General features: G+C 62.2%; 60 protein-coding genes (2 of these 60 only partly in view). 13 read left to right on the top strand and 47 right to left on the bottom strand.

Going from position 1 to position 55,083, the window contains the following annotated elements:
* The 25 genes from nuoL to Q0908_RS00455 all read right to left on the bottom strand — a co-directional run.
* Positions 1–1,409 carry the 5' portion of an NADH-quinone oxidoreductase subunit L gene (nuoL, locus tag Q0908_RS00575; protein ID WP_299280419.1) on the bottom strand. It extends 700 nt beyond the left edge of the window, so only the first 1,409 of its 2,109 coding nucleotides appear in the window; its start codon is at positions 1,407–1,409; its stop codon lies beyond the left edge, outside the window.
* Between the two features lie 7 nt (positions 1,410–1,416).
* Entirely contained in the window at positions 1,417–1,548 is a 132-nt protein-coding gene (locus Q0908_RS00570; RefSeq protein WP_299280417.1) for a hypothetical protein, read from the bottom strand.
* A gap of 4 nt (positions 1,549–1,552) precedes the next feature.
* Complete coding sequence (gene nuoK / locus Q0908_RS00565; protein ID WP_008553673.1) at positions 1,553–1,858, bottom strand: NADH-quinone oxidoreductase subunit NuoK; 306 nt, start codon at positions 1,856–1,858, stop codon at positions 1,553–1,555.
* Positions 1,859–1,886: 28 nt separating this feature from the next.
* Positions 1,887–2,363 carry a hypothetical protein gene (locus tag Q0908_RS00560; RefSeq protein WP_299280415.1) on the bottom strand — a complete coding sequence of 159 codons (477 nt, stop codon included), beginning with the start codon at positions 2,361–2,363 and terminating at the stop codon, positions 1,887–1,889.
* 3 nt (positions 2,364–2,366) lie between these two features.
* Positions 2,367–2,969 carry an NADH-quinone oxidoreductase subunit J gene (locus tag Q0908_RS00555; RefSeq protein ID WP_299148633.1) on the bottom strand — a complete coding sequence of 201 codons (603 nt, stop codon included), beginning with the start codon at positions 2,967–2,969 and terminating at the stop codon, positions 2,367–2,369.
* Positions 2,966–3,367 carry a carboxymuconolactone decarboxylase family protein gene (locus Q0908_RS00550; protein ID WP_299280413.1) on the bottom strand — a complete coding sequence of 134 codons (402 nt, stop codon included), beginning with the start codon at positions 3,365–3,367 and terminating at the stop codon, positions 2,966–2,968. Before Q0908_RS00550 ends, Q0908_RS00555 begins: the two co-directional genes overlap by 4 nt.
* Positions 3,364–3,858 (bottom strand): NADH-quinone oxidoreductase subunit NuoI, encoded by a 495-nt coding sequence (gene nuoI, locus Q0908_RS00545; RefSeq protein ID WP_299042536.1) that lies wholly within the window; start codon positions 3,856–3,858, stop codon positions 3,364–3,366. The genes Q0908_RS00550 and nuoI overlap by 4 nt, the downstream gene beginning before the upstream one ends.
* A 1-nt stretch (position 3,859) precedes the next feature.
* Positions 3,860–4,048: a hypothetical protein gene (locus Q0908_RS00540; RefSeq protein ID WP_299280410.1), complete on the bottom strand. Its 189-nt coding sequence runs from the start codon at positions 4,046–4,048 to the stop codon at positions 3,860–3,862.
* Between the two features lie 2 nt (positions 4,049–4,050).
* The gene (gene nuoH, locus Q0908_RS00535; protein ID WP_299280408.1) at positions 4,051–5,088 is read right to left on the bottom strand and encodes an NADH-quinone oxidoreductase subunit NuoH; all 1,038 of its coding nucleotides are present in this window, start codon (positions 5,086–5,088) and stop codon (positions 4,051–4,053) included.
* A 6-nt stretch (positions 5,089–5,094) separates the two neighbouring features.
* Positions 5,095–5,451, bottom strand: coding sequence for a hypothetical protein (locus tag Q0908_RS00530; RefSeq protein ID WP_299148643.1), 357 nt, complete (start codon positions 5,449–5,451; stop codon positions 5,095–5,097).
* A gap of 20 nt (positions 5,452–5,471) precedes the next feature.
* Positions 5,472–7,490 (bottom strand): NADH-quinone oxidoreductase subunit NuoG, encoded by a 2,019-nt coding sequence (gene nuoG, locus Q0908_RS00525; protein WP_299280406.1) that lies wholly within the window; start codon positions 7,488–7,490, stop codon positions 5,472–5,474.
* Positions 7,491–7,493: 3 nt separating this feature from the next.
* A complete protein-coding gene (locus Q0908_RS00520; protein WP_299280404.1) occupies positions 7,494–7,883 on the bottom strand; it encodes a DUF5333 domain-containing protein in 390 nt (129 codons plus the stop codon).
* Between the two features lie 131 nt (positions 7,884–8,014).
* On the bottom strand, positions 8,015–8,380 hold the full coding sequence (locus Q0908_RS00515) for a hypothetical protein (protein WP_299280402.1): 366 nt from the start codon (positions 8,378–8,380) through the stop codon (positions 8,015–8,017).
* Positions 8,381–8,651: 271 nt separating this feature from the next.
* Positions 8,652–8,852, bottom strand: a complete 201-nt coding sequence (locus Q0908_RS00510; RefSeq protein WP_299280400.1) for a hypothetical protein — start codon at positions 8,850–8,852, stop codon at positions 8,652–8,654.
* A 9-nt stretch (positions 8,853–8,861) separates the two neighbouring features.
* On the bottom strand, positions 8,862–10,139 hold the full coding sequence (nuoF, locus tag Q0908_RS00505) for an NADH-quinone oxidoreductase subunit NuoF (RefSeq protein WP_299280398.1): 1,278 nt from the start codon (positions 10,137–10,139) through the stop codon (positions 8,862–8,864).
* Positions 10,140–10,176: 37 nt separating this feature from the next.
* On the bottom strand, positions 10,177–10,395 hold the full coding sequence (locus Q0908_RS00500; RefSeq protein WP_299148657.1) for a DUF5337 family protein: 219 nt from the start codon (positions 10,393–10,395) through the stop codon (positions 10,177–10,179).
* 3 nt (positions 10,396–10,398) lie between these two features.
* Complete coding sequence (locus tag Q0908_RS00495) at positions 10,399–11,163, bottom strand: endonuclease (RefSeq protein WP_299280396.1); 765 nt, start codon at positions 11,161–11,163, stop codon at positions 10,399–10,401.
* Positions 11,164–11,190: 27 nt separating this feature from the next.
* The gene (locus Q0908_RS00490) at positions 11,191–12,423 is read right to left on the bottom strand and encodes an NADH-quinone oxidoreductase subunit E (RefSeq protein WP_299280394.1); all 1,233 of its coding nucleotides are present in this window, start codon (positions 12,421–12,423) and stop codon (positions 11,191–11,193) included.
* Between the two features lie 76 nt (positions 12,424–12,499).
* Positions 12,500–13,717, bottom strand: a complete 1,218-nt coding sequence (locus Q0908_RS00485) for an NADH-quinone oxidoreductase subunit D (RefSeq protein WP_299280872.1) — start codon at positions 13,715–13,717, stop codon at positions 12,500–12,502.
* A 40-nt stretch (positions 13,718–13,757) separates the two neighbouring features.
* Positions 13,758–13,925 (bottom strand): hypothetical protein, encoded by a 168-nt coding sequence (locus Q0908_RS00480; protein WP_299280887.1) that lies wholly within the window; start codon positions 13,923–13,925, stop codon positions 13,758–13,760.
* 7 nt (positions 13,926–13,932) lie between these two features.
* Positions 13,933–14,553, bottom strand: coding sequence for an NADH-quinone oxidoreductase subunit C (locus Q0908_RS00475; RefSeq protein ID WP_299280392.1), 621 nt, complete (start codon positions 14,551–14,553; stop codon positions 13,933–13,935).
* A 10-nt stretch (positions 14,554–14,563) separates the two neighbouring features.
* On the bottom strand, positions 14,564–15,109 hold the full coding sequence (locus Q0908_RS00470) for an NADH-quinone oxidoreductase subunit B family protein (protein ID WP_299280390.1): 546 nt from the start codon (positions 15,107–15,109) through the stop codon (positions 14,564–14,566).
* The gene (locus Q0908_RS00465; protein ID WP_299280388.1) at positions 15,100–15,465 is read right to left on the bottom strand and encodes an NADH-quinone oxidoreductase subunit A; all 366 of its coding nucleotides are present in this window, start codon (positions 15,463–15,465) and stop codon (positions 15,100–15,102) included. The genes Q0908_RS00470 and Q0908_RS00465 overlap by 10 nt, the downstream gene beginning before the upstream one ends.
* Positions 15,466–15,631: 166 nt before the next feature.
* Positions 15,632–16,405: a GAF domain-containing protein gene (locus tag Q0908_RS00460; protein ID WP_299280386.1), complete on the bottom strand. Its 774-nt coding sequence runs from the start codon at positions 16,403–16,405 to the stop codon at positions 15,632–15,634.
* A 195-nt stretch (positions 16,406–16,600) separates the two neighbouring features.
* On the bottom strand, positions 16,601–16,882 hold the full coding sequence (locus Q0908_RS00455) for a DUF1330 domain-containing protein (RefSeq protein ID WP_299280382.1): 282 nt from the start codon (positions 16,880–16,882) through the stop codon (positions 16,601–16,603).
* Between the two features lie 113 nt (positions 16,883–16,995).
* Between Q0908_RS00455 and Q0908_RS00450 the strand changes: the two genes are divergently transcribed.
* Positions 16,996–17,154: a hypothetical protein gene (locus Q0908_RS00450; RefSeq protein ID WP_299280380.1), complete on the top strand. Its 159-nt coding sequence runs from the start codon at positions 16,996–16,998 to the stop codon at positions 17,152–17,154.
* A 94-nt stretch (positions 17,155–17,248) separates the two neighbouring features.
* Here Q0908_RS00450 and Q0908_RS00445 read toward each other — a convergent pair whose 3' ends face one another.
* The 9 genes from Q0908_RS00445 to Q0908_RS00405 all read right to left on the bottom strand — a co-directional run bounded on the left by Q0908_RS00445 (position 17,249) and on the right by Q0908_RS00405 (position 26,708).
* Positions 17,249–18,034, bottom strand: a complete 786-nt coding sequence (locus tag Q0908_RS00445) for a crotonase/enoyl-CoA hydratase family protein (protein WP_299280379.1) — start codon at positions 18,032–18,034, stop codon at positions 17,249–17,251.
* 14 nt (positions 18,035–18,048) lie between these two features.
* On the bottom strand, positions 18,049–18,900 hold the full coding sequence (locus tag Q0908_RS00440; RefSeq protein WP_299280377.1) for a hydroxymethylglutaryl-CoA lyase: 852 nt from the start codon (positions 18,898–18,900) through the stop codon (positions 18,049–18,051).
* A gap of 1 nt (position 18,901) precedes the next feature.
* The gene (locus Q0908_RS00435; RefSeq protein WP_299280375.1) at positions 18,902–19,567 is read right to left on the bottom strand and encodes a glutathione S-transferase family protein; all 666 of its coding nucleotides are present in this window, start codon (positions 19,565–19,567) and stop codon (positions 18,902–18,904) included.
* Positions 19,564–20,202, bottom strand: coding sequence for a glutathione S-transferase family protein (locus Q0908_RS00430; protein WP_299280373.1), 639 nt, complete (start codon positions 20,200–20,202; stop codon positions 19,564–19,566). Before Q0908_RS00430 ends, Q0908_RS00435 begins: the two co-directional genes overlap by 4 nt.
* Positions 20,199–22,139: a biotin carboxylase N-terminal domain-containing protein gene (locus tag Q0908_RS00425; protein ID WP_299280371.1), complete on the bottom strand. Its 1,941-nt coding sequence runs from the start codon at positions 22,137–22,139 to the stop codon at positions 20,199–20,201. The genes Q0908_RS00430 and Q0908_RS00425 overlap by 4 nt, the downstream gene beginning before the upstream one ends.
* A gap of 63 nt (positions 22,140–22,202) precedes the next feature.
* Positions 22,203–23,807 carry a carboxyl transferase domain-containing protein gene (locus Q0908_RS00420; RefSeq protein WP_299280369.1) on the bottom strand — a complete coding sequence of 535 codons (1,605 nt, stop codon included), beginning with the start codon at positions 23,805–23,807 and terminating at the stop codon, positions 22,203–22,205.
* Complete coding sequence (locus tag Q0908_RS00415; RefSeq protein WP_299280367.1) at positions 23,804–25,276, bottom strand: AMP-binding protein; 1,473 nt, start codon at positions 25,274–25,276, stop codon at positions 23,804–23,806. Before Q0908_RS00415 ends, Q0908_RS00420 begins: the two co-directional genes overlap by 4 nt.
* A complete protein-coding gene (locus tag Q0908_RS00410) occupies positions 25,273–25,545 on the bottom strand; it encodes a hypothetical protein (protein WP_299280365.1) in 273 nt (90 codons plus the stop codon). The genes Q0908_RS00415 and Q0908_RS00410 overlap by 4 nt, the downstream gene beginning before the upstream one ends.
* Positions 25,545–26,708, bottom strand: a complete 1,164-nt coding sequence (locus Q0908_RS00405; protein ID WP_299280363.1) for an isovaleryl-CoA dehydrogenase — start codon at positions 26,706–26,708, stop codon at positions 25,545–25,547. Before Q0908_RS00405 ends, Q0908_RS00410 begins: the two co-directional genes overlap by 1 nt.
* A 158-nt stretch (positions 26,709–26,866) precedes the next feature.
* On the opposite strand from Q0908_RS00405, the gene Q0908_RS00400 reads away from it, so the two are divergent.
* Positions 26,867–27,331: a CreA family protein gene (locus Q0908_RS00400; RefSeq protein WP_299280360.1), complete on the top strand. Its 465-nt coding sequence runs from the start codon at positions 26,867–26,869 to the stop codon at positions 27,329–27,331.
* Here the strand turns inward: Q0908_RS00400 and Q0908_RS00395 are convergent.
* Entirely contained in the window at positions 27,307–28,512 is a 1,206-nt protein-coding gene (locus tag Q0908_RS00395; RefSeq protein WP_299280358.1) for an aminotransferase class I/II-fold pyridoxal phosphate-dependent enzyme, read from the bottom strand. The two genes, Q0908_RS00400 and Q0908_RS00395, sit on opposite strands and share 25 nt — an antisense overlap.
* An 82-nt stretch (positions 28,513–28,594) precedes the next feature.
* A complete protein-coding gene (locus Q0908_RS00390; RefSeq protein ID WP_299280356.1) occupies positions 28,595–29,257 on the bottom strand; it encodes an HAD-IA family hydrolase in 663 nt (220 codons plus the stop codon).
* Between the two features lie 144 nt (positions 29,258–29,401).
* Here Q0908_RS00390 and glmU point away from each other — a divergent pair, with 144 nt between their 5' ends.
* The 4 genes from glmU to Q0908_RS00370 are packed head-to-tail and all read left to right on the top strand — an operon-like array spanning position 29,402 to position 33,804.
* Positions 29,402–30,748: a bifunctional UDP-N-acetylglucosamine diphosphorylase/glucosamine-1-phosphate N-acetyltransferase GlmU gene (glmU, locus tag Q0908_RS00385; RefSeq protein ID WP_299280354.1), complete on the top strand. Its 1,347-nt coding sequence runs from the start codon at positions 29,402–29,404 to the stop codon at positions 30,746–30,748.
* A 1-nt stretch (position 30,749) separates the two neighbouring features.
* Positions 30,750–32,570 (top strand): glutamine--fructose-6-phosphate transaminase (isomerizing), encoded by a 1,821-nt coding sequence (gene glmS / locus Q0908_RS00380; protein WP_299280352.1) that lies wholly within the window; start codon positions 30,750–30,752, stop codon positions 32,568–32,570.
* The gene (locus Q0908_RS00375; RefSeq protein ID WP_299280350.1) at positions 32,570–33,121 is read left to right on the top strand and encodes a pyridoxamine 5'-phosphate oxidase family protein; all 552 of its coding nucleotides are present in this window, start codon (positions 32,570–32,572) and stop codon (positions 33,119–33,121) included. Before glmS ends, Q0908_RS00375 begins: the two co-directional genes overlap by 1 nt.
* Positions 33,118–33,804, top strand: coding sequence for a DNA alkylation repair protein (locus tag Q0908_RS00370; protein ID WP_299280348.1), 687 nt, complete (start codon positions 33,118–33,120; stop codon positions 33,802–33,804). Before Q0908_RS00375 ends, Q0908_RS00370 begins: the two co-directional genes overlap by 4 nt.
* 1 nt (position 33,805) lies before the next feature.
* Here Q0908_RS00370 and Q0908_RS00365 read toward each other — a convergent pair whose 3' ends face one another.
* Positions 33,806–34,243: a hypothetical protein gene (locus Q0908_RS00365; RefSeq protein ID WP_299280347.1), complete on the bottom strand. Its 438-nt coding sequence runs from the start codon at positions 34,241–34,243 to the stop codon at positions 33,806–33,808.
* Between the two features lie 76 nt (positions 34,244–34,319).
* Between Q0908_RS00365 and moaA the strand changes: the two genes are divergently transcribed.
* The 3 genes from moaA to Q0908_RS00350 are packed head-to-tail and all read left to right on the top strand — an operon-like array spanning position 34,320 to position 37,682.
* Positions 34,320–35,327, top strand: a complete 1,008-nt coding sequence (moaA, locus tag Q0908_RS00360; protein WP_299280345.1) for a GTP 3',8-cyclase MoaA — start codon at positions 34,320–34,322, stop codon at positions 35,325–35,327.
* 5 nt (positions 35,328–35,332) lie between these two features.
* Positions 35,333–36,628, top strand: coding sequence for a 3-deoxy-D-manno-octulosonic acid transferase (locus Q0908_RS00355; protein ID WP_299280343.1), 1,296 nt, complete (start codon positions 35,333–35,335; stop codon positions 36,626–36,628).
* Positions 36,621–37,682 (top strand): glycosyltransferase family 4 protein, encoded by a 1,062-nt coding sequence (locus tag Q0908_RS00350; RefSeq protein WP_299280341.1) that lies wholly within the window; start codon positions 36,621–36,623, stop codon positions 37,680–37,682. The genes Q0908_RS00355 and Q0908_RS00350 overlap by 8 nt, the downstream gene beginning before the upstream one ends.
* Positions 37,683–37,747: 65 nt before the next feature.
* Here the strand turns inward: Q0908_RS00350 and Q0908_RS00345 are convergent, their stop codons facing one another.
* From Q0908_RS00345 to Q0908_RS00325, 5 genes are all read right to left on the bottom strand, one after another.
* Complete coding sequence (locus Q0908_RS00345; protein WP_299280339.1) at positions 37,748–38,914, bottom strand: M20 aminoacylase family protein; 1,167 nt, start codon at positions 38,912–38,914, stop codon at positions 37,748–37,750.
* A gap of 24 nt (positions 38,915–38,938) precedes the next feature.
* A complete protein-coding gene (locus tag Q0908_RS00340) occupies positions 38,939–40,105 on the bottom strand; it encodes a M20 aminoacylase family protein (RefSeq protein ID WP_299280337.1) in 1,167 nt (388 codons plus the stop codon).
* Positions 40,106–40,122: 17 nt separating this feature from the next.
* Complete coding sequence (locus Q0908_RS00335) at positions 40,123–41,466, bottom strand: FAD-dependent oxidoreductase (protein WP_299280871.1); 1,344 nt, start codon at positions 41,464–41,466, stop codon at positions 40,123–40,125.
* 70 nt (positions 41,467–41,536) lie between these two features.
* Complete coding sequence (gene argE, locus Q0908_RS00330; protein WP_299280334.1) at positions 41,537–42,697, bottom strand: acetylornithine deacetylase; 1,161 nt, start codon at positions 42,695–42,697, stop codon at positions 41,537–41,539.
* 4 nt (positions 42,698–42,701) lie between these two features.
* Positions 42,702–44,534: an ABC transporter ATP-binding protein gene (locus tag Q0908_RS00325; RefSeq protein ID WP_299280332.1), complete on the bottom strand. Its 1,833-nt coding sequence runs from the start codon at positions 44,532–44,534 to the stop codon at positions 42,702–42,704.
* Positions 44,535–44,834: 300 nt separating this feature from the next.
* On the opposite strand from Q0908_RS00325, the gene Q0908_RS00320 reads away from it, so the two are divergent.
* The 4 genes from Q0908_RS00320 (at position 44,835) to Q0908_RS00305 (ending at position 49,202) form a co-directional block, all read left to right on the top strand.
* The gene (locus tag Q0908_RS00320; protein ID WP_299280330.1) at positions 44,835–46,538 is read left to right on the top strand and encodes a peptide ABC transporter substrate-binding protein; all 1,704 of its coding nucleotides are present in this window, start codon (positions 44,835–44,837) and stop codon (positions 46,536–46,538) included.
* Between the two features lie 88 nt (positions 46,539–46,626).
* Positions 46,627–47,634: an ABC transporter permease gene (locus Q0908_RS00315; RefSeq protein WP_299280328.1), complete on the top strand. Its 1,008-nt coding sequence runs from the start codon at positions 46,627–46,629 to the stop codon at positions 47,632–47,634.
* Positions 47,627–48,622: an ABC transporter permease gene (locus tag Q0908_RS00310; protein WP_299280326.1), complete on the top strand. Its 996-nt coding sequence runs from the start codon at positions 47,627–47,629 to the stop codon at positions 48,620–48,622. The genes Q0908_RS00315 and Q0908_RS00310 overlap by 8 nt, the downstream gene beginning before the upstream one ends.
* Positions 48,623–48,686: 64 nt before the next feature.
* Positions 48,687–49,202 carry a hypothetical protein gene (locus Q0908_RS00305; protein ID WP_299280324.1) on the top strand — a complete coding sequence of 172 codons (516 nt, stop codon included), beginning with the start codon at positions 48,687–48,689 and terminating at the stop codon, positions 49,200–49,202.
* 63 nt (positions 49,203–49,265) lie between these two features.
* Here Q0908_RS00305 and Q0908_RS00300 read toward each other — a convergent pair whose 3' ends face one another.
* The 5 genes from Q0908_RS00300 to Q0908_RS00280 all read right to left on the bottom strand — a co-directional run.
* Positions 49,266–50,549 (bottom strand): DUF3422 family protein, encoded by a 1,284-nt coding sequence (locus Q0908_RS00300; protein WP_299280322.1) that lies wholly within the window; start codon positions 50,547–50,549, stop codon positions 49,266–49,268.
* 134 nt (positions 50,550–50,683) lie between these two features.
* Positions 50,684–51,598 carry a hypothetical protein gene (locus Q0908_RS00295; protein WP_299280320.1) on the bottom strand — a complete coding sequence of 305 codons (915 nt, stop codon included), beginning with the start codon at positions 51,596–51,598 and terminating at the stop codon, positions 50,684–50,686.
* A gap of 162 nt (positions 51,599–51,760) precedes the next feature.
* Positions 51,761–53,278 (bottom strand): NAD(P)(+) transhydrogenase (Re/Si-specific) subunit beta, encoded by a 1,518-nt coding sequence (locus Q0908_RS00290; protein WP_299280318.1) that lies wholly within the window; start codon positions 53,276–53,278, stop codon positions 51,761–51,763.
* A gap of 13 nt (positions 53,279–53,291) precedes the next feature.
* Positions 53,292–54,872, bottom strand: coding sequence for a Re/Si-specific NAD(P)(+) transhydrogenase subunit alpha (locus Q0908_RS00285; protein WP_299280316.1), 1,581 nt, complete (start codon positions 54,870–54,872; stop codon positions 53,292–53,294).
* Between the two features lie 145 nt (positions 54,873–55,017).
* On the bottom strand, positions 55,018–55,083 hold the end of the coding sequence (locus Q0908_RS00280; protein ID WP_299280314.1) for an isoprenylcysteine carboxylmethyltransferase family protein. The gene runs 387 nt beyond the window's last position; 66 of the gene's 453 nt are visible here — the last part of the coding sequence; its start codon lies off the right edge, out of view; the stop codon is at positions 55,018–55,020.

The following is a 55,083-nucleotide window of genomic DNA, read 5'->3' as shown; positions in this document are numbered from 1 at the left end:
TCGTGGGTGTGCTTGTCGCCGCGCGGCTCTCCGTAGAACGTCAGGAACATCAGCCGCCAGCTGTAGAAACTGGTGAACAGGGCCGCGATGACCAGCGCCCAAAAGCTGAACCCGGTGCCAGCTGCAAAGGCGCTTTCGACAATCGCGTCCTTGGACTGGAAGCCCGCGAACCCGATGGGAATTTCGCCAAGCGTGAAAATCCAGACCGGAATGCCCACGCCCGTGATCGCCAGCGTGCCGATCATCATGGCCGCAAAAGTATAGGGGATCTTTTTGCGCAGTCCGCCGTAGTTGGTCATGTCCTGCTCGTGATGCATCGCGTGGATGACCGAGCCGGCCCCAAGGAACAGCATCGCCTTGAAGAAGGCGTGCGTCAGCAAATGGAACATCGCCGCCGAATACATGCCCACGCCTGCGGCCACGAACATGTAACCAAGCTGCGAACAGGTGGAATAGGCGATGACGCGTTTGATGTCGGTCTGCACAAGGCCAACGGAGGCCGCGAACAGGGCCGTCGCCGCGCCAAGGAAGGTGACAAAGGCCATCGTTTCGGGCGCGAACTCCATCAGCGGCGACATGCGGCAAACAAGGAACACACCCGCCGTGACCATGGTCGCGGCATGGATCAGGGCGGAGACCGGCGTCGGCCCCTCCATCGCGTCGGGCAACCAGGTGTGCAGGAAAAGTTGAGCCGATTTGCCCATGGCCCCGATGAACAGCAGGAAGGCAATCAGGTTGGCTGCATTCCACTCGGTCCACAGGAAGGTCAGTTGGATGTCGGCCAATGTGGCCACATTGGCAAAGATGTCGTCAAACTTGATCGAGTCCGTCAGGAAAAACAGCCCGAAGATACCAAGCGCAAAGCCGAAATCACCCACCCGGTTGACCACAAAGGCCTTGATGGCGGCGGCATTGGCGGACGGCTTGCGATAATAAAACCCGATCAGCAGGTACGAGGCGACGCCGACCCCTTCCCAACCAAAGAACATCTGAACAAGGTTGTCCGCCGTCACCAGCATCAACATCGCAAAGGTAAAGAAGGACAGATAGGCAAAGAAGCGGGGCTTGTACGTCTCGCCCTCGCGCCATTGCGGGTCGCTCTCCATGTAGCCAAAGGAATATAGGTGCACGAGGCTGGAAACGGTCGTGATCACGATCAGCATGATCGCCGTAAGGCGATCGAGACGAATGGCCCAATCGGTGCTGAGGGAACCGCTTTCGATCCAGCGCAGGATCTGGATGCTTTCGGTGGTGCCGTCAAAGGTCAGGAAGACAATCCAGGACAGCGCCGCGGACAGGAACAACAGGCCCGTCGCGATCCAGCAGGCCGCCGTTTCGCCAAACGCGCGCCAGCCAAAGCCGCAGAGCAGCGCGCCGACCAGAGGGGCAAAGAGGATGATGGTTTCCATGATCGGCTTATCCCTTGGTCTTGTTCTGCACGCGCGCACGGGCGGGCGCAGGGGCGAGGTCTTGCATCGCGAAGTGGTAGACACCGGCCACACCGATCGCGACCGGCAGCATCCAGAAATAGTCCAGCAGCAGGTTCATCGGCTCACCCTTTCATCACGTTGACGTCTTCGACCGCAATGGTGCCCCGGTTGCGGAAGAAGCACACGAGGATCGCAAGGCCGATGGCCGCCTCGGCGGCGGCGACGGTCAGCACAAAGAGGGTGAACACCTGCCCCACCAGATCGCCGAGGAAGGACGAAAACGCGACCAGATTGATGTTCACCGCCAGCAGCATCAACTCGATGCTCATCAGCAGGATGATCACGTTCTTGCGGTTCAGAAACAGCCCGAAAATGCCAATGACAAACAGCGTCGCTGCGACTGTGAGGTAATGTTCTAGTCCGATCATCGGTCTTTCCTAATCTGGCCAGCAGGGCTTACCCGGCAAGCTTGAACTCCGTTTTGTCGCCGCGCGCCTCGGGGTACAGCACCGCACAGGCGCAGGGTTCCGCGCTCAGCGTGGCGATGGTGATATCGCGGGCGATGCCATCCAAATCTTCGGCCATGCGCTCGAACGTCGCAAAGGCGCGCGCGCCTTCTTCGTGCCGTGCGATCACGGCCAACGCCTTTTCTGTGCGGTTGAAGGGCAGGCGCGTGCCCATGTTCTCTTCCTGGGTGCGGAATTGCAGGGCCGTACCGGGGGCGCAGTCCACAACTGTAAAGTCGGTCGCAGTCCCCTCCTGACTCCACCAGTCGCGCCACATCACACGGCCTTGGCCGAGATCAACATGATCCGCCTCTCCGCCATGCGAGATGTGGGTCGTCCGGTCACAGCCAGTCAGCGTCAGCGCTGTCGCTTGCGCACCCATCAGCGCCAGTGCACCCGACAGGATATATGCGACCCTTGCCGTCATCGCTCAGAGCCCCTGCCCCGGTTTGACATCTTTCAGCTCCATCGCGACTGCCGGGTCGCGCATCATCTGGGCCACCACATCCTGACGTTTCACATCCGAGCGGTGGCGCAGCGTCAGAACAATCGCTCCGATCATCGCAACCAGCAGGATCAGGCCCGCAAGCTGGAACAGCAGGAAATACTGGTCATACAGGATCATGCCCAAGGCTTCGGTGTTGTGGCGATCCACAGGCGTCAACTGGGCACGCAGGCCCTCGGCCGCTGCGTTGCTTTCCCATGCGCCAAAGGCCATCACGAATTGCATCAGGATCACGACGGCGATCAGCAAGGCCAGCGGCATATAGCGCGCCATTTCAGCCTTCAACTCGGCGAAATCCACATCAAGCATCATCACCACGAACAGGAACAACACCGCGACGGCACCCACATAGACGATGATCAGCAGCATCGCGACAAACTCGGCCCCGAGCAGCACGAACAGACCAGCCGCCGACAGGAACGACAGGATCAACCACAAAACCGAGTGGACCGGGTTGCGGCTGATAACCGTGAACAGCCCCCCGGTGATCACGCTGATCGCGAATAGGTAAAAGGCAAATACACTCATGTCTTGTCCTTATCTTCGGCCATGACCTCTTGGGCGAGCCCGGTCGCACGGGTCACCGCAGGTACACCGGCAAACATCGCCATCATGCCCAAGGTCTCGGAAATCTGCTGATCGGTGGCGCCGGCTTCGCGCGCATGGCGTACGGTCTGGCGCACAGCGGTGTCGGCCTGCGCGCCTTGCATGGTGAGGCCCGCAAGGGTCAGCAGCAGCTTGGTCTTGGCATCCAGTCCATCTTCGTTCAGCGCGTTGCCGAACCACTGCTCCATCACCTCTTTGGGCATGGTCGGCCACATCGCCTCAAGTGCTTTGGGGTCGAACGCCTGCATTTGCGGAAAGGACTTGGTCATTTCTTGCACCTGCTCGAGCATCGCGGCAAAAGGGTTGATCGGCTCGCTCATCGGTAGGGCGCGTCCAGTTCGAGGTTGCGTGCGATTTCGGCTTCCCACCGCTCGCCATTGGCCAGCAGCTTGTCCTTGTCGTAATACAACTCTTCGCGGGTTTCGGTGCTGAATTCAAAATTCGGCCCCTCGACGATGGCATCTACCGGACAGGCCTCCTGGCAGAAGCCGCAATAGATACACTTGGTCATGTCGATGTCATAGCGGGTGGTCCGGCGGCTGCCGTCTTCGCGCGGCTCGGCGTCGATGGTGATGGCCTGGGCCGGGCAGATCGCCTCGCACAGCTTGCACGCAATGCAGCGTTCTTCGCCATTGGGATAGCGGCGCAGCGCGTGTTCACCGCGAAAGCGCGGGGACAAAGGCCCCTTCTCATGCGGATAGTTCAGCGTGGCCTTGGGCGCGAAAAAGTATTTCAGGCCCAGCTTCATGCCCACCCAAAAATCCTGAAGCAGAAAGTATTTGGCCGCGCGGCCATAGTCGATCTGAGTCATATCAGCGCCCCTGTCCGTCTCGTTTCATGTCCGCCCATGCCTTGAAGGCGGCGATCACATCGTCATTGTTAATGTCTACCATCGCACCATCCGCATCCTGCGTACACATCTCGCATTCCGACACGATAAAGGCGGTCAGATCCGCCAGATCATGTGCCGAACTCTGCGTGATGGCTTCTGCGAGGCTCATCGTTACGCTCCTGTGGCCCAACGGGCATAGATGCCCCAGAACCAGTCGAACTTGGCCGCAAAGGCCACGAACACGACCCAGACAAGACTGAAGGGCAGGAACACTTTCCACCCGAGCCGCATCAACTGGTCATAGCGGTAGCGCGGGGTGATCGCCTTGATCATCGCAAACAGGAAGAAGAAGAACGCCATCTTGGCCACCATCCACAGCACACCGTCCGGCAGACCCGGAATGGGCGACAGCCAGCCGCCAAAGAACAGCAGCGACATCAGCGCGCACATCAGGAAAATCGCGATATATTCGCCGGCCATGAACAACAGGAACGGGGTTGAGGAATATTCGACCTGATAGCCCGCCACCAGTTCGGATTCCGCTTCAGGCAGATCGAAGGGTGGACGGTTTGTTTCGGCCAAGGCACTGATAAAGAACAGGAACACCATCGGCAGGTGCGGCAGCCAGTACCAGCCAAAGAACCCGTACCCGGTGTCCTGCGCATTCACGATGGCCCCGAAATTCAGCGAACCCGTGGACAGGATCACCCCGATGATGATGAGGCCAATGGAGACTTCATAAGAGATCATCTGCGCCGCCGAGCGCAGCGAGCCGAGGAAAGGATATTTCGAGTTTGACGCCCATCCGCCCATGATCACGCCGTAGACCTCAAGCGAGGAAATGGCGAAGACATAGAGGATCGCGACGTTGATATCGCTGAGCACCCAACCGTCATTGAACGGGATCACAGCCCAGGCCACCATCGCCAACACGAAACTGGTCATGGGGGCGAGCATGAAGACTGTCTTGTCCGCCCCCGCAGGCACGACGACCTCTTTGACGACATATTTCAGCGCATCGGCCACAGTTTGCAGCAGGCCAAAGGTGCCCACCACGTTGGGTCCGCGCCGCATCTGGACCGCCGCCCAGATCTTGCGGTCGCCATAGACCAGAAACAGCAGCGAAATCATGACGAACGCCACGACAGCCAGCACCTGGGCAAGGATCAGGACGGCGATGCCGCCAGGAGTGGTAAAGAAGTCAGCCATGTATCCTCACACCGTCGGTATTCCCTTCTCCGCGCAGGATGCGGCCACGACTTCGGCGTCGATGGTCTTGATCCCACGTGGCAGGGCTGGCGAGATGGTGTAAACAGCATCCGCCGCCCACACGCCAGCCTCTTCATTCACATTTGTGCGCAAATGACGCGCAAATCCCCAGCCCCGGATCAGCGTATATCCAGCGGCGGCACATTCGGCATAGTTGGCCACGTCCTGCGCGCTCAGCGCGTTGGTCATCGAGACATTGAACTGCACCAGATCATCGGCCAGCAGCTGCGTTTCTACACCCCGATAGTCGGGGATGAACTGCTCGGCCGTGGGCACCGTTTCACAGGCGGCAAGCGGCATCATGGATATGATCCACGCCGCCTTCATTCGGCGGCCATCGCCTCGGTCCGGCGCGCCTTGGCGTTGGCGCTGAGTTCGGCCATCAGCTGGCTGGCCCGAGCGATGGGGTTGGTCAGGTAAAAATCGGTGATGTGCGAGGCGAACGTGCCAGACCCGAGCGTGCCTTGCGCCAGCGCCTCGCCTTCATTCTCGGCCACCACGTCGATGTCCGCCAGATGCGGATGCGCCGCGACGATCTCGTTGCGCAGCGCGGCAAGGCTGTCGAAAGGCAGCGTCGCCTCCATCTCACCCGACAGCGCGCGCAGGATCGCCCAGTTTTCCTTGGCCTCACCGGGCGCAAAGCTGGCGCGGGCCGCAAGCTGTGGCCGCCCTTCGGTGTTGACGAACACCCCGCCCTCTTCGGTGTAGGCCGCACCGGGCAGGATCACGTCTGCGCGGTGTGCGCCGCGATCCCCGTGGCTGCCCTGATAGATCACGAACGCCCCCGCGGCGATTTCGATCTCGTCCGCACCAAGGTTGTAGATCACGTCGGCCCCGTCAATGGCGGCCATGCCGTTGTCGTTGGTGGCACCAATATCCATCGCACCGACACGGGACGCGGCGGTGTGCAGCACCAGCAGTTTCGACTGCGCCGCCGCAGCCGTGGCCTGCGCCATGGCCAGAACCGCGGCACCATCTTCGCCTTGCAGCGCGCCTTGACCGATGATCATCACACCGCGGGTGCCCTGTTTGTCCGAATGATCCATTTTCGACAGGTTCTCGAGGGCGGCACGATCCGTGCCGATATGGCTCACATCATAGGTCAGATCAACCGCCTCGCCGATCATCGCAACCTTGGCCCCGCGCGTCCAAGCCTTGCGGATGCGCGCGTTGAGCACGGGCGCTTCAAGGCGGGGATTGGTGCCGATCAGCAGGATCATCTCGGCATCATCAATATCTTCGATGGCGGCGGTGCCCACATAGGCGGCACGATTGCCGCTTGGCAGCTTGGCCCCATCGGTGCGGCATTCGACAATGCCGCCCTGCCCCTCAATCAGGGATTTCAGCGCATAAGCCGCCTCGACCGAAGCCAGATCACCGACCAGACCGGCCAGATTGGACGCGCCTTTGATCGCCTCAGCGGCCTTGCCAAGCGCCTCGGGCCATGTGGCCGGGCGCAACTTTCCATTTTCGCGGATGTAGGGTTTGTCGAGCCGCTGGCGGCGCAGCCCGTCCCAGACAAAGCGGGTCTTGTCCGAAATCCATTCCTCGTTCACGCCGTCATGGTTGAGCGGCAGGAACCGCATCACTTCGCGCCCTTTGGTGTCAACGCGGATCGAGGCACCCATGCCGTCCATCACGTCGATGCTTTCGGTCTTGGTCAGCTCCCAAGGGCGGGCGGTGAAGGCGTAGGGTTTCGACACCAGCGCACCCACGGGGCACAGATCGATGATGTTGCCCTGCAGGTTCGATTCCAGCGTCTCGCCCAAGTAAGACGTGATTTCGGCATCCTCACCGCGCCCCGTCTGACCCATCTGGGTGATACCCGCCACTTCGGTGGTGAAACGTACGCAGCGGGTGCACGAAATGCAGCGGGTCATGTGGGTTTCGACCAGCGGGCCGAGGTCCAGATCGTCCGTCGCGCGCTTGGGCTCGCGGAAGCGCGAGAAGTCCACGCCATAGGCCATCGCCTGATCCTGCAAGTCGCATTCGCCGCCCTGATCGCAGATCGGGCAATCGAGCGGGTGGTTGATCAGCAGGAATTCCATGACACCCTCGCGGGCCTTCTTGACCATGGGCGAATTCGTCTTGACGACCGGGGGCTGGCCTTCGGGGCCGGGGCGCAAGTCCTTGACCTGCATGGCGCAAGAGGCGGCAGGCTTGGGCGGACCACCCACAACCTCGACAAGACACATCCGGCAGTTGCCCGCAATCGACAGACGCTCGTGATAGCAGAACCGGGGGATTTCGATGCCCGCTTCTTCACAGGCCTGGATCAGGGTCATGGCCCCGTCCACTTCGACCTCTTGTCCGTCGATGATGATCTTGCGGAGGTTGCTCATACGTCAGTTCATCCTCAGTAGGGCGCCGATCTGGCCGCCTTTTTTGATTTCGTCACGCCCGGCGGCGCAATAGCTGGCCGGGTCGCCCGCCTTTACACCCTGCTGCGCGAGATAGCTGTTGCCCTCACGTTTGAGGCGGGCCTTTTCGGCGTCGGATTTGCGGTAAGCGTCAATCTCTTCATCCGAATAGCCCAGATTGCGGGCAGTCGTCTTCAGACCGGTCACGATACGGTAGGCCTGAAACACCCGCGCCGAAATGTCGGGACAATTTTTGCGGATCTCGTCCGCGATCCCGACGGCCAGAATCGTGTCATCGATTTCGGCCACATCCCGCAGATGCGGTTTCGCCGAAACGGTTCCGGCAGTCAGGCTAAGGATCAAGGCTGTTGTCATTGCGCGCATCATATCTCTCCACTTTTCGCGTCGATGTAACGCAAGGTGGGAAAACACCTTTGTGCTATGCAATATCATGGGTTTGCACAACCCGTTAGCGCGCAATTTGTCGCCATCTGCGCGGGTTGTGATCACTCTGGCGCGCAGGCGCCGCGCAACAGCAGCTTGTCACCCGAAATGCGCAAGCGCCCGTCCTCGGCGTCGGGGCCATTGACCCAGTCGATATTGGAGGTGCCAAAGGATCTGATGCAATAGCGCGTTGCCTCATACCGCCCCGCCTCGCGGGCCCCTTCCAGCGACGCAGAGACCGGACTGACCGACACTTCGAACTGATCGCGTTGCCGGTCGACCTTGCTGCTGGATGAGCGGAAGAACTGCCCGTCAAAGGCGACGCGGTCGGCGCGGCGTTCGGCGCAGGCTGACAGCAGAAGGCCCGCGATCAAAAGGGCACCTGTCATCCGCGCGTTCCGAAGGGAAAATGTGGTCATGCTCGTCATAATGTCTTCTCCGCGCCTCAGCGCTGTTCTTGGGCTGCGGGCAGATGCCGTCAGCCGTGGCCTTATCTCTATTGCCATGGAATTTCGCGTGATGAAAGCACTGCGTCGTCATCGCGACAGCAAGAATATAGCTGTTACGCTGCGACAGAATTGGCAGGCCTTTCGTCAGATCACTAGGCATTTCGCCCAAAAATCTACTTCTCGTAGTTCGTCACTCACAGCAGCTCACGCACCTGACTGAGGACCTCTCGTGGCTATTTGCGGCCAAAGACTACGGGTCAGATTTGCGATTTGCCGGCCAGTCGACAAACGCCAACACCAGTAACAGCACAAATACTCCACCTGGCAAAATAGAAAACAAACCCCAAAAACCGCTGAAGCCCGCCTTGGTAAAGATTTTCCAGAACGTCAGTGGAAATATTATCAAGACCAACAAGAACAGGATGCCAGGCAAGCCAATATTGTTCAGCATGAAAGCATCCTACTCCGCAGCGATCCGCTTGTGGCTGATCCGATCTTCGATCTCGTCGCGGAAGTTCTTGATCAACCCCTGGATCGGCCAGGCCGCCGCGTCGCCAAGCGCGCAGATGGTGTGGCCCTCAACCTGTTTGGTCACATCGAGCAGCATGTCGATCTCCTCGACCTCCGCCTCGCCCTTCACCAGACGGTCCATCACGCGCATCATCCAGCCGGTGCCTTCGCGACACGGCGTACATTGCCCGCAGCTTTCGTGTTTGTAGAACTTCGACAGCCGCCAGATCGCCTTGATGATATCGGTGCTTTGATCCATCACGATGACGGCAGCCGTACCAAGGGACGACCCCTTTTCCTTGAGCGCATCGAAATCCATGATCGCGTCGCGCATGTGTTCGCCGCGCACGTTGGGCACGGAGGAGCCACCGGGGATGACCGCCTTGAGGTTGTCCCACCCACCGCGAATGCCGCCGCAATGCTTTTCGATCAACTCTTCGAACGGGATGCTCATCGATTCCTCGACGACGCAGGGGTTGTTCACATGGCCCGAGATCGCAAACAGCTTGGTGCCTGCATTGTTGGGTCGGCCAAAGGACGAAAACCATGACGCGCCGCGCCGCAGGATGGTGGGCACAACGGCAATGGATTCGACGTTGTTCACAGTGGTCGGGCAACCATAAAGGCCCGCACCGGCCGGAAACGGCGGCTTCATCCGGGGCATGCCTTTTTTGCCCTCAAGCGATTCCAGCAGTGCGGTTTCCTCGCCGCAGATATAGGCCCCTGCTCCGTGATGCAGGTAAATCTCGAAATCCCAGCCCGATCCGGCAGCGTTTTTGCCAACCAGGCCAGCGTCGTACGCCTCGTCGATGGCGGCCTGCAGCGCCTCTTTCTCGCGGATATATTCGCCGCGGATGTAGATGTAGCAGGCGTTGGCATTCATCGCGAAGGAGGCGATCAGGCACCCCTCGATCAAGGTGTGCGGATCATGGCGCATGATCTCGCGGTCCTTGCAGGTGCCGGGTTCGGATTCATCCGCGTTCACAACCAGATAGCTGGGGCGGCCGTCGCTTTCCTTGGGCATGAAGGACCATTTCAGGCCGGTGGGGAAACCCGCACCGCCGCGCCCACGCAGGCCTGAATCTTTCATCTCCTGAACAACCCAGTCGCGCCCCTTCTGGATCAGCTTGTCGGTGCCATCCCAGTGGCCGCGCGCCTGCGCGCCCTTGAGCGTGCGGTCGTGCATTCCGTACAAGTTGGTAAAGATGCGATCCTGGTCGGCCAGCATGTCAGATCCTCTCGGTGCGGCCCCGCGCCGGGCCGTTTCATGTGTCTCGGCTGTTTTGCCAAATCCTGAGCGCCACCACCAGTGCCCAAATGAACGCAGCCAGTGCGAAAAGCAGCAAAAGTATCTCGAACCGGGGTGGCAGGCCGAGAACGCCGACGATCACCGGCGCAAAGATCGACAGCAAAGCGGCCCCCGCAATAACGAGGGCCGCGATACGGCCCTGACGAGCCTGTTTGGGATCAAGCGGGGCGGACATGCTTTAGTAAACGCCGCCCTTTTTGACTTTCGTGGAGAACTCGGTGGTGCCACCGGCGGCCAGCGTCTTGGCCTGATCGACCCATGCGTCGCGGCTCACGCGGCCCTTGAACCCTTCGAGGTTCTGATCGACCCAAGCCACTTCGTCTGCGCCCCAGCCTGCGATCTGGTCAAAGTGGTAAAAACCCATCGAGTGCAGCAGCGATTCCAGTTTCGGGCCGACGCCCTTGATCTGTTTGAGGTCGTCGGGGCCACCATCGCGTGCCGCGCTGAGGGTTGCGGGTTTTTTGCCCTCGCCCGCTTCGGCTGGGGCAGCTTTGGCCTTGGTTTTCGCCGCGGCTTTCGGTTTGGCTTCGGCTTTCGGCTTGGCCGCAGCCTTTGGTTTTGCCGTGGCCTTCGGCGCGGCCTTGGCGGCACCCTTGTCTTCTGACGCCTTGGCCTCGGCAGCCACAGGTTCGGACACAGTCACAGCCGCCTTGGCCGGTGCAGCAGCTTGGGCGGGTGCGGGGGCCGCAGCCGCCTTGGGTTTTTCAGCAGGTGCATCATCGGACTTGCCCACCTGCGCCTCGCCCAATGCAGGCAAGGGGCGGCACATGATAAAGCTGAGCAACAGGCCCGCGACGACAAACACCACGCCTGCCGCAAACACCGCCTGCATGAACGTCCACGTGCCGATCACCATCAGCAAGACCGCTGCCAGTGCCCCGCCAAGGGCTGCAACCAGCCAGCAGCCGAGTGCGCAACTTACCATACCTTGTTTCTTGTCCATGACCGTCCCTTCCCCGTCTAGAGGCTACTACTTCTTGTACGTGCCCTCTTTTTTCGCACGTTTGGAAAATTCTGTCTCTTCTCCTGCCGCCAAAGCGGTGGCCTGCGTGACCCAATTGTCACGGCTGACACGTCCCTTGAACCCTTCGAGGTTCTGATCGACCCACGCGATCTCATCCCCGCTCCACGCCGCGATCTGATCGAAGTGGTAAAAGCCAAGACGGTGCAATAACGCCTCGAGCTTGGGCCCGACACCCTTGATCATCTTGAGATTGTCCGGGCCACCCGCACGGGCCGCATCAAGGGTGGCGGGCTTGGTGCCCGGACCCGGGGCAGCAGCATGGGCGTTCTCGACCGGTTTCGGCGCGACGCTTCCCACCTCGGGCTTGCCCTTGGCCGCGACGCCAGCCCCCTCACCGGGCACCTCGCCGCTTTTGTCAGAGGACGCGCCGACATTGCGCGGCGCGGGTTTTTCCGCGGCCGTGCGGCCGCCCTGTTTGCCGGTCGGACCGTCCGGGGGCATCATGTCCCCGCTTGGTGCGACGTTCTCGTTTGCCTTGCCCCACGGGGCGAGCAGCGGCACTTCGGTCCCGTCGATGCGTTTGACCGTGTCGCCGATATCCGTCGCAAGTTGCACAGAGGCGTTGTATTTGGTGCGGCCGCTGTCAGCTTCCTTGAGGGTGGTGAGCCCTGACAGAGGCTCTGCCGCATAGCGCCCGTTCTGCGGCCCCGGCGTAGGCACTTGCCCTGCGGCCAACTCATCAATGATCTCGCCCATGCGGGCAGCGGTCAGATCTTCGTAATAGTCCTTGCCGATCTGCGCCATAGGCGCGTTGGCGCAGGACCCGAGGCATTCGACCTCTTCCCAACTGAACTTGCCATCCGCGCTGAGCTGATGCGCCTTGGCGGCGATCTTGTCCTTGCAGACGGCCACAAGGTCCTCGGCCCCGCAGATCATGCAAGATGTCGTGCCGCAGACCTGAATATGGGCAACAGAACCAACAGGTTGCAGCTGAAACATGAAGTAGAACGAGGCCACTTCCAACGCGCGGATATAGGCCAGATCAAGCATATCCGCGACCGCCTCGATGGCGGGGCGGGTCAACCAGCCCTCCTGTTCCTGCGCGCGCCAGAGCAGCGGAATGATAGCGCTGGCCTGACGGCCTTCGGGATATTTGGTGATCTGCGCTTCGGCCCACGCTTGGTTGGCGGGGGTGAAGGCGAAGGTGTCGGGTTGGTCTGCATGGAGACGGCGGAGCATTACGTCTTTCCCTCGGTCTGAGTGGAGACAGCAGGTGCCTCCGGCGGGAGTTTATTGGGCAAGATGAAGGGCTGGATCACCGGTCGATTTCCCCAAACACCACATCCATGGTCCCGATAATCGCAGCGACATCAGCGAGTTGGTGCCCGGTACTCATGTAATCCATCGCTTGTAGATGCAGGAAGCCGGGTGCGCGGATCTTGGCGCGGTAGGGTTTGTTGGAGCCGTCCGCGACGAGATAGACGCCGAACTCCCCCTTCGGGGCCTCGACCGCGCAATAGACTTCGCCTTCGGGGACGTGGAAGCCTTCGGTGTAGAGTTTGAAGTGGTGGATCAGCGATTCCATCGACGTTTTCATGTCCGTCCGGCTTGGCGGGGTGATCTTGCCACGGGCCAGAATGTCGCCGGGGCAGTCGCGCAGCTTGCCGATGGCCTGTTTGATGATGCTGACGGATTGGCGCATTTCTTCCATCCGGACGAGGTAGCGGTCATAGCAGTCGCCGTTTTTGCCGACCGGGATCTGGAAGTCGAATTCATCATAGCATTCATAGGGTTGCGCGCGGCGCAAATCCCACGCCAAACCCGATCCACGCACCATCACACCCGAGAAACCGTATTCGAGGATGTCCTCTTCGGTCACGATCCCGATGTCGGCGTTGCGCTGTTTGAAGATGCGGTTTTCGGTCAGCAGCCCGTCGATGTCCTCCATAAAGCCGGACATGAACTTGTGCGCCCATTCCTCGATATCGTCGAGCAGATCGTCCGGCAGGTCCTGATGTACACCGCCGGGGCGGAAATAGGCCGCGTGCAGGCGCGCACCGCAGGCCCGTTCGTAGAAAATCATCAGCTGCTCACGCTCTTCGAACCCCCAGAGCGGCGGGGTCAGTGCGCCCACGTCAAGCGCCTGCGTGGTGATGTTGAGCAAGTGGTTCAGCACGCGCCCGATCTCGCAGAACAGCACCCGGATCAGCGAGGCGCGGCGGGGCACTTCGACGCCCGTCAGCTTTTCAATGGCCAGACACCAGGCGTGTTCCTGGTTCATCGGGGCCACATAGTCCAGCCGGTCGAAATAGGGCAGATTTTGCAGATAGGTACGCGATTCCATCAGCTTTTCGGTGCCACGGTGCAGCAGGCCGATATGCGGGTCACAGCGTTCGACCACTTCCCCGTCGAGTTCCAGCACGAGGCGCAACACACCGTGCGCCGCCGGGTGCTGAGGCCCAAAGTTGATGTTGAAGTTGCGGATCTTCTGCTCGCCCGTGAGGGCGTCGTCGAAACCTTTGGTGCCGTCCATCATCGTGTCACCTCGTTCAGGCGTTCAAATAGGAAGATCATCACCGCTTCTCCAATTCCTGAAGTTTCATCGCCATGAACCAGAGCAGCGCGATGGTGCCGATTGGCAGCACGCAGACGAAGGACCAATATTGGTGAATGCCGAAATGCGGCAGCAGTTTGAACATCGGAATGACGGTCAGCGCAGCAATGGCAAGCCAGATCAGCATATCCACCTCACTTCGCCTCCGTCTCTTTTGCGCCGTCCTTTTCATCGCCGGGCAGGATGTATTCGGCACCCTCCCACGGGCTCATGAAATCGAACTGGCGGTATTCCTGAACGAGTGAGACGGGTTCATAAACCACCCGCTTTTCGACCTCGTCATAGCGCACTTCGGTATAGCCCGTGGTCGGGAAATCCTTGCGCAGCGGATAGCCGCGAAAGCCATAGTCGGTGAGGATGCGGCGCAGATCGGGATGGCCCGAAAACAGGATGCCGAACATGTCGAACACTTCGCGCTCGAACCAGTTGGCCGAGGGGTGCACATCCGTGACCGACGGCACCATCTGATCCTCGCGGATCGACACGCGCAGACGGATGCGGTGGTTCTGATACATCGATAGGAAGTGGTAGACGACATCGAAACGCTTGGCCCGGCCCGGATAGTCCACCGCCGTGATGTCCACGAGGGATGAGAACCGGCAAGTGGAATCGACCTTCAGAAACTCGACCAGCCCCACGATGCTGGAGGGGGCCACATCCACGTTCAACTCGCCATGGGTCACATCCCAGGCCAGCACGCAATCGGGGCGCTTGCCCTCGATATAGGTGCCCAGTTCGTTCAGCGCTTGGCTCATGCGTGTCCTCTTAGCGTACGATGGTGCCGGTGCGGCGAATTTTGCGCTGCAACTGCAAGATGCCATAGAGCAGCGCCTCGGCCGTCGGCGGGCAGCCCGGTACGTAGACATCGACCGGCACGATCCGGTCACAGCCGCGCACCACAGAATAGCTGTAGTGATAGTAACCGCCGCCATTGGCGCAAGACCCCATCGAGATCACGTAGCGCGGTTCGGGCATCTGGTCATAAACCTTGCGCAGGGCCGGGGCCATCTTGTTGGTCAGCGTGCCGGCCACGATCATCAGGTCGGACTGGCGCGGGCTGGCGCGCGGGGCGGTGCCAAAGCGTTCGAGGTCATAGCGGGGCATGGACGTGTGCATCATCTCGACCGCACAGCAGGCCAGACCGAAGGTCATCCAATGGAGCGAGCCGGTGCGCGCCCAGTTGATGATGTCGTCTGTCGAGGTCAGCAAAAACCCCTTGTCCTGCAGCTCGGCATTGAGGGCTTGCGTCGAGTGATCCTTGTCGCCGCCTGCGTAGGCGGGGCCAAGCGATCCGGTGTCCGTTACTGCCATTCCAGCGCCCCCTTCTTCCACTCATAGGCAAAGCCGACCGTCAGGACGCCAAGGAAGACCATCATCGACCAGAAGCCCGCCATGCTGATGTCTTTGAAGGCGACGGCCCACGGGAACAGGAACGCGATTTCGAGGTCGAAGATGATGAACAGGATCGACACGAGATAGAACCGCACATCGAACTTCATCCGGGCATCGTCGAAGGCGTTGAATCCGCATTCATAGGCCGACACCTTTTCAGGGTCCGGGTTGCGCACGGCAAGCACCACAGCAGCGAGGATCAGAACAAGACCAAGGCCGATGGCGACGGCCAGAAATACGAGGATCGGGAGGTATTCCCGCAACATCTCTTCCACGTTTGGCTCCTTTTGAGGCGCACGCGACGGCGGCGTGCGGGGTCAAGTGGCAAAGTTGACTGAGCATGGGTGTACGCGTGCCGCCCGGCAGGGTCAATAAACCCAAAGGCGGAAGTGACGGAAATCACCGGGTGATTTCGACGCATCCGCGCCGTTTTTGATCAGGTCACGTGTCGCGGTGCCATTCGGCAAGGGTCAGCCCGTCCTTGACCGCGAACACGTGGGCAAAAAGGGCGTGGGTCGGGCGGCCCGGCACATTCACTTCAACCGCCCCCGCGTGGGCTCCCTGTGCCACCAGTTGCTGCGCTGCGCGGGGCAGCGCCAACAGCTCCTGAAAGCTCAGATGCAAATCGGTACGCAACGTGGCATTGGCAAAGACCAGATCGCCGTCCGCGTTGTGCACCGTCACCGCTTTGCCGCGCGTCTCTGCAAGGGTCGAAAGGATCGCGTCATTCTCGGCCAGCGCCCGGCTGAGCGCGCCATGCTCATATCGCAGCGTGAGCCGTTCGATCTTGCTTTCGGCCAGATCGGCCACCGCCAGCAAATAGTCGATCTCCGCCTCCTGCCAGATGCGCGGCGCGCTCGAGATTGCACACATCGCACCAATGACATTGCCGCCGTCCATGCGCAGAGGCACCCCAAGATAGGCCCCGACGTTCAACGCCTCGACAGTGGGGGCGTCCCGAAACTTGGGGTCGGCGCGCACGTCCGCGATCTTCAGAGGCTGGGCGGCCCGCATTGTATGAATGCAGATCGTGTCGCGTGCGGCCACCGTTCTTTGGGCGATATCGGGCTCGTGCCCCGAATGCCCCATGGCCTGCAGCGTGTCCCCGTCCGCGATACTGATCAAACTCAGGCTACAGTTCAGCCGCGCCGCAATCGACTGCGCAAGGGCGTCAAATTCGACCAAGTTACTGAAATCAAAAGAGGCGTGCGTCATGTGTGGTACACTTTTGTCAGGCCGCACACGCCCAAAGGTGTCCAAGCGAGCGCACAGTTGTGCCAAAAGTAACGGAAAATGACGCTAAATCAAAAGAAAATTACGTTGCGTCACCTAAGGGACGCAATTGGAGGTAGAAAGGGCGCACCCTTCATATGGCGGTCCGCCCTTTTGGTCCAGATCCAGAAAATCGGCTTACAGCAGGATAATTTCCGAGCTCCCCGCCCCCCGCCGCAAGGCATGTACATTCGCCAGTTCAGGGTCCGCAATCCATGCCTCGGCAGCGGCCCGGTCGGGAAAGCTCACGACCGCTATGGCATCCGGTACCACCGGCTTGCCCTCAAGCACCTTGAGATCGGGTGAGGCCTGCACCACCTGTCCTCCATGGTGCGCGAGCGCTTCGGCGGCTTTTTCGCGGTAGGCATTCAAGCTTTCTGGGTTCGTGACGCGCAGCATCACAACGGCATGGGTGGTCATATTCTGTCCTTTGGTTATCTTACTGGCGCCCTTGATACGGGTCGAAATGCTGTTCGGGAATTAAGGATTGTGTTATCCCACCTGTGCAAAAACGATCAGGAAAGGCGGGGCGGATGAGCGAGAAGGACATGGATTGGGGCGATCTGCGCTTTGTGCTCGAAACGGTGCGCAATGGCGGACTCAGCGGCGCGGCCCGTACCCTAAAGGTGAACCACGCCACTGTCGCCCGCCGGGTTTGCCGCTGTTTCCCTACCCGCCCATCTGGGTCCTGACCCATGCCGATCTGCGCGCAGTGCCGCGCATTGCCGCCTTCACCCTCTTTGTGTCGGATGCCTTGCGGGCCCGCCGCTCTGACTTTGCCGGGACCTAGTCCGGCATCCACACCGCGCGACGTTTTTCAAAGAATGCGCCAATGCCCTCAGCGGCCTCTTGTGTCTCCCACCGGGATTTCAGGGCCTCAATCGTCATCGCAATAGTGCCCTCATCAATGCGTGGGCCCAGATCGCGCGCCAGTGCCTTTGCCGCCGCCACAGCACCGGGTGCGCAGGACAGGTAGGGCACAACCTCAGCCTCGACCGCTGCGTCCAGATCGTCCGCAGGTACGGCGCGCGCCAACAGGCCCAGATCAACCGCCTCTGCCGCATCAAACAGACGCGCCGACATGAAAACACGACGCGCGCGCCCCTCGCCCATGCGCGCCAGCACGTAAGGGCCGATGGTTGCCGGGATGATCCCGAGCCGCGTTTCCGTCAGCCCCATTTTCAAATGATCTACCCCAATCGCCATGTCGCAGACCGACGCCATGCCAACCCCGCCTCCGAATGCGTTGCCTTGCAGTGCGCCGATCAGTGGCTTGGGCATGGTGTTGAGCGCCTGCAACATATACGCCAGCTTGCCCGCCTCGCGCGCGCGGGCCGCCGCATCGGCCTGCATCTGGGCGCGCATCCAATCAAGGTCACCGCCTGCGCAGAAACTCTTGCCCACACCGGTCAGGACGACCACGCGCACTGCATCATCTGCGCCCAAATCCGCCGCTGCCTGGGTCAATTCGGCCAGCATCGCCGCACTGAGCGCGTTGTGCTTTTCGGGCCGGTTCAGCGTCAGGGTGGCAACACCGCGTGCGTCCGTCTCAATCGAAATCGTCTCTGGCATCATCGTCCCTCAGATCAGCTACGCATGGCCTTGGTCAACGCGGCGGCCTCCACCACCTTGTCCATGTCGAGGCCCGTGTCATAGCCAAGCCGGGACAGGTGCAGCGCAACCGCCTCGGTCGCGACATTCCCGGCGGCCCCCGGTGCGAACGGACATCCGCCCAAACCGCCCACGGCTGCATCAAACACCCGCACACCGAGGCTGAGCGAGACATCAATGTTGTCCATCGCCCGGCCCCCGGTGTCGTGGTAGTGGCCCGCCAAGCGGCCCACGGGAACCGCGTCGCGCACCGCCAGCAACATGCGAGCAATCGCGTCGGGCGTACCTCGCCCGATAGTGTCGCCAAGACTGATCTCGTAACAGCCCATCGCAAACAGTCGATCCGCAACCTGGGCCACCGCAGCAGGGTCCACCGCACCGTCATAGGGGCACTCGACCACGCAAGACACATAGCCCCGCACCGGCAGGTCAATGGCGCGCGCGGCTGCGATGACCGGGGCAAAGCGATCAAGCGACTCGTCAATGCTCGCGTTGATATTGGCCTTGGAGAACCCTTCGCTGGCGGAGGCAAACACGGCAATCTCGTCCGCGCCTGCCGCCAATGCGTCCTCGTATCCGCGCATGTTGGGGGTCAGCGCGGCATAGCGCACCCCGTCTGCGCGCGCGATCTTGGCCAGCACCTCGCCGCTGCCCGCCATCTGGGGCACCCATTTGGGGCTCACAAAACTGGCGCACTCGATACGCCTGAACCCCGCCCCGCTCAGGCAGTCGATTAGCGCGACCTTATCGGCCACCGCGATCTCGCCTGCTTCGTTCTGCAAGCCGTCGCGCGGGCCCACCTCGTAGATCTCGACACGTCCTGACATCTTATCCCTCCCAGACCGGATAGAAGTCCCGAGCGTAGAGGCCACCCCCCGCCTGGGGCAAGCTCGATATGAAGGCCGGACGGGCGCTGATCCGCGCATACCACGCCGCCGTCTCGGGATGATTGTCGAGCGTCGCGAAATGCCGGGCCATGTAAACCGCCTGCCCGACCGAGATGTCAGCCGCACTGAACCCCGAGGTCAGCAGGTAGTCCCTATTTTCGACCGGCGTGGACAGCCGCGCCTCGATCGCGTCATAGCATTTGGCGAGCCGCGCAGCCTCGAGCTTCATCACGATGGGGCTGCGCATGTGATCCTCGTAAAGCACAACGTGTTGCTGGGTCAGCGCCGCCGCATGCTGGCTGACGGTTTCGGCGAAGTTGACCCAGACCAGCCAGGCCATTCGGTCCGGGCTGTCCACGCTGCGCCCCATCCGGTCGGGGCTGAAACGTTCGCACAGGTATTGCGTGATCGCGCCGGTTTCGAACATGCGCTCGCCGTCGATCTCGAGGGCGGGCACCCGGCCTGCGGGGCTGAGGCTCAGGAATTCGGGGCGGCGCAGCGACTTGTCGAAAGGGTGGACCGAGACCCGAAACGGGATGTCGAGTTCATAAAGCAGCCAAAGCGTGCGCATCGACCGGCTTTGGGGGCAATGGTGGAGCGTGATCATGGTGTCTCCTTGCGGCGATGCGGCCAGTCGGGCCGGGTATTGACGAATACGGGCTGCGCGATGATCGTAGCGAACCAACGGGCAAGTGCGGGCCGTTTGGCCAGCGCTGCTGCCCCCTCGGGCACCATCTGGAAGGTGTCGATCATCGGCGCGAGGTGGCAATCGGCCGAGGTCAGTGCGGCCCCGTCCAGCACCTCCCCATCTTTCGCAATCGCATCGAGCATGTCCAGCACCGCGCCGCTCGCCTCTAGCCCCGCGCTGAGTTGATCGGGGTCCGCCGTCTCGCCCATGGTCGGGCGAAACCAGCCGTGCGAAAAAACCTGCCGCACCAAGGGCCAGTAGCCATAGGCATCCACGATCCCGCCGACCTGCGCGACGCGGGCCTGCATGATGGGCGGCGCGCTCCAACCGCGATATGCGTCGCACCAGCGCAGGATCGCCGCCGTTTCGTAGATTGTTACCCCATCCACGTGCAGCACCGGCGCACGGCCCATAGGATGACCTGTGGCAGCGCCTTCCGCTTTGAACGGGTCGACTTCTGTGTAGTCATAATCGCACCCGGCCAAGTGCAGCCCCATCCGCGCGGCGCGGGTATAGACGCTCCAGACGTAACCGGTGAGGTGCAGATCGCTCACGCCGCGCTCTCATCCTCGAGCCGGACAAGCGCGGCCCCCGCGACGACCTGATCGCCCGCCTCGGCGAGCACCTCGGCCACCACCCCGTCTCGGGCGGCGAGCAGGGCGTGTTCCATCTTCATCGCTTCAAGCACGGCCAGCTTGTCGCCCTTGCTGACGGTCGCGCCTTGCGTGGCAAACACCGCCCGCACCACGCCGGGCATGGGCGCGAGGATCACGTTGCCGTCCCCACCCGCGCTCGCCGCGACATTCAGCGGATCGATATGTGTATACGTCAGGCCATAGGTGTCAAAGACCGTCGCCGTGCCATCCGCGCAGGCCACTGCAGGCGCGGGATCGTCATCGATGCGCCATGTTCCGTGCTTGCGCGCGGCGGTCAGGCTTTGCCCCTCGACCTGCCACTGCTGCATGTCAGGGCCAAGAACCTGCACCCGTACATTCAGAACCTCATCTTCGTGCTGCAGCCCAACCGTTCGGGTGTTTGCGGCCCACAGGGTGAACCCCGCCATTGGCCCCGGCGCGTCGAGCCCGCTCAGCGCCATCGCGGCAGCCACAGCGTGTCGCGGCTCCGGCGTTTTGACTGCCGTGAGACCGTCGAGGTCACGTGCAATCAGCCCCGTATCCACCTCGCCCCGCCCAAAGCCCACGTGATCCGCAAGCGCACCGAGAAAGGCGAGGTTCGTGACCGTGCCCGCCACCTGCGTCCCCTTCAGGGCAGCAGACAGCCGGCGCAAGGCCACCGCACGGGTTGGGCCATGCACGATCACCTTGGCGATCATCGGATCGTAAAACGGGCTGATCTCATCGCCTGCGCGCACGCCGCTATCGGCCCGCGCCGTCGCAGGAAAAGCCAGATGGGTCAGCGTACCGGTCGCAGGCAGAAATCCTGCGGGAACGTTTTCGGCGTAAAGGCGCGCCTCGAAAGCGTGGCCGTCGATGTGCAACTCATCCTGCGCCTTGGGCAGCCCTTCGCCAGCGGCCACGCGTAGCTGCCATTCGACCAGATCGACGCCGGTGATGGCTTCGGTCACGGGGTGTTCGACCTGTAACCGCGTGTTCATCTCCATGAAAAAGAACCCGTCGGTGCGCAGCGGCCCAGACCCGTCCACGATGAACTCGACCGTGCCCGCCCCTTTGTAACCGATGGCCTCCGCCGCCTTGACCGCCGCATCCCCCATGGCCGCGCGCATCTCGGGTGTCATGCCGGGGGCCGGTGCCTCTTCGATCACCTTCTGGTGGCGGCGTTGCAGAGAGCAGTCGCGTTCGAACAGATGCACGGCGCGGGTCCCGTCGCCGAATATCTGCACCTCGATATGGCGCGGATGGGTCACGAATTTCTCGACCAGCACATCGGCGTTGCCGAAAGCGGTCTTGGCCTCGGAACGGGCACTGGCCAGCGCATCCAAAAACGCGGCGGCGTCCTCGACCAGACGCATGCCCTTGCCCCCGCCGCCTGCGACGGCCTTGATCAACACCGGGTAGCCCATCTTGGCCGCTTCATCGGCCAGCAGCGCATCATCCTGATCCGCCCCATGATAGCCGGGTACAACCGGCACGCCCGCCTCGACCATCAACGCCTTGGCCGCATCCTTGAGACCCATGGCGCGGATTGCGTCTGCTGACGGGCCGATAAAGGTGAGGCCAGCGGCATCGACCGCTTCGACAAAATCCGGGTTCTCGGACAGAAAGCCATAGCCGGGATGGATCGCCTGCGCGCCCGTGTCCAATGCGGCCTGAATGATGACGTCACCGCGCAGATAGCTGTCGGCCGGAGCCGCCCCACCGATATGGACCGCGCGGTCGGCCATCGCCACATGCTTGGCCTGCGCGTCCGCGTCCGAATAGACAGTCACACAGCGCACCCCCATGGCCTGCGCCGTTTCCATCACACGGCACGCGATCTCGCCCCGGTTCGCAATCAGGATCGTGTCAAACATGGGCGGCCTCTCCTCTTTGCAAAGTCGGAATCATCAGTTTGCAAACTTCTCTCATGTCCTGCATCACATCCGGAACACGCCAAAGCGTGTCTCCTCAATCGGGGCATTCAGCGCGGCACTCAGCGACAGGAACAGCACATCGCGGGCTTTGCGCGGATCAATCACGCCGTCGTCCCACAGCCGGGCCGAGGCATAAAGCGGATGGGCCTGTTCCTCGAACATATCGATGGTGGGTTGCTTGAAGGCGGCCTCTTCCTCAGCCGACCAACTGCCCCCGCCCCGCTCAATCGCGTCGCGTTTCACGGTGGCCAACACGCCAGCGGCCTGCGCCCCGCCCATGACCGAAATGCGGCTGTTGGGCCAGGACCACAGGAAGCGGGGGGAATAGGCGCGCCCTGCCATTCCATAATTGCCCGCCCCAAACGAGCCGCCCACCAGCATCGTGACCTTTGGCACCGAGGTGGTCGCCACAGCCGTCACCATCTTGGCCCCATGCCGGGCAATGCCTTCGTTTTCGTACTGACGGCCCACCATGAAGCCTGTAATATTCTGCAGGAAAACCAGCGGGATACGACGTTGCGAACACAGTTCGATGAAATGCGCGCCCTTCTGCGCCGCTTCGGAAAAGAGCACGCCATTGTTGGCGATGATGCCCACCGGGCAGCCCTTGATGTGGGCGAAACCGCACACCAGCGTTTCACCATAGCGCGCCTTGAACGCATCAAAGCGGGAGCCGTCGACCAGCCGCGCGATCACCTCGTGAATGTCGTAAGGCGTGCGCAAGTCAGCAGGGACCACGCCCAAAATCTCGTCAGGATCGTAAGCGGGATCTTCAGGCGATTGCCACTGCACGGTGGCGGGCTTGGTACGGTTCAGATGCCCCACGGCGCGGCGGGCCAGCGCGAGGGCGTGGGTGTCATCCTCGGCCAGATAGTCAGCGACGCCCGACAGGCGCGTGTGGACATCGCCGCCGCCCAGATCCTCCGCGCTCACCACCTCGCCCGTCGCGGCCTTGACCAGCGGTGGTCCCGCCAGAAAGATTGTGCCCTGATCGCGCACGATGATCGTCACATCCGACATGGCCGGAACGTAAGCCCCGCCAGCAGTGCAGGAGCCCATCACGACGGCGATCTGCGGAATGCCCTTGGCCGACATCTGCGCCTGATTGAAGAAGATGCGGCCAAAGTGGTCGCGGTCGGGGAACACCTCGTCCTGATTGGGCAGGTTCGCACCGCCACTGTCCACCAGATAGATGCAGGGCAGATGGTTCTGCTCGGCGATCTCCTGCGCGCGCAGGTGTTTTTTCACCGTCATCGGATAGTAGGTGCCGCCCTTGACCGTCGCGTCGTTGCACAGGACCATCACGTCCTGCCCCATGATCTGCCCGATGCCCGCGATCACGCCCGCGCAGGGGGCGGCCCCGTCATAAAGGCCGTGCGCTGCCGTCGCGCCCACCTCAAGAAACGGACTGCCGGGATCGAGCAGGTTGGCGACCCGGTCGCGCGGCAACATCTTGCCCCGGCTCAGGTGGCGTTCGCGGGATTTCTCGCCGCCGCCCATCGCAGCGGCCTGCGCGGCGGTCTGCACCTGATCGAGCGCCTCGAGATGGGCGGCTGCGTTGGCCTTGAACGCCTCGGATGAGGGCAGCGCCTGCGAGGTGAGTTTCATGTCTGTTCTCCGATTTCTGCGGCTGCACGGGCTTTGAGCTCTTTGCGGATCACCTTGCCGGTGACCGTCATGGGCAACTCGGCCACAAAGGTGATTTCTCTTGGGTATGAATAGCTTGCAAGGCGTTCTTTCACGAAATCACGCAATGTATCAGCTGTCACGTCCGCCTTCGCTTTGCGCACAACATAGGCTTTGACGATTTCGGTGCGCAACGGGTCGGGTTTGCCCACAACGCCCACGGTTGCGACGCCCGGATGGGTCAGCAGGCAGTCCTCGATTTCGGCGGGGCCGATGCGGTAGCCCGCCGAGGTGATCACATCATCATCCCGCCCGACAAAGCGGATGTCGGGGCCGTCCTTCTGCCCCCGATCCCCAGTCAGCATCCAGTCGCCCCGGAACTTGGCCGCCGTGTCTTCCGGGCGGTTCCAGTATTCCAGCATCATGGACGGGGCACCGCGCCGGACGGCTATATCGCCTTCTTCAGAGGTGATTTTGCCATCGTGATCGATAACCTGCACGTCAAAACCCGGCACCGCCCGCCCCATATATCCGGGGCGCGCAGGAAAGCGCGCGGCGCTGCTCGACACGACCATGTTACACTCGGTCTGCCCGTAGAACTCATTGATCGTGACCCCGAGTGCGTTCCGCCCCCACACAAGCATCTCGGCCCCAAGCGGCTCACCCCCGCTCGCGACAGAGCGCAGGCCCGGAATATGCGCATCCGCCGCCTTGAGCATCCGCAAGGCCGTGGGTGGAGCAAACACATTCTTTACAGCGCCTTGGCGGATGATATTCATACACTGATCTGTATCAAATTTCTCCATCCGGGCCGCAACGACCGGCACACCGAGTGCAAGACCCGGCATCAACACATCGAACAGTCCGCCGATCCACGCCCAGTCCGCCGGAGTCCACAGGCAATCACCGGGCTGGCCCAGATCATCATGGCTGAGACTGACGCCCGGAATGTGCCCATCCAGCACAGCATGGCCATGCAGCGCGCCCTTGGGCGTCCCGGTCGTACCGGACGTGTAAATCAGCACCGCAGGAGTTGTCGCCGTGGCCTCCGCAAAGGCCACGGGCCCGCCCTCAATACCGGCGGTGCTCGCGTCCCAGCATTCCGCCAGATCTCCGACGAGGCGGGCACCTTCATCATCGGTCAGAACCAGCACAATCCCGGCATCCGACATGCGCGAGGCCAACGCATCATGCTTGAATAACTTGAACAAAGGCACTGAAATCGCGCCGACTTTCCAGATCGCAAGATGCGCCGCCGCACACCATGGAGATTGCGACAACAGCACACCCACCCGGTCGCCCGGTGCCACCCGGTCCATCAGCGCGCGGGCCAGACTGTCCGTCATCTCGGCCAGCGCGTCCGTGGTCACGTCACGGTGCCCACCACCCGTCAGATCAATGATCGCGAGCGTACCGGCAGGGTGAGACAGGCATTGTGCGGCCATGTTCATATGCCGCCCTCCGGTGCCAAACGCACGGTGCCGAAACGGTCCACATGGTAAACGACGTCGTCGCAGCGCACCTGAAACACGACCTCTCCCGTGCCTGCCCAGCCCAGACAGGCCGTATCGGCACCGCCATGCTCGGCCATATGCCGCGCGGCAACGGCATTGATCACATCCGTCGCATCCAGATCAAGCTGGCGCTGGCCAAGCCAGTAGCCCCCAAGGGCTGCGACCAGCACGAGGCCAGCCGTCGTGATCAGGACCGAGCGCGGCATCACCCCATCGCCGTGACCAGTTCGCGCCCCACCAGCATCCGCCGGATTTCAGAGGTGCCCGCGCCGATCTCCATCAGCTTGGCGTCGCGGAAGATGCGCGCGACTGGCGCGTCATTCAGGAACCCCGCCCCGCCCATGGCCTGCACCGCCTGGTGCGCCTGACTCATCGCCGCTTCGGAGGCGTAAAGACAGCAGGCCGCCGCATCCTGCCGGGTCACGGTGCCCCGATCACAGGCCTTGGCGACCTCGTAGACATAGGCGCGCGCCGAGTTCATCGCCGTGTACATATCCGCGATCTTGCCCTGCATCAGCTGGAACGATCCGATGGGCTGGCCGAACTGGCGACGTTCGGAGAGATACGGCATGATTTCATCCATGCAGGCGGCCATGATCCCAAGGCCGATGCCCGCCAGCACCACCCGTTCGTAATCAAGGCCGGACATGAGGACAGACACGCCCCGCCCCTCTTCGCCGAGCACGTTGTCAAAGGGCACCTCGACATCCTCAAAGATCAGCTCGGCGGTGTTCGATCCGCGCATGCCCAGCTTGTCGAAATGGGGTGAGGTCGAAAAACCTTTCATAGACTTTTCGATCAGAAAGGCGGTGATACCCCTGGGGCCCGCCTCTGGTTCTGTCTTGGCATAGACCACCAGCGTGTCGGCATCCGGGCCGTTGGTGATCCAGTATTTCGTGCCGTTCAGGATGTAGCGGTCATTGCGCTTTTCCGCGCTCAGCTTCATCGACACCACGTCCGACCCCGCGCCCGCTTCGGACATGGCCAGCGCGCCCACATGCGCGCCGCTGACCAGGCCCGGCAGATACTGCGCCTTTTGGGCGTCGGTGCCGTTCAGGCTGATCTGATTGACGCACAGGTTAGAATGCGCGCCGTAGCTGAGCGATACGGACGCGCTCGCGCGTGCCAGCTCCTCTACCGCGACCGTATGGGCGACATAGCCCATGCCCGCACCGCCGAACTCTTCATCCACCGTGATGCCAAGCAGTCCAAGCTCTCCCATTTCAGGCCAAAGCTCGGGGGGAAAGGTGTTGGCCTGGTCGATTTTGGCCGCCATCGGCTTGACCCGATCCTGCGCCCACCGATGCACCATCTCGCGCAGCGCATTCACGTCCTCGCCCAGATCAAACGTCATGGAATGGGTGAACATTGCACGCCTCCCTGCCTTTAATGAACACTTGTTCATTAAATATATGCCTGACATTCCGGTCTGTCGAGCGTTCTTTCGTCTCAGGCGGAACCAAGCTGCTGCGATGCGCATTGACCTTGTGCGATTGACGTTTCATCGCCGCCAAAAGGATATCCGATATGCTGACCCGCTGCCTCACCGCCCTCGCCCTGCTTGCGATGCCCTCTGTTACATGGGCCGAAGAAGTGGGCGAGATCGGCGTGGACTGGTCGGGCAATGACATCGTGATCGAGGCAATTGCCGACCCGGAGGTCAAGGGCGTCACCTGCCACATCGCTTATTTCGAGCGGGGCGTGATCGACCGGCTGGCCAATGGCAACTGGTTCGAGGATCCCTCCAACAGCTCAATCTCGTGCCGTCAGACCGGGCCGATCGAGATCGGGGACATCGACCGGGACGAGAACGGAGAGGACGTCTTTTCCGCCTCCCGCTCGATCATCTTCAAGAGTATTCGCGTCAAACGCATCTTTGATGAGGGCAACAACACGTTGATCTATGTCGCCCATGGCCGCGAGATCGTACGCGGCTCGGCCAAGGTGTCGATGTCAACGGTGCCGCTTTACTCGGCAGCAGCCGTCAACTGATAGACGGCGGAGACTTCGGAGCGGATGATACGCGCAATCAGGGCGCAATCCCCAAGGCTGAAAGTCAGCGGCACGCGCATATCGACCACGCCAGCAAGGATACGGTCACTGGTGACCATCGGCGTGGACGGCACATAGCGCCAGCTGTCATAGCGGCTGGTAAAGGCCACCGGCTCGGGCGCGCCAAACCATTTGAGTTCCACGCCGCGCGCCTTGCAGCGGTCTATCACTTCGATGACCCGCTCGGCCGCCCAGTCCAGCAGCAGGAATTGGATGGAGGAGCCAACGATGGTTTCCTTCTCCGCCCGCTCCACGATGTGCAGACCGGGTGTGTCGCGCAATCCCGCCTCAAGCGCATAGTACCGTTCGTTCCAGCGGGCACATTGCGTCGCCAGATCAGCCACTTGTGGCCGCAGGATAGCGGCGCGCAGATTGTCCATCCGCCCCGAGATGTTGGGCGTCGTGTATTTCAGATCGGCAAAGGCCTCGGGTGGAGGGGCCGCGAGATGGCGTTCAAACAACATATAACTGCCTGACAGCATCACCGATTTGGCCGCCAGATGCGGATCGTCCGTGACGAGAAACCCGCCCTCACCCGAATTCACGTGTTTGTAGGTCTGACAGGAATAGCAGCCGATCACGCCATGCCGCCCGGACGGCACCCCGTTCCAGGCGGCCCCCATCGTGTGCGCGCAATCCTCTACCACTTGCACGCCTGCCGCGTCGCACATCGCCATCAGCCGGTCCATGTCGCAGATATGTCCGCGCATGTGGCTCAGCAGCAGAACGCGCGTCTGATCGAGCTTCTCCTCAAGATCATCAAGGTCGATGGTCAGCGCTTCGGTCACACCAACGAACACTGGCGTCGCGCCCACGGACGCAATCGCCCCCGGCACCGGTGCCAGTGTGAACGCGTTGGAGAGCACCGTGTCACCCGGGCCTACCCCAAGCGCACGCAAGGCGGTCCCCATCGCATAGCCGCCCGAGGCAACTGCAAGGCAATATTTCGCGCCTACGGTGGCCGCAAATTCCTGCTCGAGCAGCGTAGTTTCGGACACCTCGCCGGGGGCCGTGTTGTAGCGGTGCAACCGGCCATGGCGCAGCACGGCAAGTGCGGCATCAATCCCAGCCTCGGGGATCGGGTCTTGCTGTGTGAAACTGCCGGTAAATCGTTCTGTCATGGCCTATCTCTGCTGGAAATCCTGTGCGGCAGTCAAGACGCAGCGAGGCGATTTGGGGCTTTGAAATCGGGCCTGTCGTTTCCTATCGGCCCAAAAGGGCAGCGGCGACGGATGGCAGTGCGGCGAAATCCTCAAGCAAGGCTTCTGGCTCGAGCGCGGCCATATCCTCGCCCGAGGGGCCAAAGGTGACCAGTACCGACGGCACCCCGGCAGCCCGCGCAGTGTTGCGATCCGTGTCACTGTCACCCACCAAAAGGCAGGCGCGCGGATCAACGCCAAGGCGGCGGGTGGCCTCGAACAGCGGTTCGGGCTCGGGTTTGCGCACCGGCAAAGTATCAGCCCCGACCAGACTGCCAAAGGCATCACGCACGCCAAGTTCCTGCAGCAGTTGTTCGGCCAAGCCTTCGGGCTTGTTCGTGCAGATGCCAACCGCGTGGCCGTGGGATTTCAGCGTCTCGACCGCCGCCATCGCGCCGGGATACATCACGGTATGGGTCGAGATGTCAGCCCCATATGCCTCGAGCAACATGTGATAGTAGCGATCAATTGTTGCCTCCTCCATCTGATCGACGCGCATCAGGCCGGCGCGCAACATCGCACGCCCCCCGCGCAAGGCGACCCCCGCATCGCCCGGGCCCAGCACATCCCCCAACCCCATATCGCGAAAACACACATTCGCGGCGGCCAGCAAATCCCCGCTTGTGTCCGCCAACGTCCCGTCCAGATCGAAAATCACAGCTGTCATGCCCGTCTCCCTTCGGCGGGTCGTTGCCGCCGTGATGTTGCAACCCGCAATCTTGTTTGATGGGGCCTGCGCTTGCGTGTGCGCGTCCAGCGGATAAACAGGGCGCAACAAAAAGACAAAGAGATTTGGCCAAAAGGGCATTCTATGAGCGTTGCATTGATCATTCTGGCCGCAGGCAAGGGCACACGGATGAAGTCAGACCTGCCCAAGGTGCTGCATCCCATTGCGGGCGCGCCGATGCTGCACCACGCGATGCGCGCAGGGGCGGTGCTTGAACCTGAGCGCACAATCGTTGTGGCCGGGCACGGCGCGGATCAGGTCGAGGCGGCGGCGTTGGATTTCGACGCCGAGGCGCAGGTGGTGTTGCAGGTTGAACAGTTGGGCACCGGGCATGCCGCAGCGCAGGCCCATGATGCGCTGGCAGGGTTTGAGGGTCTGGCCATCGTGCTGTTCGGCGACACGCCCTTTATCCGCCCCGAAACACTGGAAACGCTGGTGGCAGCGCAAGCGGATGTCACGGTGCTGGGTTTCGAAGCCGCTGATCCCGGACGCTATGGCCGCCTGATCATGGAGGGCGATCAGCTTGTCCGCATCGTCGAATTCAAGGACGCCACCGAGGACGAACGCGCGGTGACCTTGTGCAATTCCGGTGTGCTGGCGGCCCCGGCACCCCTGCTGCTCGATCTGCTGGCACAAGTCGGCAACGACAACGCCCAAGGCGAATACTACCTGACCGACCTGCCCGCCCTCGCCCGCGCCCAAGGCCGCACGGTGGGTGTGGTCGCCTGCGCCGAGGCCGAAACCCTCGGGATCAACAGCCGCGCCGAACTGGCCGCCGCCAACGCGATGTTTCAGGCCAAAGCCCGCGCGCAGCTGATCGAAGACGGGGTCGCCTTTATGGCCCCTGACACTGTGTTCCTGTCGTTGGACACCACCATCGGACGCGACGCGGTGATCGAACCCAACGTGGTCTTTGGCCCCGGCGTCACAGTGGAAACCGGGGCCACCATCCGCGCCTTTTCGCATCTCGAAGGGTGCCATGTGTCGCGCGACGCCATCGTGGGGCCCTATGCCCGCCTGCGCCCGGGTGCCGAACTTGCCGAGGGCGTGCGCGTGGGCAACTTTGTCGAAGTCAAGAACGCCACGCTCGATACAGGTGCCAAGGTCAACCACCTCAGCTATATCGGCGACGCTTTTGTCGGGGCGGGGGCGAACGTCGGCGCGGGGACGATCACCTGCAACTATGACGGCGTGATGAAACACCGCACCGAGATCGGGGCGCGCGCCTTTATTGGGTCCAACACGATGCTGGTCGCCCCTGTTTCCATCGGGGTCGAGGCCATGACCGGATCGGGCTCCGTCATCACCTCAGACGTGGAAGAAGGCGCGCTGGCCTTGGGTCGTGCGCATCAAGTGGAAAAACCCGGCATGGCGCGCAAATTGTTCGAAATGTTAAAGGCTCAAAAGGCCAAGCAAAGCAGAGGCAGCTAAAATGTGTGGAATTGTAGGTGTCCTGGGAAGTCACGAAGTCGCGCCAATCCTTGTTGAGGCGCTGAAACGGCTTGAATATCGCGGCTATGACAGTGCTGGCATTGCGACCATCAATGACGGCGTACTGGACCGCCGCCGCGCAGTGGGCAAGCTGGTCAATCTGAGCGATCGGCTGGTCCATGATCCGCTGGCAGGCAAGTCCGGCATCGGCCACACACGGTGGGCGACCCATGGCGGGCCAAGCGAGACCAACGCCCACCCGCACCGCGCAGGGCCCGTGGCTGTGGTCCATAACGGGATCATTGAAAACTTCCGCGAGTTGCGCGCCGAGATGGCAGAGGTCGGCCTCCAATTTGAGACCGAAACCGACACCGAAACCGTCGCCATGCTGGCGCAACACCATCTGAACCAGGGGCTGTCCCCGGTCGAGGCCGCGTTCAAGACCATTGACCGGCTCGAAGGGGCCTTTGCACTCGCGTTTCTTTTCGATGGCGAAAGCGATCTGATCGTGGCGGCGCGCAAGGGGTCCCCCCTCGCCATCGGGCATGGTTCTGGCGAGATGTTTGTGGGCTCGGATGCCATCGCCCTTGCGCCGCTGACCGACCGGATCACCTATCTTGAGGAAGGCGACCGCGCCGTCGTGACCCGCGCTGGCGTCGAAATCCGCGACGCGCGTGGCACCCTCGCCAATCGTGAGGTCCGTCAGATCCAGATCGACGATGCGCGTATCGACAAAGCCGGGCACAAACACTTCATGGCCAAGGAAATCGCCGAGCAGCCCACAGTGCTCAGTTCCACCCTTGCCAATTATCTGGGGTCCGACGATCAAATCACCCTGCCCGATCCCGGCATCGACTTCACCTCCATCGACCGGCTGACCATGGTGGCCTGCGGCACGGCCTATTACGCGTGTCTCACGGCGAAATACTGGTTCGAGCAGATCGCCCGCCTGCCGGTCGAGGTCGATGTGGCCTCTGAATTCCGCTACCGCGAACCGCCCATTCCCGCGCGCACGCTGGCGCTGTTCGTCAGTCAGTCGGGTGAGACGGCGGACACGCTGGCTGCGCTGCGTTATTGCGATGGCAAGGCCGACAGGATCGTGTCGGTCATCAATGTCCCCGAAAGCTCGATCGCGCGCGAAAGCGATCTGGCCCTGCCGATTTTTGCCGGGGTCGAGGTCGGCGTGGCCTCCACCAAAGCGTTTACCTGTCAGTTGACCGTTCTGCTAATGCTGGTGCTTAAGGCGGCGCAGGCGCGCGGTACGATCAGTGCAGCGCAAATGTCCGAGCATGTTGCGGCGTTGCGTGCGATCCCCGCCATGATCAACCTCGCCATCGCCCAAAACGATGCGATGGCGAAAACAGCCCGCAAACTGTCTGAGGCCCGCGATATCCTGTTTCTCGGGCGCGGCCAGATGTACCCCCTTGCCCTGGAAGGCGCGTTAAAGCTGAAAGAAATCAGCTATATACACGCCGAAGCTTATGCGTCAGGTGAGCTGAAACACGGCCCCATCGCCCTGATCGACAAGCACGTCCCCGTGGTGGTCATGGCCCCCAAAGACACGCTGTTCGACAAGACCGTGTCGAACATGCAGGAGGTCATGGCACGCAAAGGCAAGGTGGTACTGATCACCGACAATGACGGTCTGAAGGAGGCCGGAGACGGCGTGTGGGCCGACATCACCATGCCTGATTGCCCCGACGTCATCGCCCCCATCGTTTATGCGGTGCCAGCGCAATTGCTGGCCTATCACACGGCGGTGGCCAAAGGCACGGATGTGGACCAGCCCCGCAACCTCGCCAAATCCGTGACGGTGGAGTAATGGCCAAGCAGTTCGATCACATCAACAACGATCTGGCGGCCTTCATCGGCACGCAGCACATGTTTTTCGTAGGTTCTGCCGCGCAGGATGGCCGCGTCAACATCTCGCCCAAGGGCATGGACAGCCTGCGCGTCATGGGCCCCAACCGGATTGTCTGGCGCAACCTCACTGGGTCGGGGAACGAGACCGCAGGGCACTTGGCGTCGGTCAATCGCATGACGCTGATGTGGTGCGGGTTCGAGCAGCGCCCGATGATCCTGCGCACCTATGGCAAGGCGCGCACGCTCCATCCGCGCGATGCCGACTTTGCCGATCTGAACTCACAGTTCCCACTCTCGCACGCCGCGCGCCAGATTTACGACCTCAGCGTCGATCTGGTTCAGACGTCCTGCGGATATGCGGTGCCGTTCATGGATTATGCAGGTGAACGGGATGTGCTGGCGAAATGGGCAGAAGACAAGGGCCCCGAGGGGGTCGCTACCTATTGGACGACCCGCAACGCGCAAACTATCGATGGGTTTGACACCTACATAGACGGGCCCAAACCATGACGCCCGACGACGCATTGGCCGAGATCTCGGCCCATGCCGATGCGCAGCGTGCCGCAGATGCTAAGGCCTATCACAAATCCAAACGTGACCATCTTGGCGTCCCGAACCCGGTCCTGAACGATCTGACCAAGGCGTGGCGGCAGGCTTTGGATGTGCCTGCCCGTGTCGCGCTGGCCGACGCGCTCTGGCGCACGAATATCTACGAGGCGCGCCTGGCCGCCGCCAAACTGCTGACCCAAGCCCGCATTCGCCCCGATGATGAGGTGTGGGCGCTGATCGCGTCCTGGGTGCCCGAATTTGACAGTTGGGCCATCGCCGATCACGCCTGCATGGCGGGGCAAAAACGGCTGGTGGCCGACCCGGCCCGGATCGAAGAGGTCGAGGCGTGGACGACCTCGGACCACCTGTGGACCCGGCGCGCGGCCCTTGTGATGACGCTGCCATGGACCAAGCAGAACTTTCCCAAACCGCACGAAGTCGAACTGCGCGAACGGGTGCTGGGGTGGGCGGCGTCTTATGTCCCGGATCAGCAGTGGTTCATCCAGAAAGCGATTGCCTGGTGGGTGCGCGAGTTGGGCAAACACGACGCGCCGCGCGCCCGTGCCTTTCTGGACACGTATGGGTCAACGATGAAGCCGTTTGCGGCCAAAGAGGCGGCCAAGTACCTGCCCGCGAACCGATAATTCAGCCGCCCGCCGTCACCTCGACCTCGGGCAGTCCGGTGAGCGGCGCGCCGATGGCCTGCATTGCCGCCAGTGACAATCGACTGCCAGCCGTCGCAGGCCCCTCAATGGGGATCAGGGTGACACCGACGCTTTGGCCCGTCTCGACCGACCGGACGCGTCCGGGCTGTTCGGTGCCGACAAGCGGTGTCTTCAACCACAAGCCGGGCTGCGCCGCATCCCCAAGGGACGCAACAGTCGTGCCCAGATTGCCGCTGCGCGCCGGTGCAGGGGCCTCGTCTGGCACCGCCTCGACGGCTTCGACCCCATCGGGCCGTGACTGCGGGCGCACCGTCGCATCATCGGCACCGACCACAGCCCCCGCAGGAGCCTCACTGCCCTGTTCAGGCAGTATTCCACAGCCTGCTACGCAGACCAAACTCATCAAAATCAGTCTCATGTCCCCATCATACTCTGCCCAGATTGACACGCAATGCCCCTTGCGGGTCGGGCCGCGCGCACATACCACTTATCTCATGACCGCTCCTTTGATTGATCCCTTTGCGCGTGCGATTACCTATCTGCGCGTCTCTGTCACCGACCGCTGCGATTTCCGCTGTGTCTATTGCATGTCCGAAAACATGACCTTTCTGCCCAAGAAAGAGCTGCTGACCCTCGAGGAACTGGACCGGATGTGTTCGACCTTCATTGGTCTCGGCGTGGAAAAGCTGCGGATCACGGGCGGTGAGCCGCTGGTGCGGCGCGACATCATGACATTCTTCAAGGCCATGGGCCGCCATCTCGAGGCGGGCACGCTCAAGGAGCTGACGCTGACCACCAATGGCAGCCAGCTCGAACGCTTCGCGAGCGATCTTTATGCCGCGGGGGTGCGCCGGGTGAACATCTCGCTCGACACCATCGACGAGGGCAAATTCGCCGAGATCACGCGGTGGGGTCGCCTGCCCCAGGTGTTGCGCGGAGTCGATGCGGCACTGGCTGCCGGCCTTAAGGTCAAGATCAACGCCGTCGCGCTCAAGAATTTCAACGAGGACGAGCTCGAGACGATCACCCGCTGGTGTGCCGAGCGCGAGATGGACCTGACGTGGATCGAAGTGATGCCCATGGGCGATCTCGGGAACGAGGACCGTCTCGGGCAATACTGGTCGCTCAAGGACGTGCGCGCCCGCTATGCCGATCACTACACCGTCACCGATCTGGCCGAACGCACGGGCGGGCCGGCGCGCTATGTGCGGCTTGAGGAGACGGGGCAAAAGATCGGCTTCATCACGCCCCTGTCCCACAATTTCTGCGAAAGCTGCAACCGCGTCCGGCTGACCTGCACGGGCGAGATTTACCTGTGTTTGGGGCAAGAGGACATGGCCGATCTGCGCGCCCCCCTGCGCGCCCACCCCGAAGATGACGCCCCATTGCAGGATGCAATCCGCGCGGCCATCGGCATGAAACCCAAGGGCCACGATTTTGACTATTCCCGCCAGCGCCTCGATGGTCAGATGCCACGGCACATGAGCCACACGGGCGGCTGACCCATATGCGGCCCACGGCCCTGTTTCGGCTCTATCGCGCGCTGAGCGCCCTTGCCCTGCCCTTTGCCGCGCGCCGGGCGGTGGCCAAGCTGCGCGATGGTGGCGTCAGTGCCGAGCGCGCCCATGAACGTCTGGGCCATGCCACCGAACTGCGCCCCAATGGGCCGTTGATCTGGTTTCATGGGGCAAGCGTGGGCGAGGCAAAGTCGGTGCTGCCCGTCCTCCACCGCATTGCCCTCGATCACCCGGACGTGCGCCTGCTGCTGACGTCCGGCACCGCCACCTCGGCTGAGGCCATTGCAGGACGAATGCCCCATGGCGCGATACACCAGTTCAGCCCGCTCGACGGACGCGGGCCGATGGCGCGGTTCCTGCGCAACTGGCGGCCCGATCTGTGCGTGCTGGTGGAATCCGAGTTGTGGCCCAACCTCCTTGATATGTGTGCGGAGGCCGACATTCCCGTCGCTCTCCTCAATGCGCGGCTGTCCGATAGCAGTGCGCAGGGCTGGACACGCTTTCCCGGCACCGCCGCATATGTGCTGCGCGGGATCGTGATGGCCCATTGTCAGGACGCGCGCAGCCGGGATCATCTGCGCGCCATGGGGCTGGAGTATGCCCAACAGGGCGCGAACCTAAAGTCGATGATGGGTCCGCCGATGATCGACGCGGTGGCTCGGGCGCAGGCGCATGCCGACTTGGGCAACCGCCCCATTTGGGTCGCCGCCTCGACCCATCCCGGCGAAGAAGAGGTCATACTGGCCACCCATGCCCAACTGTTGGCGGATGACCCTGATCTGTGCCTCATTCTGGTGCCGCGTCATCCCGAACGCGCTGATGAGATCGCAGCGTTGATCGCGGATGCCCACCTGTCGCTCGCGCAACGCAGCACCAGAACAGGCGATGCGACCAGAGCCGAAGTCTACCTCGCGGATACTATGGGCGAGACGGATTTGTGGTACACGCTCAGCCCTATCGTCTTTCTCGGTGGCTCGTTCACGAATGTGGGCGGGCATACCCCATTCGAACCCGCCGCCGCCGATTGCGCAATCCTGCACGGGCCGCATTATGTGAATTTTGCCGAGGCTTACGCACGTTTTCTTGCCGCAGATGCAAGTATGGAGGTCGAAGACGGCGCGGCACTGACGCAAGCCGTCCGTACTTTGTTAGACGACCCGAACCGCGCCGCCACGCTCGCCGCAAACGCCCACCCGTTGGTGCAATCGGGGGACGGGCCACTTGGGGAGCTGGCGACGCGCCTCTTCTCTCTGGCGGGTGCCCACGCTAAGGATCTGCATGACTGATCTGTCCCAAATCGATGTGATCGCGCCGAATTTCAAACGGCGGTTGTCGGGCGTGACCTCGACCGTAATCCGGCTGGTGCCCTTGCAGGCCCGCCAGATCGCGATCACCGCCTGCGCGCCCGAAGTGCCCGACTATGTGCCCAATGTGCATTGGTCGCACCTGATCACGATGGGGCGCGGCGGCCCATCTGGCGCAAGGATCTGGCACGCCCGGCGCAATGTCGAGATGATCGCAGGGATCGCCCTCAAACGGCTGCTTGGCAAACGGCTCAAGCTGCTCTTCACGTCCGCCAGCCAGCGCCACCACACCGGGTTGACCCGCGCGCTTGTCGCGCGCATGGACGCGGTTATCGCGACCTCGGCCAAGACCGCCACCTATCTCAGCGTGCCCAACACCGTCATCCATCATGGTATCGACACCGAGGTGTTCACCCCGAGCCCGGACAAGTCCGCGCTGCGCGCCGAATTGGGCTTGCCCGCGGGCCCCTTGATGGGTTGTTTCGGCCGCATTCGCGCGCAAAAGGGCACGGATGTCTTTGTGGATGCGATGATCGATGTGCTGGGCCGCCGCCCCGATGCCTGCGCCATCGTGATGGGCCGCGCGGTCGACAAGGATCAGGCGTTTCTGGACGATCTCAAGGCCCGCGTACAGGCGGCAGACCTGTCCAAGCGGTTGCTTTTCCTGCCCGAAGTACCCGTGTGGGAGACCCCCAAATTCTATCAGGCCCTCGACATCTACATCGCTCCGCAGCGGTGGGAAGGATTCGGGCTGACCCCGCTCGAAGCGATGGCCTGCGCAGCGCCCACGATCTGCACGCGGGTCGGCGCGTTCGAGGAACTGATCGTGGACGGTCAGACCGGCACCCTGATCGCACCGGGGGATGTGGGCGAGATGGTTGCGGCGACGGACGCGCTGCTGGCCGACCCTGCGAAGCTGACGACATGGAGCGCAAATGCCCGCGCCCACATGGTCGAGAACTTCCAGCTTAAGCAGGAAGCGGACGCCATTATTGCGATCTACCGCGCCCTGCTGGCGGATCAGACAGCGCCCTGACACATCCGGGTGCCGCTGCGCGCGTCGCCTTTGGCCCCACTCTTTCGCGCACGCCTTGCGCCCTTTCAGGACGCAAGCGGCATCCGCTGCTCCACGATCTCGGCCCACCACGAACAGCCCGCCGGGATCGCCTCGTCGTTGAAATTGTATTCGGGGTGGTGGACCATCGCCGTGTCGCCATTGCCCACGAGAATATAGGCACCGGGCCGCTCTTCGAGCATGAAGGCGAAATCCTCACCCCCCATCACCAGCGGGGCCTCATCGCATTGGCCTGAGACCGAGCGCGCCACATCGGCGGCGAAGGCTGTCTGGTCGTCATGGTTCACCATCACGGGATAGTTGCGCTGATAATCGACCCGCGCCACGCCGCCAAAGGTCGTTGCGATACCTTCGCAAACCTCCACCACCCGCTTTTCGGCCAGATCGCGCATCTCGGCGCTCATCGTGCGCACCGTGCCCATGATCGACACCTTTTGGGGGATGACGTTGAAGGCCTTGGATGATGTTTCGAAAGAGGTGATCGACACCACGATGCGCTCAATCGGGTCGGCGTTGCGGCTGACAATGGATTGGAGCGCGGTGACCGCATGACTGGCCATCAGGGTCGTATCGATCGTGTCCTGTGGCTTGGCCGCGTGCCCGCCCAGCCCCTCGAACTCGATATTGAGCAGATCTGTCGCGGCAAAGAACGGCCCCGGCCGGATGGCAAACTCGCCCACTGGCCGCCCGGGCCAGTTGTGCATGCCATAGACTTCCTGAATGCCCCATCGGTCCATCATCCCGTCCTTGCACATCTCGCGCCCGCCCCCGCCGCCTTCTTCCGCCGGTTGGAAGATCACCACGACCGTGCCGTCGAAATTGCGGGTTTCGGCCAGATATTGCGCCGCGCCAAGCAGCATGGCCGTGTGCCCGTCATGCCCGCAGGCGTGCATCACGTCCGGCGTTTTCGAGGCATAGTCGAGCCCGGTCTGTTCATGGATCGGCAGCGCGTCCATGTCCGCGCGCAGGCCGACGACCTTGCCCGCGCTGTCGGATTTGCCCTTGATGACACCCACAACGCCGGTGCGCCCGATCCCCTCGGCGACCTCGTCACAGCCAAAGGCACGCAGCTTGTCTGCCACCAGCGCGCTGGTGCGGTGCGTCTCGAACAGGATTTCGGGATGTTCGTGCATGTCGCGCCGCCAAGCGGTGATGTCAGCGTGCATTTCGGCAAAACGGTTCTTGATCGGCATCTGTTAAGCCTCCTGAAAAAAGGGTTACTGCGCGGGCATCCGCTGTTCGACAAGTTCGACAAACCAGCTGCACCCCGCCGGGATCGCGTCGTCATCGAACACATAGGCCGGGTGGTGGACCATGGGACCCTCACCATTGCCAAGGAAGATATAGGCCCCGGGCCGCGCGTTCAGCATGAACGAAAAGTCCTCGGCCGCCATGATCGGGGGCGTGTCGGTGGTCACGTCGCCTGCCACTGCGCGGGCGGCAGCGATGGCGTATTCGGTGTGATCGGCGTCGTTCACAGTCACGGGATAGCCAAGGCGATAATCCACCTCGACCTCGCAATCATAGGCCTCGGCGGTGGCCTTCGCGATGGCCTTCACCCGCGCCTCGACCATATCGCGTACCTCGGCATCCAGCGCGCGCACGGTGCCGGTCATCCGGGTCTGCTGCGGGATCACATTGTGCGTGTCCACGTCCGAATGCAGCGCACAGACTGACACCACCGCCGCCTCGAGCGGGTCGACATTGCGGCTGGTGATGCTTTGCAGACCCAGGATGATGTGGGCCGCGGTCACATTGGGGTCGATGGACTGGTGCGGGGCCGCCGCATGCCCGCCCTTGCCAGTTACGGTGATGTAAAACTCATCCGCACTGCCCATCAGTGCCCCGGGCCGGATCGCGAATTGCCCGGTCGGCAGGCCCGGCATGTTGTGCAGCCCATAGACCTCCTGCACGCCAAAACGGTCCATCACGCCCTCGTTCACCATCTCGCGGCCTCCGCCCCCACCCTCTTCGGCGGGTTGGAACAGCAGCACGACTGTCCCATCGAAGTTGCGGGTCTCGGCCAGATATTGCGCGGCCCCAAGCAGGATCGAGGTGTGCCCGTCGTGGCCGCAGGCGTGCATCGTACCCGGAGTGGTCGAGGCATAGTCCACGCCAGACGCCTCATGGATCGGCAGCGCGTCCATATCCGCGCGCAGGCCGATCACCCGGCCCTTGCTGTCGGTGCGCCCTTTGATGACGGCCACCACCCCGGTCTGCGCGATGCCGGTCTCGACCGTATCCACGCCAATCTCGCGCAGCTTGTCGGCGACGAAAGCCGACGTTTCATGCTCTTCAAACCCCAGTTCGGGATGCGCATGTAGATGCCGCCGCCAGCCGGTGATCTCGGCGTGGGTTTCGGCCAGACGGTTCTTGATGGGCATGGGGCGTCCTTTCGGGGTCAGACAGAGGGGCCGATGCGCATCCGCGTTCCATCGGTAAAGCGGCTCAGGCGGAACCGTGTCAGATCATGGCCCACCTCAGCCCCGGTGACCAGAGCGGCAAGCACCTTTCCCATGCCGGGGCCGATGCCAAAGCCATGACCGCTCATGCCCGTGCCCACGGTCAGCCCCGGCAGGGCCGCGACCCGATCCACGACCGGCACGACGTCCGGCATCGTGTCTATCATGCCCGCCCAAGCGGATTTGATCCTGACCGGGCCGAGGTCTGGGAAAAGTGCCGCAAAATCGCGGGTGAGGGCCGCGACCTTTCTGGCATTGGGTTTGGGGTCGAGGATGCGCATCCGCTCAAACGGGCTTTCCGCGTCTTCGGCCCATGTGCGCGGGGTGCCCCACGCATCCGGGAAGCCCCTGGGCGCGCCCGGCAGAAAGCGTGTGCCGAACGGATCGGCACGCAGTTGCGCAAGGTATTTGGGCAAGGATCGGAACGCGTCAGGGCCGACGAACAACTCGTGAAAGCCGCCCGCGGCGAGGGAATATCCCCCATCCGCGCGGGGCCGGAACGCGATGGTCTCATCCGCAGCACCACCGGGATAGACCATGGGCAGCGGCTCGGTCGCGGCCACCGTCGCGCGCACCGAGAGTTGCGGCAGGGCGACCCCGTGGCGGCGCAGGAACAGGGACGACCACGCACCACCCGCCAGCACCACCTCGGGCGCGGCGATGCGGCCCTGTTCGGTGATGACCCCGGCGACCTTGCCCGCCTGCATATCCAGCGCACGCACCGCACAGTTTTCGACGATCTGCACACCCGCGCGCGCCGCGACCCCTGCCAACGCAGGCACGGCCACCCACGGCTCGGCCCGCATGTCCGACGCGGTATAGAGCGCCCCGCCATAGCTGCGCGACATGCCAGGGATCAGATCGGCGGTTTCGGCGCTCGACAACATCCGGCTGTCCACGCCATGCGCGCGCGCATGGGGCAGCCACGCCTCATATTCAGCCAGTTCCTTTTTGGTGCGCGCCAGATAGGTGACCCCACCCGTCTCCAGCCCGATATCCACATTGGTCTCGGTCGCGAGCGCGCGCCACAGCGCATTCGCCTCGACCATGATCCCCAACTCGTCCGGGTCGCGGCCCTGCTGGCGAATCCAGCCCCAATTGCGCGAGGATTGCTCGCCCGCGATGCGCCCTTTTTCCAACAGGACAACATGCAAGCCATCGCGCGCCAGAAACAGGGCCGTGCACACACCGATCACACCGCCGCCAATGACAACCACATCCGCTTCGTCAGGGTGTAGGTCGCCCCACGTCACCGGGGTCTCGCTATGGATCGGAAAGCGCATCAGCGTGCCGCTGAATGGGTCGGCGGGCGGGCGTCTTTTGGCCTTGGGCCAAAACAGACCGGTTGCGACCTCACGCCAGCCGCGCCACCAGATCGCGCATGAAGGCATGGCCCGCTTCGAACTGAGCCACGGTGATGAATTCGTTGGGTTGATGGGCCTGTGCGATGTCTCCGGGACCGCACACGACAGCCGAGTAGCCTGCCGCCTGAAATTGTCCGGCTTCGGTGCCATAGCTGACCACGTGGCCCGCATTGTCCCCGGTGATCGCGCGCACCAGCCCCTCGGCCGCGCCATCTTCCTCGGGCTGCAACGGTGGCACGTTGAACCGCGTTTCGACCTCGACCCGCGCCTCAGGGCGGATGGCCTGCATGCCCCGCTCGATCTCGGCCACATGGGCGAGGTAGGCCTCTTTCAGCGCGACCGTATCGTCGCCCGGCACCGCACGGAAATCCATCGAGAACCGGCAGGACTTGGCGGTGATGTTATGCGCGGTGCCGCCCGCCACCTGCCCCACATGCCACGTGGTGCAGGGTGGGTCGAACATGGCCGCCAGCGGTGACGGGGTGGCGGCAAAATTCTCGGCGTTGCGGTGATTGGCGAAGTCGATGATCTTGGCCCCTTCCAAAATCGCACTGACGCCGGTGTTGAGCAGTGAGGAGTGCACCTCGAATCCGATCACATGGGTGTCAAACCCCTGCCCACCCTTGTGGCCGGTCACAGCCTTCATCATCGACGGCTCCCCCACGATCACAGGGCCGCCCTTGGGAACGACGCCCTGCATGGCCTCGATCATCGGCGGGGCACCAAGGCAGCCGATCTCTTCATCAAAGCTCAGCGCCAGCTGCATCGGGGTGGACACACCCGCATGGTGCGACTCCACCAAGGCCCAGATGGCCAGCGCGTCATAGCCCTTCATGTCGCAGGTGCCGCGCCCGAAATACTTGCCGTCCTTTTCGGTGACGACAAACGGGTCGGTGTCCCATGGCTGGCCATCCACGGGCACCACATCCGTGTGTCCCGACAGCACGACCGCGCCCTCGACCTTGGGGCCGACATGGGCGAAGAGCGCCGCTTTGGGCTGGTCGGGATGGTAATGGCGATGCGCGGTGATGCCGTGATCGTTCAGATAGCCCTCGACCCAATCGACCAGCGGCAGGTTGGTGTCCCGGCTCACAGTGGGAAAGCTGATCAGCTTGGTCATCAAGTCCAGCGGAGTCAGGCGCACTGCCATGAAGTCAGTACCCGCTATCGGTGGTCAGCACGAAATGGCCCGGTTCGACCTCGTCATATTCCGACGGGGCCGGGTCGTAGTCGACCGGATGGATCGGCGAAGGGATCGGTTTGAAGTTCAGATCCTTTTCCGCCTTGCGCTTGCGCGGATCGGCAATTGGCACGGCCTTCATCAGGGCCTGCGTGTAAGGGTGCTGGGGGTTCTCGAAGACGCGGGCGCGCGGGCCCAACTCCACGATCCGACCCAGATACATGACGCCGACGTGGTGGCTGACGCGTTCAACGACGGCCATGTCGTGACTGATGAACAGGAAGGACAGGCCCATATCGGCCTGCAACTCCATCATCAGGTTCAGCACCTGCGCCTGCACCGACACGTCCAGCGCCGACACCGCCTCGTCCGCGATGATCAGCTTGGGATTCAGCGCGAGGGCACGCGCGATGGCGACCCGCTGACGCTGCCCGCCCGACAACTCGTGGGGATAGCGGCGCATGAAGCTGCGCGGCAACTCGACCCGGTCAAACAGCATCTCGACGCGCTTGCGTCCCTCATCGCCCTTGAACATGCCGAAATTGTTCATCGGCTCGGCCACCTGATCGGCCAGCTGCATCTGCGGGTTAAGCGAGGCGAACGGATCCTGAAAGATCATCTGCATGTCACGCCGTGCCTCGCGCAGATCGCGGTCATTCAGCGCCATCACGTCCATATCACCCAGCATGATATGACCCGCCTGCGGCTCCACCAGTCTCAGGATCGACCGCCCGGCCGAGGATTTGCCACAGCCCGACTCGCCTACAAGGCTGAGGGTCTGGCCCTTGTTGATGGTAAAGGACACATCCTCGACCGCGTGCACGTTGGCCACGAGACGGCGGAAGAAACCGCCGCGCACGGGGAAACGGGTCGTCAGTCCCTCGACTTTCAGCAGCGGCTCGGTCGTGCCGGGGATCGGCGCGATGGACTTCTGGGTGCGCCCCATCAGCTTCATCGGTTCGGGATATTCGGTGCCCGTCATTTCGCCCAGTTTGGGCACGGCCGCCAGCAGCGACTTGGTGTAGGCATGCTGCGGGTTTTCGAATATCTCGGCGACGGGGCCTTCTTCGACCTTGTTCCCGCGGAACATGACCACGACGCGGTCTGCCATCTGGGCAACCACGGCCATGTCATGCGTGATGAACATCACCGCGGTCCCGGTCTCGCGCTTGAGGCGGTCCATGAGGGCGAGGATTTCGGCCTGAATAGTCACATCCAAAGCGGTCGTGGGTTCGTCCGCGATCAGCAGCCGGGGTTCGCACGCCAGCGCCATCGCGATCACCACGCGCTGGCGCATCCCGCCGGACAACTCGTGAGGGTATTGCTTGAGGCGACGTTCGGGCTCGGGGATGCGCACCTGTTTCATCAATTCCAGCGCACGGGCCTCGGCAGCGGATTTGCTGAGACCCTTGTGCAGCCGCACGCCCTCGGTCAGTTGCTTGCCCACGGTAAAGACGGGGTTCAGCGCGGTCATCGGCTCCTGAAAGATCATCCCGATCTCGTTGCCGCGAATGGTGCGCATCAACTCCTGGTCGGTGTCGGCCAGATCAACGGGGTCGGCATCCTTGCGGTCAAAGATCAGACGCCCGCCTGCAATCTCGCCCCCGCCAAATTCGACTAGGCGCATGAGCGACAGCGACGAGACCGACTTGCCCGATCCCGACTCACCCACGATGCAAACGGTTTCGCCCTGATTGACCTCGAACGACACATCCTCGACACCCACGACGGGCCCGTCCTTGGTCTGAAATTCGACCCGCAATCCTTTGATATTGGCAATCGGCGCGTGGCCCGGCTGATCAAGCATTCAGTTTTTCCCCGATTTTTGAGCCGTTATGACCCAACAGTTCAAAGAGTGGGCGAAGGTCCGGGCACTGTCAAACATAAGACACCCGAAATTCCCGATTGACCGCACGCAAGGCTTGCATTTTCAGCAACATCTGTTTCGATATGGCGATGCACTTGGGGGGCCGAGCGTAAAAATCGCGGATAAACCGTGGGTTACGCAATGTCATGTGACGCACGCCCTTCTGGTCTGAACCGGCGTCCCGACCAACGGGGCGTATTTGATGCGCGGGGTCGCCCGCCATCCAACAAGGAGTATGACATGACAGTAAAAACCCTTCTCATGGGTGCAGTTGCGAGCATTGGCCTTGCACCGGCGGCATTTGCCGAACGCGGTGCGGACGGCCAGGTCAGCATCATCTATTGGCAAGCGCCTTCGATCCTGAACCCGTACCTGTCAGGCGGTACCAAAGATATTGAATCCGCCTCGCTCGTGCTGGAACCTCTCGCGCGCTACAACGAGACCGGCGTGATGGTCCCGTTCCTCGCCGAGGAAATTCCCACTGTCGCAAATGGCGGCGTGAGTGAGGATCTGACCTCGATCACATGGAAAATCGCCGAAGGCATGGCGTGGTCAGATGGCACGCCCGTGACCTCGGCCGACGTGAAATTCACCGCCGATTACTGCATGCACCCCGAAGGCGGCTGTGCGCAGGCGGCGTTCTTTGACGGCGTCGAAAACGTCGAGGCCGTGGATGATCTGACCGTCAAGGTCACCTTCAACCAGCCCAAGCCCAACCCTTATGGCCCCTTTGTCGGCGGCCAGTCCCCGATCATCCAAGCCGCACAGTTTGCTGACTGCCTTGGGGCAAAGGCGCCCGAATGCACCGAGGCCAACTTCAACCCCATCGGAACCGGCCCCTTTGTCGTCGATGATTTCCGTCCCAATGACGTGATCCAGTTCTCGGCCAACGACAACTACCGCGATCCGGCCAAACCCGCCTTTGCCTCCGTGACCTTCAAAGGTGGCGGCGATGCAGCGGCTGCGGGACGTTCGGTGCTGGAAACCGGCGAATTCGACTACGCCTGGAACCTGCAACTGGCCCCCGACGTCATCGCGCGCATGGAAGCCGCAGGCAAAGGCACCGCGATCGCAGGCTTTGGCCCGCTGGTCGAACGGATCGAGATGAACATGACCGATCCCTCGCCCGACCTGCCCGAAGGCGAGCGTTCGACCGTCGCGCATCCGCACCCGATCCTCAGCGACATTCGCGTGCGTGAAGCCCTGTCCAAAGCCATTGACCGCGCGCTGCTGGTCGAAGTGGGCTATGGTCAGGCCGGCAAGGTCACCTGCGATCTGGTCCCTGCACCCGATATGTTCGCCGGTGGCGATCAGCATTGCTATGAGCAGGATATCGAAGGGGCCAAGGCCCTGCTCGACGAGGCAGGCTGGACCGACACCGACGGTGACGGCATCCGCGACAAGGACGGCATGAAGCTGGAACTGCTCTACCAGACGTCGACCAACGCCGTGCGTCAGGACTTCCAGGCCCTGATCAAACAGTGGTGGAGCGAGATCGGCGTCGAAACCGAGCTGCGCAACCTCGATGCGTCCGTCTTCTTTGGTGGGGATCCCGGTTCGCCCGACACGTTCCAAAAGTTCTATGCGGACGTGGAAATGTATGCCAACACCTTCAACGGCACGGACCCCCAGCAATATCTGGCGGCCTATCGTTGCGGTGGCGAACCCAAGCCATCAAGCCAGTGGCAGGGTGAAAACATCAACCGCTTCTGCGATCCCGAATATGACGCCCTGATTGATGAACTTGCCCGCACCGGCGACATCGAAAAGCGCGCCGAAATCGCGATCAAGATGAACAACATGCTGACCAAGGACACCTTCACCATCGTGCCACTCGTGCACCGTGGCCGGGTGTCGGCCCATGCCAACTCGCTTGGCGGCGTCAAGCTGAACGTCTGGGACAGCGAGCTGTGGAACGTGGCCGACTGGTACCGCGTCAAGTAAGCATCAACAGGGTGGGCATGTCGTGCCCGCCCTACCCCTTCTGCCGATCAGTCAATAATCAAGACCTCCGACAAAGGACTGGCCTTTTATGCTGACCTTCACAATCCGCCGGTTGATCCTGTCGATCCCGACGCTTTTGTTCATCAGCCTCGTCATTTTTCTGCTGCTGCAGCTCGCCCCCGGCGATCCGATGGCACAGGTCCCGCTGACCGTGCCCCCCGAAGTCAAAGAAAAGATGCGCGAGGCGCTTGGCCTCGGCCAGCCGATCCACATCCAGTACATCAAATGGATCGTGCAATTCTTCTGGATCGAACCGCAGGTGCTGGTCGATCACTGGTTCGGCACCTCCTTTGCCGAAGGCAAGCAGCGCGTCATCTCGTGGCAGACCCGCAGCCCCGTCATGGACATCGTCGTGCAGCGCATCCCCCAGACCCTCTGGGTCGTCGGCCTGTCCTACGTGGTGGGCATTTTGATCGCGCTGCCCATCGGCATCTATTCGGCCTACAAGCAATATTCGGTGTTTGACCAGACCGGCACGTTCATCACCATGATCGGCTTTTCGATCCCCCCCTTTTTCACCGGCCCGCTGCTGATCGTGCTGTTTTCAGTGCAGCTTGGCTGGCTGCCCTCGATCTATGACACCACGCACGTTGTCACCGATTGGGAAAGCTTCAAGGTCCAGTTCATGCAGATGGTCATGCCGGTGATGGTGCTGGCCCTGCAAACCACGGCACAACTGAGCCGCTACATGCGCTCCTCCATGCTCGACAATCTGGGCCAGGATTATGTGCGCACCGCCCGTGCCAAGGGGCTGAAAGAGGGCGTGGTGGTCATGGTGCATGTGCTGCGCAACTCGATGATCCCGGTGATCACTGTCATCGCGCTTGGGGTGCCTGCGATCTTTGGCGGCGCGATCATCACCGAGAACGTGTTCAAGGTGAACGGGATCGGGCAATTGCTACTGACGGCCCTGTTCGCCAATGACATCCCCATGGTGATGACGCTGACCTTTATTTTCGCGATCCTGATCGTGCTCTTCAACCTCATCGCTGATGTGCTTTACGGCGTGCTCGACCCGAGGATCCGCTATGACTGATCAACCTATCGCCGCAGGTCCCGACCTTGAAATCGACGCGCTGGCCGCCCTGCAGGACAAGGAACCGCCGAAAGAGCCGCGCAGCCAGTGGAAGGATGTTTGGGACCAGTTCAAGCATCACAAGGGCGCGCTGTTTGGCGGTGGGTTCCTGATCTTCATCACGCTGGCGGTGCTGCTCGGCCCCTACATCTGGACGCTGGATCCGCAAAAGCTCGACATCCGCAACAAGGATATGCGCCCGATCTACACCGCCCTCTGGGACAGCACCGCCAAGGTGGGCTGGGGCAATCCGCTCGGCACCGACAATCTGGGCCGCGACATCCTCGCCAACCTGATCGCGGGCGGGCGCGCCTCGATGGCCGTGGGCTGGGCGGCGATGGTGCTGGCGCTGGTCATCGGCACGCTGGTCGGCGTCGTCTCAGGCTATTTCAAAAAGGCGGATTTCTGGCTGATGCGCTTCACCGATCTGGTGCTGTCCCTGCCGATCCTGCCTCTGCTGCTGGTCGCGGTGACGCTGTTTCGCGAACCGTTGCGGGCCAATTTCGGACCCGAAGGAGGCATGTTCATCCTCATCGTCGGGGTGATTGGCCTGACCAGCTGGATGCAGACCGCACGGATCGTGCGGGGCGATATTCTGGCGCTGAAAGAGCGTGAATTCATCCTCGCGGCTCGCTCCATCGGAACCACCTCGGGTGCGATCATAAGGCGACACCTGCTGCCCAATGTGGTCTCGCCCATCATGGTCTCCGCCACGCTTGGACTGGCGACAGCGATCATCACCGAAAGCGCGCTCTCCTTCCTCGGCGTGGGCTTTCCGTCCGACTTCCCCACATGGGGCAAGTTGCTGGCCGACTCCGTGCAACGGATGGAGCAGTACCCCGAACGGGTGATCCTGCCGGGTATCCTGATCTCGCTCACGGTGCTCGGGGTGAACTACCTCGGGGATGGCCTGCGCGACGCGCTCGATCCGCGGATCAGAGGTCGGTAATACCTTACTTTTCTACCACAGGATGATGGCACAAAATAAGCTCATTGAAACAGGAGCTTATTTTATGAACCGCAGATTTTTCATCGCCAGTCTGGCCGCGGCCGCGACCTTTGGTACTCAGGCGCTGGCACAAAGCAACGCCAACGGCATCCTTGATGCGCTGTACACCATTCATAGCAGCAGCATGCAAAAGGGGTATGACGCCTGGAAAAAGGCAATCAACGGCGACGGCGATGAGGTAAGCGCAGCCATCAACGTGCTGAGCGATATCATCTCTTATGCCAACAACGTCGCCGAGTTCGCACCGACGGCCACGAACGCGAACACGCTGATCGGAGCCGCTGCGAATTTGTCAGCGGCATCCATCATTGTGAGCCACATCAAATCAAAGGTTGGCGGGAAATCGAGAGTCGTGGACAGACTGATCATCGCGGCCGAAAAGGCGATCATTGATGCGGAAAAAGCGGTGCAGGAGCGCCTTAAACTCATGGGAATCGTAAAGAAAAAGCAGAAAGAACTGGAAAAAGAGCTGGAGCCTTCGCCAATCATCCAGCACCTGCAAGAAGACGGGCTGCTATAGATCGGCCAAGGGTCGGCGGGTGGGCGCATTTCGGCAAAGCCGGAACAGACCAGCCCGTCGGCGCTACTTCTCGACCGAGCGGCGCAAGCGGCGCACCAGCCACCAGACTCCCAAGACCACAGGCACAGTGACCAGCGCCGTCAGCAGGTTCTTGGACAGCCCCGTTGGCCCCTCGAGCGGATAGAGCAGATAGCCCGCCAGCGAGACCGCGTAATAACTGATGGCCACGACCGACAGCCCCTCAACCGTGCGCTGCAAGCGAAGCTGCAAGTCCGATCGCTTGTCCATGCTCTCAAGCAAGGCCTGGTTCTGCGCGGAACGCTCTACATCCACCCGTGTGCGCAACAGATTGGCGGCACGCACGCCGCGCGCACTCATGGCCTCCAACCGATCCTGTGCCGAGCGTACGGTGCGCATCGCCGGCTGATAACGACGCACCATGAACTCCCGAAAGGTCTGACGACCCTCAAAACGGTCCTCGCGCAGGGCAGCGATCCGCTCGTTCACAATCGCCTCATAGGCCCATGTGGCCCCAAAGCGGAACGAGGATTGCGCTGATACCGTCTCAAGCTCTGCCGAGATCGCCAGCAGTGCCTGCAAAGTCTGCTCGGCCCGTGATCCTTCGACAGACATGCTTTCCACCAACTCGGTCACGCGGGTGTCGAGCGCGCCGAGTTGCGCGCCCAGACTGCGCACACGGGCAAAGCCCAGCATCGACATCGACTTGTAGGTTTCAATCTCGCACAGGCGCTGCACGATGCGGCCCACGCGGCGCTGGCCCGTCCCTTCGGAGGTGAACACGGCAAAGCGCATGTGCCCGTTCTGATCGATGCGGAAATCGCCCGCCATCACGGCCGCATCCTCAAGCACCGCACTCACGGCAAGGCTCTCGGGTACAAACCACTCGCGCAGGCGCGCGCGCAGCGCCTCCGCCTCCATCCGGGGTTCCACCCGCACAAGGATCGACGTCACACGCTGGCCCGGCGCGTCTGCCAACCACTCCTCGGGGAATGGATCAAAGGCACGCGGATCAAAGGCGCGCTCCTCCACCCCATCGGAAAAGATGGTGTAGGTCACGAATTCGGTGTGCTGTTCCCATTTCAGCCAATAGCGCCCGATCTGCCCGTAATAGTGGGTCGCGCCTGGCTGGGGATGCGCAACGCCGTGGCGATCGAGCAGCTTGTGGAGGTGATCCAGGTCCGCCGCGCGATCCCGGCTGGCCGCCATTTCAGGCTGTTTGAAGGCCACATAGGCCGCCGCACAGGGCGCGCGCATTGACGGAAACGGGCGGGCATGCAGCTCGTTGGCCAATTGATAGCGCAAGGGATGATCTTCGACGGGTGCCATGTCTGCTCCAAGCCTGTTTGGCTCAGACCTAACCCGAACCCGGCACAAATCCAACTCTTTTTGCGTCTACTTTCAACATGTTAACGGGGTACAATTGTATACCGCGTTCGGAAAGCCATCGCAGATGTAGTACGTCAGGAGGCCTCGTGGGTCCGCGCCGCCTGCTGGACAAGTCGGTGCGCGCGCTCTTTGATCTTGGGAAATTCCCATTCGGGATGCGACTGTGCCAGGCCGCTGAGGGCGCGCATCACCAACTTGGGATGCCCCTTTGACAGCCCCGCGCGCAGGCTTTGCCGCGCGCCCATTTCGCAGCGTTCTCCCGCGCGGACCATCGCGCGAAACGAGGTCGCCGTCAGTGTGCCGTCAAAGGCCGCCTCCAGCACATCATTCATGCGCCCCGTCTTGCTGAGAATCGGTCCCGAGTGATGCAGGCTCCACGGGAGCCGCAACTCCACCAGATTAGCGGGATCAAGCCGCGCGACATGCGCCGCGTCGGGGCCAAAATGCGGGTCATACAGCACATAGACAACTGATGCGGCCCGCGCCCCATCCACCGCATCAAGGTAGGGTCCAAACCACTTTCCCCGTGCGAACCCAGCGTCATAGCGCGTTTCAAACGGCACCACGCTTGGGTCAAGATGGGTTTGCGGCACCATCGCAACCACCCGGGCACCCGGCGCGGCTTTCGCAAAAGTCAGCGCGCCATAGCCCCCCATCGAACTGCCGTAGAATATGACCTCATCGAAGCTTTCAAAGAAGCCATCATCGCGCAGCCCGTCAAAGAACGCCCAGACATCCGCATGCCGAAACCAATCATCCGGGCTCGCCATCATCAGACCCAGATGTGAGGCCCCCATACGGTCCACGAAATTCGCCCCCCAAGGGAAGTGCGGACGCGGGGCGGCGCGGCTCATCACGTTGTCAAACGACACCACCAGCCGCTTGGTCGAGCGGGGGAAATACATCGCAACATGGCGCGCCATCGGGTGCACAAAACCGTCCGGCTCTGTCGCCTTGGCTGCGATGCGATGTCGGTGCTTGATCCTCATAAGAGTTTTGTTTGGCATCTGGCGCGCATGGCGCAAGACGTGCAGCGGGCCATGTGCGGTTTTCTCGGTATATGTTGCGTTGCAGACTCAGAAAATGGCGACCCGAAGGCCGCCACGTCTGTGACGTCACTGCGCCTGTGCGACGCGAGCACGAGAAGCGCGTCAGTCGATCAGCGGCAGCAGCGTATCGATGGATGCCTTCGCATCGCCGTAGAACATCCGCGTGTTGTCCTTGAAGAACAGCGGGTTCTCGATGCCGGAATACCCCGTCCCCTGCCCGCGCTTGGACACGAAGACCTGCTTGGCCTTCCAGCATTCCAGCACCGGCATCCCAGCGATGGGCGAATTCGGATCGTCCTGCGCGGCGGGGTTCACGATGTCGTTGGAGCCGATGACGATGGCGACATCCGTATCCGGGAAGTCATCGTTGATCTCGTCCATTTCCAGCACGATGTCATAGGGCACCTTCGCCTCGGCCAGCAGCACGTTCATGTGCCCTGGCAGACGCCCCGCAACCGGGTGGATCGCAAAGCGCACGGTCTTGCCCTTGGCGCGCAGCTTGCGCGTGAGTTCGGCGACGCCCTGCTGCGCCTGCGCCACGGCCATGCCATAGCCGGGGATGATCACCACGCTGTCGGCCTCGTTCAGGGCCGTGGCCACGCCGTCCGCGTCAATGGCGACCTGTTCGCCTTCGACCGCCATCTGCTCACCCGCGGGGCCGCCAAAGCCGCCCAGAATGACCGACACAAAGGACCGGTTCATCGCCTTGCACATGATGTAGGACAGGATCGCACCAGACGAGCCGACCAGCGCGCCGACCACGATCAACAGATCATTGCCGAGGCTGAAGCCGATAGCCGCCGCTGCCCACCCGGAATAGGAGTTCAGCATCGAGACAACCACAGGCATGTCCGCGCCGCCAATCCCCATGATCAGGTGATAGCCGATGAACAGCCCGAGAAGTGTCAGAAGCACCAGCGTGAACGTCCCGCCGGAGCCAAGGTAGATGAATGTCAAAAGCAGCGACAGGCCCGCCGCCGCAGCGTTCAGATAGTGCCCGCCCGGCAGCTTCTTGGCGCTCGTGTCGACCTGGAAGGGCAACAACGAAGAGCCGCCCGCCAGCTTGGCATAGGCAATGACAGAGCCGGTAAAGGTCACCGCCCCGATCCAGATGCCCAGCACCAGTTCAACGCGCAAGATGCCGATCTCGACCCCCGATTTCTTGGCGATCAGCTGACCGAAGGCGGACAGACCTTCATAGTCCTCTTTCGGCAGTCCGATCACGGTCAGCCCGTCCTCGGCCACGCTGCCCAGAACCATCCCTTCGGCCTGATAGATCCCGTCGATATAGTTGATCATCAGATCCGCGTTGAACCCGACAAAGACCGCTGCGAGACCCACGAGCGAGTGCATGATGGCGACAAGTTCGGGCATCTGCGTCATTTCAACCTTGGTGGCGAGTTGATAGCCCACGGCTGCACCACCCCCGATCAGGACCAGCGAGGCAAGCCAGAGGCCCGAGCCGGGGCCGATCAGCGTGGCAAGGACCGCGATGGCCATGCCGACGATGCCGTACCAGACCGCCCGCTTGGCGCTTTCCTGACCGGAAAGCCCCCCGAGCGACAGGATGAACAAGATGGCCGCAACCACATAAGCTGCAATGGTAAATGCGTTTTCCATGAGTGCGCCCCCCTCAGGATTTCTGGAACATGGCGAGCATGCGCCGGGTGACGAGGAAACCGCCAAAGATGTTGACGGACGCCATGAAGATACCGAGCCCTCCAAGCAGCGTGATCAGCGCACTGGTCGATCCGATCTGGATCAGCGCACCAAGGATGATGATGCTCGAGATCGCGTTGGTAACGGCCATCAGTGGCGTGTGAAGGCTATGCGCCACATTCCAGATCACCTGGAAGCCGATGAAGACGGACAGCACGAACACGATGAAGTGCTGCATGAAGCTGGCGGGCATGCCGGGGATCATCCCGATGCCGAGGACGACAGCCGCGCCCACGGCAAGCAGAATGACCTGGTTCTTGGTCTGGGTCTGGAAGGCAGCCGTTTCAGCGGCGCGTTTCTCCTCGGGCGTCAGTTCCTTGGCCGCTTCCTTCTTGGGCTTGGCGGCGATAGCGGCCACCTTGGGGGGTGGCGGCGGGAAGGTGACTTCCTCGGCATGGGCGATCGTGGCCCCCCGGATCATATCATCTTCCATGTTGTGATTGATAACACCGTCTTTTTCGGGCGTCAGGTCCGTCATCAAATGGCGGATGTTGGTGGCATAAAGGCTGGACGCCTGCGTCGCCATCCGGCTCGGGAAGTCGGTGTAACCGATGATGGTGACGCCGTTGTCGGTCACGATCTTTTCATCCGCCACGGTCAGCTTGCAGTTGCCGCCCTTTTCCGCCGCCAGGTCCACGATGACCGATCCGGGCTTCATTGCCGCAACCATATCCTCGGTCCACAGCTCGGGCGCTTCGCGGTTGGGGATCAGGGCGGTGGTGATGACGATATCGACCTCGGGGGCCAACTCACGGAACTTGGCAAGCTGCGCTTCGCGGAACTCAGGGGACGAGACGGAGGCGTATCCGCCCGTCGCCGCCCCATCTGTCTGCTCTTCCTCAAAGTCGAGGTAGACGAATTCCGCCCCCATCGACTCGACCTGTTCGGCCACTTCCGGGCGCACGTCGAAGGCGTATGTGATCGCACCAAGCGAGGTGGACGTGCCGATGGCGGCGAGGCCCGCAACCCCGGCCCCGACAACCAGCACCTTGGCCGGGGGCACCTTGCCCGCCGCCGTAATCTGTCCGGTAAAGAAGCGACCAAAGTTGTTGCCCGCTTCGATCACCGCGCGGTAGCCCGCGATATTGGCCATGGACGACAGGGCATCCATTTTCTGGGCACGGCTGATGCGGGGGATCATCTCCATCGCCACCACGGTCGCGCCCTTCTTGGCCGCCGACTGCATCTTGGCCTCGTCGGCCACCGGGCTGAAGAAGGAAATCAGCGTCTGGCCTTCGCGCAACCGCTTCATTTCGGTCGCATCAGGCGCGCGCACCTTGGCGACCACGTCGGCGGCTTTCCAAAGGGCGGCGGCGGTCTTGACCACCTCAACGCCTGCAGCCTTGTAATCCGCGTCCAGAAATCCAGCCTCCTGGCCCGCGCCCGTCTCGACCACACAGGTGTGACCCAGCTTTTGCAACGCGATGGCGCTGTCGGGGGTCATGGCGACCCGGCGCTCTCCGGTATAGGTTTCTTTTGGTGTTCCGATCTTCATGGCGCGCGTTCCCCCATGTTAGTGCAAATATGTCATGGCCAAGCCATCAGGCGATATGGTGCAGCAGATAGGGGTGTCCACTATCGATACCTGCCCCGAGATACAAGCGCGGCCCCAACGTCAGCCACGAAAGAAACGAAAAGATTTAGACCCACCTGCGTACTTTCTGTTCGTATGCCGCAAAGTCGGCACCAAAGACACGGCGCATCCT

Origin of the sequence: uncultured Tateyamaria sp. (genome assembly GCF_947494755.1) — a bacterium.
Classification (GTDB): domain Bacteria; phylum Pseudomonadota; class Alphaproteobacteria; order Rhodobacterales; family Rhodobacteraceae; genus Tateyamaria.
The sequence above is the reverse complement of the archived record's forward strand: the minus strand, read 5'-3'. Positions and strand labels throughout refer to the sequence as shown.

Excerpts from the sequence above, each read along its gene's own strand:
- Q0908_RS00390 (WP_299280356.1), bottom strand. The coding sequence starts at position 29,257 with ATGACAGCTGTGATTTTCGATCTGGACGGGACGTTGGCGGACACAAGC.
- nuoK (WP_008553673.1), bottom strand. The coding sequence starts at position 1,858 with ATGATCGGACTAGAACATTACCTCACAGTCGCAGCGACGCTGTTTGTC.
- Q0908_RS00495 (WP_299280396.1), bottom strand. The coding sequence starts at position 11,163 with ATGGACAAGAAACAAGGTATGGTAAGTTGCGCACTCGGCTGCTGGCTG.
- Q0908_RS00400 (WP_299280360.1), top strand. The coding sequence starts at position 26,867 with ATGCTGACCCGCTGCCTCACCGCCCTCGCCCTGCTTGCGATGCCCTCT.
- Q0908_RS00350 (WP_299280341.1), top strand. The coding sequence starts at position 36,621 with ATGACTGATCTGTCCCAAATCGATGTGATCGCGCCGAATTTCAAACGG.
- Q0908_RS00365 (WP_299280347.1), bottom strand. The coding sequence starts at position 34,243 with ATGAGACTGATTTTGATGAGTTTGGTCTGCGTAGCAGGCTGTGGAATA.
- Q0908_RS00340 (WP_299280337.1), bottom strand. The coding sequence starts at position 40,105 with ATGCCCATCAAGAACCGTCTGGCCGAAACCCACGCCGAGATCACCGGC.
- Q0908_RS00550 (WP_299280413.1), bottom strand. The coding sequence starts at position 3,367 with ATGAGCGAGCCGATCAACCCTTTTGCCGCGATGCTCGAGCAGGTGCAA.
- nuoH (WP_299280408.1), bottom strand. The coding sequence starts at position 5,088 with ATGGCTGACTTCTTTACCACTCCTGGCGGCATCGCCGTCCTGATCCTT.
- Q0908_RS00560 (WP_299280415.1), bottom strand. The coding sequence starts at position 2,363 with ATGACGGCAAGGGTCGCATATATCCTGTCGGGTGCACTGGCGCTGATG.
- Q0908_RS00530 (WP_299148643.1), bottom strand. The coding sequence starts at position 5,451 with ATGATGCCGCTTGCCGCCTGTGAAACGGTGCCCACGGCCGAGCAGTTC.
- Q0908_RS00375 (WP_299280350.1), top strand. The coding sequence starts at position 32,570 with ATGGCCAAGCAGTTCGATCACATCAACAACGATCTGGCGGCCTTCATC.
- Q0908_RS00355 (WP_299280343.1), top strand. The coding sequence starts at position 35,333 with ATGCGGCCCACGGCCCTGTTTCGGCTCTATCGCGCGCTGAGCGCCCTT.
- Q0908_RS00445 (WP_299280379.1), bottom strand. The coding sequence starts at position 18,034 with ATGCCAGAGACGATTTCGATTGAGACGGACGCACGCGGTGTTGCCACC.
- glmU (WP_299280354.1), top strand. The coding sequence starts at position 29,402 with ATGAGCGTTGCATTGATCATTCTGGCCGCAGGCAAGGGCACACGGATG.
- Q0908_RS00435 (WP_299280375.1), bottom strand. The coding sequence starts at position 19,567 with ATGATCACGCTCCACCATTGCCCCCAAAGCCGGTCGATGCGCACGCTT.
- Q0908_RS00305 (WP_299280324.1), top strand. The coding sequence starts at position 48,687 with ATGAACCGCAGATTTTTCATCGCCAGTCTGGCCGCGGCCGCGACCTTT.
- Q0908_RS00320 (WP_299280330.1), top strand. The coding sequence starts at position 44,835 with ATGACAGTAAAAACCCTTCTCATGGGTGCAGTTGCGAGCATTGGCCTT.
- nuoI (WP_299042536.1), bottom strand. The coding sequence starts at position 3,858 with ATGACTCAGATCGACTATGGCCGCGCGGCCAAATACTTTCTGCTTCAG.
- Q0908_RS00470 (WP_299280390.1), bottom strand. The coding sequence starts at position 15,109 with ATGGCAGTAACGGACACCGGATCGCTTGGCCCCGCCTACGCAGGCGGC.
- Q0908_RS00425 (WP_299280371.1), bottom strand. The coding sequence starts at position 22,139 with ATGTTTGACACGATCCTGATTGCGAACCGGGGCGAGATCGCGTGCCGT.
- Q0908_RS00295 (WP_299280320.1), bottom strand. The coding sequence starts at position 51,598 with ATGAGGATCAAGCACCGACATCGCATCGCAGCCAAGGCGACAGAGCCG.
- Q0908_RS00570 (WP_299280417.1), bottom strand. The coding sequence starts at position 1,548 with ATGAACCTGCTGCTGGACTATTTCTGGATGCTGCCGGTCGCGATCGGT.
- Q0908_RS00325 (WP_299280332.1), bottom strand. The coding sequence starts at position 44,534 with ATGCTTGATCAGCCGGGCCACGCGCCGATTGCCAATATCAAAGGATTG.
- Q0908_RS00510 (WP_299280400.1), bottom strand. The coding sequence starts at position 8,852 with ATGCTGAACAATATTGGCTTGCCTGGCATCCTGTTCTTGTTGGTCTTG.
- Q0908_RS00540 (WP_299280410.1), bottom strand. The coding sequence starts at position 4,048 with ATGAGCCTCGCAGAAGCCATCACGCAGAGTTCGGCACATGATCTGGCG.
- Q0908_RS00450 (WP_299280380.1), top strand. The coding sequence starts at position 16,996 with ATGAGCGAGAAGGACATGGATTGGGGCGATCTGCGCTTTGTGCTCGAA.
- Q0908_RS00440 (WP_299280377.1), bottom strand. The coding sequence starts at position 18,900 with ATGTCAGGACGTGTCGAGATCTACGAGGTGGGCCCGCGCGACGGCTTG.
- Q0908_RS00490 (WP_299280394.1), bottom strand. The coding sequence starts at position 12,423 with ATGCTCCGCCGTCTCCATGCAGACCAACCCGACACCTTCGCCTTCACC.
- nuoF (WP_299280398.1), bottom strand. The coding sequence starts at position 10,139 with ATGCTGGCCGACCAGGATCGCATCTTTACCAACTTGTACGGAATGCAC.
- Q0908_RS00290 (WP_299280318.1), bottom strand. The coding sequence starts at position 53,278 with ATGGAAAACGCATTTACCATTGCAGCTTATGTGGTTGCGGCCATCTTG.
- Q0908_RS00460 (WP_299280386.1), bottom strand. The coding sequence starts at position 16,405 with ATGACGCACGCCTCTTTTGATTTCAGTAACTTGGTCGAATTTGACGCC.
- Q0908_RS00300 (WP_299280322.1), bottom strand. The coding sequence starts at position 50,549 with ATGGCACCCGTCGAAGATCATCCCTTGCGCTATCAATTGGCCAACGAG.
- Q0908_RS00335 (WP_299280871.1), bottom strand. The coding sequence starts at position 41,466 with ATGCGCTTTCCGATCCATAGCGAGACCCCGGTGACGTGGGGCGACCTA.
- Q0908_RS00515 (WP_299280402.1), bottom strand. The coding sequence starts at position 8,380 with ATGACGAGCATGACCACATTTTCCCTTCGGAACGCGCGGATGACAGGT.
- Q0908_RS00285 (WP_299280316.1), bottom strand. The coding sequence starts at position 54,872 with ATGAAGATCGGAACACCAAAAGAAACCTATACCGGAGAGCGCCGGGTC.
- glmS (WP_299280352.1), top strand. The coding sequence starts at position 30,750 with ATGTGTGGAATTGTAGGTGTCCTGGGAAGTCACGAAGTCGCGCCAATC.
- Q0908_RS00555 (WP_299148633.1), bottom strand. The coding sequence starts at position 2,969 with ATGAGTGTATTTGCCTTTTACCTATTCGCGATCAGCGTGATCACCGGG.
- Q0908_RS00520 (WP_299280404.1), bottom strand. The coding sequence starts at position 7,883 with ATGACAACAGCCTTGATCCTTAGCCTGACTGCCGGAACCGTTTCGGCG.
- Q0908_RS00500 (WP_299148657.1), bottom strand. The coding sequence starts at position 10,395 with ATGTCCGCCCCGCTTGATCCCAAACAGGCTCGTCAGGGCCGTATCGCG.
- Q0908_RS00415 (WP_299280367.1), bottom strand. The coding sequence starts at position 25,276 with ATGAACATGGCCGCACAATGCCTGTCTCACCCTGCCGGTACGCTCGCG.
- Q0908_RS00410 (WP_299280365.1), bottom strand. The coding sequence starts at position 25,545 with ATGCCGCGCTCGGTCCTGATCACGACGGCTGGCCTCGTGCTGGTCGCA.
- Q0908_RS00475 (WP_299280392.1), bottom strand. The coding sequence starts at position 14,553 with ATGAGCCAAGCGCTGAACGAACTGGGCACCTATATCGAGGGCAAGCGC.
- Q0908_RS00395 (WP_299280358.1), bottom strand. The coding sequence starts at position 28,512 with ATGACAGAACGATTTACCGGCAGTTTCACACAGCAAGACCCGATCCCC.
- Q0908_RS00420 (WP_299280369.1), bottom strand. The coding sequence starts at position 23,807 with ATGAAACTCACCTCGCAGGCGCTGCCCTCATCCGAGGCGTTCAAGGCC.
- Q0908_RS00455 (WP_299280382.1), bottom strand. The coding sequence starts at position 16,882 with ATGACCACCCATGCCGTTGTGATGCTGCGCGTCACGAACCCAGAAAGC.
- Q0908_RS00485 (WP_299280872.1), bottom strand. The coding sequence starts at position 13,717 with ATGGACGGCACCAAAGGTTTCGACGACGCCCTCACGGGCGAGCAGAAG.
- nuoG (WP_299280406.1), bottom strand. The coding sequence starts at position 7,490 with ATGAGCAACCTCCGCAAGATCATCATCGACGGACAAGAGGTCGAAGTG.
- Q0908_RS00370 (WP_299280348.1), top strand. The coding sequence starts at position 33,118 with ATGACGCCCGACGACGCATTGGCCGAGATCTCGGCCCATGCCGATGCG.
- moaA (WP_299280345.1), top strand. The coding sequence starts at position 34,320 with ATGACCGCTCCTTTGATTGATCCCTTTGCGCGTGCGATTACCTATCTG.
- Q0908_RS00405 (WP_299280363.1), bottom strand. The coding sequence starts at position 26,708 with ATGTTCACCCATTCCATGACGTTTGATCTGGGCGAGGACGTGAATGCG.
- Q0908_RS00310 (WP_299280326.1), top strand. The coding sequence starts at position 47,627 with ATGACTGATCAACCTATCGCCGCAGGTCCCGACCTTGAAATCGACGCG.
- argE (WP_299280334.1), bottom strand. The coding sequence starts at position 42,697 with ATGGCAGTGCGCCTGACTCCGCTGGACTTGATGACCAAGCTGATCAGC.
- Q0908_RS00345 (WP_299280339.1), bottom strand. The coding sequence starts at position 38,914 with ATGCCGATCAAGAACCGTTTTGCCGAAATGCACGCTGACATCACCGCT.
- Q0908_RS00480 (WP_299280887.1), bottom strand. The coding sequence starts at position 13,925 with ATGCTGATCTGGCTTGCCATTGCTGCGCTGACCGTCATTCCGATGTTC.
- Q0908_RS00315 (WP_299280328.1), top strand. The coding sequence starts at position 46,627 with ATGCTGACCTTCACAATCCGCCGGTTGATCCTGTCGATCCCGACGCTT.